This window comes from Actinomadura citrea (assembly GCF_013409045.1).
Taxonomy (GTDB): domain Bacteria; phylum Actinomycetota; class Actinomycetes; order Streptosporangiales; family Streptosporangiaceae; genus Spirillospora; species Spirillospora citrea.
This window is the reverse complement of sequence record NZ_JACCBT010000001.1, coordinates 8,084,244-8,141,914: the sequence shown is the minus strand read 5'-3', so window position 1 is coordinate 8,141,914 and position 57,671 is coordinate 8,084,244. Positions and strand designations below refer to the sequence as shown.

General features: G+C 72.8%; 50 protein-coding genes and 1 riboswitch (2 of these 51 cut by a window edge). Of the genes, 34 read left to right on the top strand and 16 right to left on the bottom strand.

Annotated elements, in window-relative coordinates:
* From purH to BJ999_RS37180, 3 genes are all read left to right on the top strand, one after another.
* Window positions 1-266: the 3' end of a bifunctional phosphoribosylaminoimidazolecarboxamide formyltransferase/IMP cyclohydrolase gene (gene purH / locus BJ999_RS37190; protein WP_179837582.1), read on the top strand. It extends 1,300 nt beyond the left edge of the window; the window shows 266 of its 1,566 coding nt (coding positions 1,301-1,566); its start codon lies beyond the left edge, outside the window; its stop codon occupies window positions 264-266.
* A gap of 284 nt (window positions 267-550) precedes the next feature.
* Window positions 551-1,177: a GAP family protein gene (locus BJ999_RS37185; protein WP_179837581.1), complete on the top strand. Its 627-nt coding sequence runs from the start codon at window positions 551-553 to the stop codon at window positions 1,175-1,177.
* Between the two features lie 178 nt (window positions 1,178-1,355).
* Window positions 1,356-1,532: a hypothetical protein gene (locus BJ999_RS37180; RefSeq protein WP_179837580.1), complete on the top strand. Its 177-nt coding sequence runs from the start codon at window positions 1,356-1,358 to the stop codon at window positions 1,530-1,532.
* Window positions 1,533-1,561: 29 nt separating this feature from the next.
* Here BJ999_RS37180 and BJ999_RS37175 read toward each other — a convergent pair whose 3' ends face one another.
* Complete coding sequence (locus BJ999_RS37175; RefSeq protein ID WP_179837579.1) at window positions 1,562-2,155, bottom strand: GNAT family N-acetyltransferase; 594 nt, start codon at window positions 2,153-2,155, stop codon at window positions 1,562-1,564.
* A 128-nt stretch (window positions 2,156-2,283) separates the two neighbouring features.
* Window positions 2,284-2,369, top strand: a riboswitch (ZMP/ZTP riboswitch).
* A gap of 64 nt (window positions 2,370-2,433) precedes the next feature.
* Between BJ999_RS37175 and BJ999_RS37170 the strand changes: the two genes are divergently transcribed.
* On the top strand, window positions 2,434-3,294 hold the full coding sequence (locus BJ999_RS37170) for a bifunctional methylenetetrahydrofolate dehydrogenase/methenyltetrahydrofolate cyclohydrolase (protein WP_179837578.1): 861 nt from the start codon (window positions 2,434-2,436) through the stop codon (window positions 3,292-3,294).
* Between the two features lie 184 nt (window positions 3,295-3,478).
* Here the strand turns inward: BJ999_RS37170 and BJ999_RS37165 are convergent, their stop codons facing one another.
* Window positions 3,479-4,210, bottom strand: a complete 732-nt coding sequence (locus tag BJ999_RS37165) for an FHA domain-containing protein (RefSeq protein ID WP_179837577.1) — start codon at window positions 4,208-4,210, stop codon at window positions 3,479-3,481.
* A 295-nt stretch (window positions 4,211-4,505) separates the two neighbouring features.
* On the opposite strand from BJ999_RS37165, the gene BJ999_RS37160 reads away from it, so the two are divergent.
* From BJ999_RS37160 to BJ999_RS37140, 5 genes are all read left to right on the top strand, one after another.
* On the top strand, window positions 4,506-4,946 hold the full coding sequence (locus BJ999_RS37160; protein WP_179837576.1) for a DUF3017 domain-containing protein: 441 nt from the start codon (window positions 4,506-4,508) through the stop codon (window positions 4,944-4,946).
* Window positions 4,947-5,084: 138 nt separating this feature from the next.
* On the top strand, window positions 5,085-6,302 hold the full coding sequence (locus BJ999_RS37155; RefSeq protein ID WP_179837575.1) for an NADP-dependent isocitrate dehydrogenase: 1,218 nt from the start codon (window positions 5,085-5,087) through the stop codon (window positions 6,300-6,302).
* Between the two features lie 254 nt (window positions 6,303-6,556).
* Window positions 6,557-7,546, top strand: coding sequence for a malate dehydrogenase (locus BJ999_RS37150; protein WP_179837574.1), 990 nt, complete (start codon window positions 6,557-6,559; stop codon window positions 7,544-7,546).
* A gap of 209 nt (window positions 7,547-7,755) precedes the next feature.
* Window positions 7,756-9,531 carry an HSP90 family protein gene (locus BJ999_RS37145; RefSeq protein ID WP_179837573.1) on the top strand — a complete coding sequence of 592 codons (1,776 nt, stop codon included), beginning with the start codon at window positions 7,756-7,758 and terminating at the stop codon, window positions 9,529-9,531.
* The gene (locus BJ999_RS37140; protein ID WP_179837572.1) at window positions 9,518-12,172 is read left to right on the top strand and encodes a hypothetical protein; all 2,655 of its coding nucleotides are present in this window, start codon (window positions 9,518-9,520) and stop codon (window positions 12,170-12,172) included. The genes BJ999_RS37145 and BJ999_RS37140 overlap by 14 nt, the downstream gene beginning before the upstream one ends.
* On the opposite strand, the gene galK is transcribed toward BJ999_RS37140, so the two are convergent.
* Window positions 12,165-13,313: a galactokinase gene (gene galK, locus BJ999_RS37135; RefSeq protein ID WP_179839074.1), complete on the bottom strand. Its 1,149-nt coding sequence runs from the start codon at window positions 13,311-13,313 to the stop codon at window positions 12,165-12,167. The two genes, BJ999_RS37140 and galK, sit on opposite strands and share 8 nt — an antisense overlap.
* Window positions 13,310-14,263 (bottom strand): UDP-glucose 4-epimerase GalE, encoded by a 954-nt coding sequence (gene galE / locus BJ999_RS37130; protein ID WP_179837571.1) that lies wholly within the window; start codon window positions 14,261-14,263, stop codon window positions 13,310-13,312. Before galE ends, galK begins: the two co-directional genes overlap by 4 nt.
* A gap of 99 nt (window positions 14,264-14,362) precedes the next feature.
* Here galE and BJ999_RS37125 point away from each other — a divergent pair, with 99 nt between their 5' ends.
* From BJ999_RS37125 to BJ999_RS37110, 4 genes are all read left to right on the top strand, one after another.
* Window positions 14,363-15,385 carry a hemolysin family protein gene (locus tag BJ999_RS37125; RefSeq protein ID WP_229810497.1) on the top strand — a complete coding sequence of 341 codons (1,023 nt, stop codon included), beginning with the start codon at window positions 14,363-14,365 and terminating at the stop codon, window positions 15,383-15,385.
* A gap of 18 nt (window positions 15,386-15,403) precedes the next feature.
* Window positions 15,404-16,480: a tryptophan--tRNA ligase gene (gene trpS, locus BJ999_RS37120; protein ID WP_179839073.1), complete on the top strand. Its 1,077-nt coding sequence runs from the start codon at window positions 15,404-15,406 to the stop codon at window positions 16,478-16,480.
* Window positions 16,470-17,120, top strand: a complete 651-nt coding sequence (locus tag BJ999_RS37115) for a 2'-5' RNA ligase family protein (RefSeq protein ID WP_229810496.1) — start codon at window positions 16,470-16,472, stop codon at window positions 17,118-17,120. Before trpS ends, BJ999_RS37115 begins: the two co-directional genes overlap by 11 nt.
* A gap of 93 nt (window positions 17,121-17,213) precedes the next feature.
* Window positions 17,214-18,395, top strand: coding sequence for a YihY/virulence factor BrkB family protein (locus BJ999_RS37110; protein WP_179837569.1), 1,182 nt, complete (start codon window positions 17,214-17,216; stop codon window positions 18,393-18,395).
* A gap of 9 nt (window positions 18,396-18,404) precedes the next feature.
* On the opposite strand, the gene BJ999_RS37105 is transcribed toward BJ999_RS37110, so the two are convergent.
* Both BJ999_RS37105 and BJ999_RS37100 read right to left on the bottom strand, forming a co-directional pair.
* A complete protein-coding gene (locus BJ999_RS37105; protein ID WP_179837568.1) occupies window positions 18,405-18,857 on the bottom strand; it encodes a nuclear transport factor 2 family protein in 453 nt (150 codons plus the stop codon).
* A gap of 119 nt (window positions 18,858-18,976) precedes the next feature.
* Window positions 18,977-20,251 (bottom strand): D-alanyl-D-alanine carboxypeptidase family protein, encoded by a 1,275-nt coding sequence (locus tag BJ999_RS37100; protein WP_229810495.1) that lies wholly within the window; start codon window positions 20,249-20,251, stop codon window positions 18,977-18,979.
* 531 nt (window positions 20,252-20,782) lie between these two features.
* On the opposite strand from BJ999_RS37100, the gene BJ999_RS37095 reads away from it, so the two are divergent.
* From BJ999_RS37095 to BJ999_RS37040, 12 genes are all read left to right on the top strand, one after another.
* The gene (locus BJ999_RS37095; protein ID WP_179837567.1) at window positions 20,783-21,949 is read left to right on the top strand and encodes a glutamate--cysteine ligase; all 1,167 of its coding nucleotides are present in this window, start codon (window positions 20,783-20,785) and stop codon (window positions 21,947-21,949) included.
* A 370-nt stretch (window positions 21,950-22,319) separates the two neighbouring features.
* Complete coding sequence (locus tag BJ999_RS37090) at window positions 22,320-23,582, top strand: M20 family metallopeptidase (RefSeq protein WP_179839070.1); 1,263 nt, start codon at window positions 22,320-22,322, stop codon at window positions 23,580-23,582.
* Window positions 23,583-23,852: 270 nt separating this feature from the next.
* Window positions 23,853-24,908: a BMP family lipoprotein gene (locus tag BJ999_RS37085; RefSeq protein WP_179837566.1), complete on the top strand. Its 1,056-nt coding sequence runs from the start codon at window positions 23,853-23,855 to the stop codon at window positions 24,906-24,908.
* A 164-nt stretch (window positions 24,909-25,072) separates the two neighbouring features.
* Complete coding sequence (locus tag BJ999_RS37080; RefSeq protein ID WP_179837565.1) at window positions 25,073-26,611, top strand: ABC transporter ATP-binding protein; 1,539 nt, start codon at window positions 25,073-25,075, stop codon at window positions 26,609-26,611.
* Window positions 26,608-28,008, top strand: a complete 1,401-nt coding sequence (locus BJ999_RS37075) for an ABC transporter permease (protein ID WP_229810494.1) — start codon at window positions 26,608-26,610, stop codon at window positions 28,006-28,008. The genes BJ999_RS37080 and BJ999_RS37075 overlap by 4 nt, the downstream gene beginning before the upstream one ends.
* The gene (locus BJ999_RS37070) at window positions 28,005-29,363 is read left to right on the top strand and encodes an ABC transporter permease (RefSeq protein ID WP_179837564.1); all 1,359 of its coding nucleotides are present in this window, start codon (window positions 28,005-28,007) and stop codon (window positions 29,361-29,363) included. The genes BJ999_RS37075 and BJ999_RS37070 overlap by 4 nt, the downstream gene beginning before the upstream one ends.
* Window positions 29,364-29,445: 82 nt before the next feature.
* Complete coding sequence (locus BJ999_RS37065; protein WP_179837563.1) at window positions 29,446-29,850, top strand: cytidine deaminase; 405 nt, start codon at window positions 29,446-29,448, stop codon at window positions 29,848-29,850.
* A gap of 57 nt (window positions 29,851-29,907) precedes the next feature.
* Window positions 29,908-31,182: a thymidine phosphorylase gene (locus BJ999_RS37060; RefSeq protein ID WP_179837562.1), complete on the top strand. Its 1,275-nt coding sequence runs from the start codon at window positions 29,908-29,910 to the stop codon at window positions 31,180-31,182.
* 90 nt (window positions 31,183-31,272) lie between these two features.
* Complete coding sequence (locus BJ999_RS37055) at window positions 31,273-33,126, top strand: Xaa-Pro dipeptidyl-peptidase (RefSeq protein WP_229810493.1); 1,854 nt, start codon at window positions 31,273-31,275, stop codon at window positions 33,124-33,126.
* A gap of 214 nt (window positions 33,127-33,340) precedes the next feature.
* Window positions 33,341-33,850 (top strand): hypothetical protein, encoded by a 510-nt coding sequence (locus BJ999_RS37050; protein WP_179837561.1) that lies wholly within the window; start codon window positions 33,341-33,343, stop codon window positions 33,848-33,850.
* A 57-nt stretch (window positions 33,851-33,907) separates the two neighbouring features.
* Window positions 33,908-34,531, top strand: a complete 624-nt coding sequence (locus BJ999_RS37045; protein WP_218935405.1) for a class F sortase — start codon at window positions 33,908-33,910, stop codon at window positions 34,529-34,531.
* A 134-nt stretch (window positions 34,532-34,665) separates the two neighbouring features.
* Entirely contained in the window at window positions 34,666-36,336 is a 1,671-nt protein-coding gene (locus BJ999_RS37040) for an MFS transporter (protein WP_229810492.1), read from the top strand.
* Between the two features lie 51 nt (window positions 36,337-36,387).
* On the opposite strand, the gene BJ999_RS37035 is transcribed toward BJ999_RS37040, so the two are convergent.
* Window positions 36,388-36,975 (bottom strand): CGNR zinc finger domain-containing protein, encoded by a 588-nt coding sequence (locus BJ999_RS37035; protein ID WP_179837559.1) that lies wholly within the window; start codon window positions 36,973-36,975, stop codon window positions 36,388-36,390.
* 84 nt (window positions 36,976-37,059) lie between these two features.
* On the opposite strand from BJ999_RS37035, the gene BJ999_RS37030 reads away from it, so the two are divergent.
* The 3 genes from BJ999_RS37030 to BJ999_RS37020 all read left to right on the top strand — a co-directional run bounded on the left by BJ999_RS37030 (window position 37,060) and on the right by BJ999_RS37020 (window position 39,786).
* On the top strand, window positions 37,060-37,929 hold the full coding sequence (locus tag BJ999_RS37030; protein WP_179837558.1) for an alpha/beta fold hydrolase: 870 nt from the start codon (window positions 37,060-37,062) through the stop codon (window positions 37,927-37,929).
* Window positions 37,930-38,027: 98 nt separating this feature from the next.
* A complete protein-coding gene (locus tag BJ999_RS37025; protein WP_179837557.1) occupies window positions 38,028-39,119 on the top strand; it encodes an adenosine deaminase in 1,092 nt (363 codons plus the stop codon).
* Window positions 39,120-39,126: 7 nt separating this feature from the next.
* The gene (locus tag BJ999_RS37020) at window positions 39,127-39,786 is read left to right on the top strand and encodes a PH domain-containing protein (RefSeq protein ID WP_179837556.1); all 660 of its coding nucleotides are present in this window, start codon (window positions 39,127-39,129) and stop codon (window positions 39,784-39,786) included.
* A 12-nt stretch (window positions 39,787-39,798) separates the two neighbouring features.
* Here the strand turns inward: BJ999_RS37020 and BJ999_RS37015 are convergent, their stop codons facing one another.
* Genes BJ999_RS37015 through BJ999_RS37005 form a run of 3 tightly spaced genes read right to left on the bottom strand, consistent with a single transcriptional unit; the run spans window position 39,799 to window position 42,807 of the window.
* On the bottom strand, window positions 39,799-41,517 hold the full coding sequence (locus BJ999_RS37015) for a phospho-sugar mutase (protein ID WP_179837555.1): 1,719 nt from the start codon (window positions 41,515-41,517) through the stop codon (window positions 39,799-39,801).
* The gene (locus BJ999_RS37010; RefSeq protein WP_179837554.1) at window positions 41,514-42,314 is read right to left on the bottom strand and encodes a purine-nucleoside phosphorylase; all 801 of its coding nucleotides are present in this window, start codon (window positions 42,312-42,314) and stop codon (window positions 41,514-41,516) included. The genes BJ999_RS37015 and BJ999_RS37010 overlap by 4 nt, the downstream gene beginning before the upstream one ends.
* 40 nt (window positions 42,315-42,354) lie before the next feature.
* Window positions 42,355-42,807: a gamma-glutamylcyclotransferase family protein gene (locus BJ999_RS37005; protein ID WP_179837553.1), complete on the bottom strand. Its 453-nt coding sequence runs from the start codon at window positions 42,805-42,807 to the stop codon at window positions 42,355-42,357.
* A 343-nt stretch (window positions 42,808-43,150) separates the two neighbouring features.
* Between BJ999_RS37005 and BJ999_RS37000 the strand changes: the two genes are divergently transcribed.
* Window positions 43,151-44,536, top strand: coding sequence for an NAD(P)H-quinone dehydrogenase (locus BJ999_RS37000; protein ID WP_179837552.1), 1,386 nt, complete (start codon window positions 43,151-43,153; stop codon window positions 44,534-44,536).
* 33 nt (window positions 44,537-44,569) lie between these two features.
* Here the strand turns inward: BJ999_RS37000 and BJ999_RS36995 are convergent, their stop codons facing one another.
* Complete coding sequence (locus BJ999_RS36995) at window positions 44,570-45,853, bottom strand: ArsB/NhaD family transporter (protein ID WP_179837551.1); 1,284 nt, start codon at window positions 45,851-45,853, stop codon at window positions 44,570-44,572.
* Between the two features lie 40 nt (window positions 45,854-45,893).
* On the bottom strand, window positions 45,894-46,352 hold the full coding sequence (locus BJ999_RS36990) for a CBS domain-containing protein (protein WP_179837550.1): 459 nt from the start codon (window positions 46,350-46,352) through the stop codon (window positions 45,894-45,896).
* Window positions 46,353-46,700: 348 nt separating this feature from the next.
* On the opposite strand from BJ999_RS36990, the gene BJ999_RS36985 reads away from it, so the two are divergent.
* Entirely contained in the window at window positions 46,701-47,360 is a 660-nt protein-coding gene (locus BJ999_RS36985; protein ID WP_179837549.1) for a response regulator, read from the top strand.
* A gap of 9 nt (window positions 47,361-47,369) precedes the next feature.
* Here BJ999_RS36985 and BJ999_RS36980 read toward each other — a convergent pair whose 3' ends face one another.
* From BJ999_RS36980 to BJ999_RS36970, 3 genes are all read right to left on the bottom strand, one after another.
* Window positions 47,370-48,344 carry a HAMP domain-containing sensor histidine kinase gene (locus BJ999_RS36980; RefSeq protein WP_229810749.1) on the bottom strand — a complete coding sequence of 325 codons (975 nt, stop codon included), beginning with the start codon at window positions 48,342-48,344 and terminating at the stop codon, window positions 47,370-47,372.
* Window positions 48,345-48,355: 11 nt separating this feature from the next.
* On the bottom strand, window positions 48,356-49,777 hold the full coding sequence (locus BJ999_RS36975) for a hypothetical protein (protein WP_179837547.1): 1,422 nt from the start codon (window positions 49,775-49,777) through the stop codon (window positions 48,356-48,358).
* A gap of 141 nt (window positions 49,778-49,918) precedes the next feature.
* Window positions 49,919-51,685, bottom strand: a complete 1,767-nt coding sequence (locus tag BJ999_RS36970) for an acetyl/propionyl/methylcrotonyl-CoA carboxylase subunit alpha (protein ID WP_179837546.1) — start codon at window positions 51,683-51,685, stop codon at window positions 49,919-49,921.
* Between the two features lie 206 nt (window positions 51,686-51,891).
* On the opposite strand from BJ999_RS36970, the gene BJ999_RS36965 reads away from it, so the two are divergent.
* The 4 genes from BJ999_RS36965 to BJ999_RS36950 all read left to right on the top strand — a co-directional run bounded on the left by BJ999_RS36965 (window position 51,892) and on the right by BJ999_RS36950 (window position 54,469).
* Window positions 51,892-52,932, top strand: a complete 1,041-nt coding sequence (locus tag BJ999_RS36965) for an SPFH domain-containing protein (RefSeq protein ID WP_229810747.1) — start codon at window positions 51,892-51,894, stop codon at window positions 52,930-52,932.
* 32 nt (window positions 52,933-52,964) lie between these two features.
* Window positions 52,965-53,294, top strand: a complete 330-nt coding sequence (locus tag BJ999_RS36960) for a hypothetical protein (RefSeq protein ID WP_179837545.1) — start codon at window positions 52,965-52,967, stop codon at window positions 53,292-53,294.
* A gap of 76 nt (window positions 53,295-53,370) precedes the next feature.
* Window positions 53,371-53,922, top strand: coding sequence for a hypothetical protein (locus BJ999_RS36955; RefSeq protein ID WP_179837544.1), 552 nt, complete (start codon window positions 53,371-53,373; stop codon window positions 53,920-53,922).
* A gap of 277 nt (window positions 53,923-54,199) precedes the next feature.
* Window positions 54,200-54,469: a WXG100 family type VII secretion target gene (locus tag BJ999_RS36950; RefSeq protein WP_089314806.1), complete on the top strand. Its 270-nt coding sequence runs from the start codon at window positions 54,200-54,202 to the stop codon at window positions 54,467-54,469.
* A 132-nt stretch (window positions 54,470-54,601) separates the two neighbouring features.
* Here BJ999_RS36950 and BJ999_RS36945 read toward each other — a convergent pair whose 3' ends face one another.
* Window positions 54,602-57,671: the 3' portion of an FtsK/SpoIIIE domain-containing protein gene (locus BJ999_RS36945; protein ID WP_179837543.1), read on the bottom strand. 1,457 nt of this gene lie beyond the right edge of the window; the window shows 3,070 of its 4,527 coding nt (coding positions 1,458-4,527); its start codon lies off the right edge, out of view — the gene reads right to left on this strand; the stop codon is at window positions 54,602-54,604.

Below are 57,671 nucleotides of genomic sequence, written 5' to 3'. Positions count from 1 at the left end.
CCGTCGGCGTCGGCATGGGGCAGGTCAACCGGGTCGACTCCGCCAAGCTCGCCGTCGCGCGGGCCGGGCAGGAGCGGGCCGCGGCGTCGGTGGGCGCGTCCGACGCGTTCTTCCCGTTCCCGGACGGCCTGGAGGTGCTGGCCGAGGCGGGCGTCCGCGCGATCGTCGAGCCCGGCGGGTCCGTCAACGACGACAAGGTGATCGCCGCGGCGGAGAAGGCCGGCATCACCCTGTACTTCACCGGGGTCCGGCACTTCTTCCACTGAGCGTTCACGAGGCACGCCGTCCCCAGGCGCGCCGGCGGGGAAGGTCCCGCCGGCGCGCCTGTGCGCCTCTCGGCCCGGGAGGACGCGGGACGCCGCGTCCGTGCCCCTCAGCGGCGGGTCAGCCGCGCCCCAGGTGCGGGCCATCGGGCGCATGCCCGGGCAGAGGAAAGGATCAGCCCCGGTCAAGAACGCGTCGACCTGCGGGTCGGGCCCCGATCGCTCCCCTACCGTGAGTCCTGACGAGGGCGGTTCCCGTGCTGCGGGAGTCACGGCGGGGAGGGGCCATGAGTCTTCAGGTGCTCCCGCTGGCCATCACGATGATGGCGGGACCCCAGATCATGTCCGCGATCATCCTGGTGACGACCCCGAGGCCGGTGCGGACCTCCCTGGCGTTCCTGGCCGGTGTGGCCATCTCGGCGACCGTGGGCGTCTCCGTCGCGCGGGGCATCTTCGCGCTGGTGGGCAGCAACGTGTCGATCGGCCAGGCGTCCGACGACAGCTCGGTGGGAAAGATCGTCCAGTACGTGCTGATCGCGCTGCTGCTGCTCGCCATCCTGCGCAACTACGTGAAACGCGCCACGATCGAGCCCCCCAAATGGCTCGGGTCGCTGATGAACGCCGGACCCGGCCGGGCGTTCAAGACCGGGCTGCTGCTGATCATTCTGATGCCCTCCGACATCATCGTGATGCTCACGGTGGGGGCCAACCTGGAGCAGCACCACGAGGGCGTGGCGGCGGCGGCCGTCTTCATCGGGGCCACCCTCCTGGTCGCGGCGCTGCCACTGCTGGGACTGCTGCTGTTCCACAAGCGCGCGGAACGCGCCATGCCCCGCGCGCGGACGTGGATGACGAACAACAGCTGGATGGTCAACATCCTCTGCTGCCTGATCTTCATCGCGATCATCCACTGACGGCGGACCGGCCCGGCGCCGCGCCCCTGCTTCCGCGGCCCGTCCTTCCGCGACCCGTGCTTTCGCAACCTGTTTCCCGCCGCGGGACCGCGCACCGCCGCCGGACGGGTACCCTCAGGCTGCCGCGCCCCCTGACCCTCCCTTGACCTCGGCGCGGGCGTTCCGTGGTGGAGGCGGGATGAATCTGCTGATGTCCCTCATGCTCGGCGTGGTCTACCAGGCCGACCTGCTGCTGATGGAGTCCCGGCAGGTGATCGGGCTGGTCGCCGCGTTCCTGGCCGCGGTGCTCGCCGCCCAGCTCGGCTGGCACGGCACCGACCGCCTCATCGGCTGGCGCCAGCGTTCCGAGGACTGAGCGCCCGGGGCCGGCCGTACCGGTACCGCTCAGCGCAGTCTCGCGCGCAGGGCGCGTTCGGCGGCGGGCCAGTCGTCGTCCGTCATCGCGTAGGCGGCGGTGTCGCGGATCGAACCGTCCGCGCGGATCCGGTGCTTGCGGTGGACGCCCTCGAACGACGCCCCGAGCCGCTCGATCGCCGCACGCGACCGCTCGTTGCGGGCGTGCGTGTGCCAGCCGACCCGGATCGCCCCGAGGTCGCCGAACGCGCGTCCCATGAGGAGCAGTTTCGCCTCGGTGTTGAGGCCCGTCCGGTGCCACCGCGCCCCGATCCAGGTGTGGCCGATGCACAGGCCGCGGTCGGACGGGGAGATCTCGTAGTACGACGTCGTCCCGGCGACCTCGCCGGTCGCCGCGTCGATCTGGACCCAGGGCACGCGCAGCCCGCGCTTGCAGGCCGCCAGCGCCTTGTCGACCTGCGCGCGCATGTCCCCGGCGCTCTCCGGCTGCCGCTGGCTCATCCACGTCCACAGGTCCGGGTCCTTGGACGCCTCGAACAGGCCGGCGGCGTGCTCGGCGGACAGCGGCTCCAACCGCACGTATCGCCCGGTCAGGACGGGTCGCTCGAACCATTCGTCGCTCATGGGGAGCACGTTAGGAGCCTCGGGACGGCATCCGGCAGAGCCACTTGACGCCCTTTTCCGCAAGCCACTCGTGCGGCCTCCTCCCGTGAGGCCGAGTCGCCGCCGTCTCCAGGCGGCCGGTTAGCATGGGGGGCCTACGCGACTGGCGCGGTCAAGGTGGATCACCACCGGGGAGCGAACGACAGTCCGGACACCGCGCGCCTGGGTGGACGGGACCCCTTCCGGCCGGGCTCTGGGCCCGGGGCCCGGTCCCGCCCGAGATCCACGCGGAGGAACGCATGACGGCACAGATTCTGGACGGCAAGGCCACGGCCGCCGAGATCCGCTCGAACCTCAAGGTCCGCGTCGAGGCGCTGCGCGACCGCGGCGTCTCCGTCGGGCTCGGCACCGTCCTCGTCGGCGACGACCCCGGCAGCCACTCGTACGTGAACATGAAGCACCGCGACTGCGCCGAGGTCGGCATCGAGAGCATCCGCCGCGACCTGCCCGCCACCGCCTCGCAGGACGAGGTGGAGCGCGCCGTCGCCGAGCTGAACGCCGACCCCGCCTGTACCGGCTACATCGTCCAGCTGCCGCTCCCGAAGGGCCTGGACGAGCAGCGCGTGCTGGAGCGCATCGACCCGGCCAAGGACGCCGACGGCCTGCACCCGGTCAACCTCGGCCGGCTCGTCCTGATGCAGCCCGGCCCGCTGCCGTGCACGCCGAAGGGCATCGTCGAGCTGCTGCGCCGCTTCGACGTCCCGCTGAGGGGCGCCGAGGTCACCGTCGTCGGCCGCGGCATCACCGTCGGCCGCTCCCTCGGCCTGCTGCTGACGCGCCGCACCGAGAACGCGACCGTCACCCTCTGCCACACCGCCACCCGCGACCTCGCCGAGCACACCCGCAGGGCCGACATCGTCGTGGCGGCCGCCGGGGTGCCCGGCCTCATCACCGCCGACATGGTCAAGCCCGGCGCGGCCGTCCTCGACGTGGGCGTGTCCCGCGTGGACGGCAAGCTCGCCGGGGACGTCGCCGCCGACGTCCGCGACGTCGCCGGCTGGGTCGCGCCCAACCCCGGCGGCGTCGGCCCGATGACCCGCGCCATGCTCCTCGCGAACGTCGTCGAGGCCGCCGAGCAGGCCGCCGAGCCGACCGCCTGATCAGGCGCCGTCCTCAGACAGGACCGCCCGGAGACGGGCGCGCTGCGGGGGCCGCCACCGGCACCGAGGTGGCGGCCCCCGCCCGCGTCGCCCTGGGCCGCGCCGTCACTTACGCGGCCGCATCGGGGGCTGAGCGATCGCCCTCTGGTTGCGCTGCCGGGGGAGGGCGACCGCAGGTCTCACATCAGCTGGCCCTCCGTCCCGCGGCCGTGCTGTGCGCCGGGCGGCCCGGGGCGTGAGCGTGACCGGTCGTGCCCGGCCGGCGCGTCTCGGTGGTGCCGCGCACCCCGGGGACGCGCCCGTCGACCGGCGGACGGCCCTGCTGGGGCACGTGCACCGGCGGCAGCGGGCGGACGAGGCCCATCGCGATGACCTCGTTGGCGAGCCGAGTGCGCCGGTTGGCGCCCTCGGGGATCCGGAACTTCTGATAGAGGCGCAGCAGGTGCTGCTTGACCGCGGCCTCCGTGACGACCAGCTCGCCGGCGATGTCGCGTGCCGTGGCCGGGGCCACGAACGCCTCGTCGGACAGGGCGGGCCGGCACAGCGAGGTCAGCACGTCGACCTCCCGGCGGGTGAGCTCGGGCGCGACGGCGCGCCGCAGTTCGACGTCCGGGTCGACCTCCTCACGGGGGATGCCCCCCAACCGGCAGCGCGCCGTGCCGAAGCTCACGACGTCACCGTCCTCCAGCACGCGACGGGCGATCGGCCGGCCGTTGACGCGCGTCCCGTTGCGGGACAGGCCCATGTCCACCACGTAGACGTACGGGCCACGACGGACGATCTCTGCGTGCAAACGGGACACACTCGGGTCGTCGAGGCGGATGTCCACTCCTCTCCCTCTCCCGACCGTCGTCACGTCGGGGCGCAGCGGCACCACCAGCCCGCTGTCCTCGATCCGCATGAACGGCCCCTCCACGGCAGTCCTCCCAGCTAGTTAGCGACCCCTGTCTGCCGGGTTACCCGGGTGCCATGCCGTCACACCCTCCTACTGGCGAGTAGGACCGATGGCGCAGGGGATTCCGGGCTCTCGGCCATCACCTTGGGCACATAGGTCCCATCCGCATTTCGGCGGCGGGTGACAAGCCGGACTCTTCCCCCGCGGCCCCCCTTGCGTCTCCGTCCCGACTCATTCGCGTCCCCTCGCGGCCCACTCCCGCCGGAGGGGGTGCGCGATGTCGTGCCGGGACCCGATTGCCTATACCGTGAGGGCCATGAGCACCCAGGTGCACCGGCGCAGGCGCAAGGCGCCGCGTCGGAGGAGCGCCGCCCCGCACTGGCTCGCGCGGCTGCCGTACCTCCTCGTGCTCAGCGGCGTCGGCGCGGGGCTCACGCTGTGCGCCTTCAACTACTTCCGCAAGGGCTCGGGCCTGATGGCCGCCGCGCTGCTCATCGGCGCGCTCGCCCGGCTGCTGCTGCCCGAGTCGCAGCTCGGCCCGCTCGCCGTCCGGAGCCGGTCGGTCGACTGCTGGACGCTCGTGATCCTCGGCGAGATGGTCGCGTTCGTGTCGCTGAGCGTCCCGCCGATGAACAAGACCGGGCTCGTCCTCGCCGGCGCGTTCGGCGTCCTGATCGCGCTCACGATGCTGGTGCGCGGTGTGCGGCTGCTCATCGCCGGGCGCTCGTCCCGGACGGTCGAAGAGCCGCCCGGCTAGCGCGTCGGCGCAGGTCGGGGCGGAGACGGTGGGCCGCGGGGCAAGGCCAGGTCTAGACCTCATGACCGCCTCGGCTAGCCTAGCCAGTTGAGCCTTACAAGGACTGCTGGCCAGGTGTAGGAAAGGGACAGCAACAGCATGCCCAAGATCAAAGTAGCGGGCCCGGTCGTCGAACTCGACGGCGACGAAATGACGCGGATCATCTGGAAATTCATCAAGGACCAGTTGATCCTGCCCTACCTCGATGTTGACCTGAAGTACTACGACCTCGGGATCGAGCACCGTGACGCCACGGACGACCAGGTCACCGTCGACGCCGCCAGGGCCATCCTGGAGCACGGCGTCGGCGTCAAGTGCGCGACCATCACCCCCGACGAGGCGCGCGTCGAGGAGTTCGGCCTGAAGAAGATGTGGCGGTCCCCGAACGGGACGATCCGCAACATCCTGGGCGGCGTGATCTTCCGTGAGCCGATCATCGCCTCCAACATCCCCCGCCTGGTCCCCGGTTGGACGAAGCCGATCATCATCGGCCGCCACGCCCACGGCGACCAGTACAAGGCCACCGACTTCGTCGTGCCGGGCCCGGGCAAGGTGACGATCACCTACACCCCCGACAACGGCGACGAGCCGATGGAGTTCGAGGTCGCCTCGTTCCCCGGTGGCGGCGTGGCCATGGGCATGTACAACTACGACGACTCGATCCGCGACTTCGCCCGGACGAGCATGCGGTACGCGCTGAGCCGCGAGATGCCGCTGTACATGTCCACGAAGAACACGATCCTCAAGGCCTACGACGGCCGGTTCAAGGACCTCTTCCAGGAGATCTACGAGTCCGAGTTCAAGTCGGACTTCGAGTCCAAGGGCCTCACCTACGAGCACCGGCTGATCGACGACATGGTCGCGGCGGCGCTGAAGTGGGAGGGCGGGTTCGTCTGGGCCGCCAAGAACTACGACGGCGACGTCCAGTCCGACACCCTCGCGCAGGGCTTCGGCTCCCTCGGCCTCATGACGTCCGTCCTCATGACCCCCGACGGCAAGACCGTCGAGGCCGAGGCCGCGCACGGCACGGTGACCCGGCACTACCGGCAGCACCAGCAGGGCAAGCCGACGTCGACCAACCCCATCGCGTCGATCTTCGCCTGGACGCGCGGGCTGGAGCACCGCGGCAAGCTCGACGGCCAGCCCGAGGTCGTCGACTTCGCCCGCAAGCTGGAGCAGGTCTGCATCGAGACCGTCGAGAGCGGTCAGATGACCAAGGACCTGGCCCTGCTCGTCGGCGCCCAGACGCCGTGGCTGACGACGCAGGACTTCCTGGAGGCGCTCGACACCAACCTCCAGAAGAAGATCAACGGCTAGTGCTCCCCGCGCACGCGGGGACAGAAGGCCGTCCCGGAATGTTCTGGGACGGCCTTCCGCCTGTTCGGGGCGGGTGGCATGCCGGGAGGCGCACCTGGGCGGTGGCGGGCGGGACGTGCGCGATAGCCTGGCACCGCAACTATCTCGACGGCGAGAGAACCCGCGCGACGCAGCGCAGGCGGGCGGCCTCTCGGGCGGTCGGGTTCCCAAGGATGGCCGCCTGAGCCCGTCAGGTCACAGCAGGAGAAGGACGCATGACTCGCACCCCAGTCACCGTTACCGTTACCGGCGCCGCAGGCCAGATCGGCTACGCGCTGCTGTTCCGCATCGCGTCCGGGCACCTCCTCGGCGCCGACGTGCCCGTACGCCTGCGCCTGCTGGAGATTCCGCAGGCGGTGAAGGCCGCCGAGGGCACCGCGATGGAACTGGACGACTGCGCGTTCCCGCTGCTGTCCGGCATCGACATCTTCGACGACGCCGGCCGGGCGTTCGAGGGGACGAACGTCGCGCTGCTGGTCGGCGCCCGCCCGCGCACGAAGGGCATGGAGCGCGGCGACCTGCTGGAGGCCAACGGCGGCATCTTCAAGCCGCAGGGCGAGGCGATCAACGCCGGTGCCGCCGACGACGTCAGGATCCTGGTGGTCGGCAACCCGGCGAACACCAACGCGCTGATCGCGCAGCAGCACGCGCCGGACGTCCCGGCCGAGCGGTTCACCGCGATGACGCGCCTGGACCACAACCGCGCCCTCGCGCAGCTGTCGAAGAAGGCGGGCGCCTCGGTGGCCGACATCCGGAAGATGACGATCTGGGGCAACCACTCCGCCACGCAGTACCCGGACGTGTTCCACGCCGAGATCGCCGGCCGGAACGCCGCCGAGACGGTGAACGACCAGGCCTGGCTGGAGAACGACTTCATCCCGACCGTCGCCAAGCGCGGCGCCGCGATCATCGAGGCGCGGGGCGCGTCGTCGGCGGCGTCGGCCGCGTCCGCCGCGATCGACCACGTGCACACCTGGGTGAACGGCACCGCCGACGGCGACTGGACGTCCATGGCGGTCGTGTCGGACGGCTCCTACGGCGTCCCCGAGGGCCTGATCTCCTCCTTCCCGGTCACCACCGGGAACGGCGAGTGGGAGATCGTCCAGGGCCTGGAGATCGACGACTTCTCCCGCGCCCGGATCGACGCGTCCGTCGCGGAGCTGTCGGAGGAGCGCGAGGCTGTCCGCAAGCTCGGCCTCATCTGAGCCCGCACCTGAGCGAGCCCCTGAGCGGGCGTGCGTTACGAGCCCCGGACCGCACCTGGTCCGGGGCTCGTCCGCGTCCCGGCCCGGGCGGGTCCGGGACCGCGGCGGAGCCGCTGCGGACAGAATGATCTGCGGACAAATATTCTGAAGGCGTCGGTATCGGTCGCTAGGGTGTGATCGCTCTAAAAGTGATCGGGGGAGGCGTGCCGGTGGCCGAACAGGCGTTCCAGGTGGACCTGCGGGGCGTGGTGGACCTGCTGAGCCGCCATCTCTACGCGAGCCCGCGCGTCTACCTGCGGGAGCTGCTGCAGAACGCGGTGGACGCGATCACGGCGCGCGGCGCCGGCGGCCGCGTCGAGATCGAGACGGGCGGCGGCGTCCTGCGCGTCCACGACGACGGCGTGGGCCTGACCGAGGACGAGGTGCACACGCTGCTGGCGACGATCGGGCGGTCGTCCAAGCGGGACGAGCTGGGCTTCGCGCGCCACGACTTCCTCGGCCAGTTCGGGATCGGGCTGCTGTCGGCGTTCCTCGTCGCGGACGAGATCGAGGTCGTGACGCGGTCCGCGCGGGGCGGCGGCGCCGTCCGGTGGACGGGACGCTCCGAGGGCAGCTACCGGGTCGAGCCCGGCGAGCGGGACGAGCCGGGCACGACGGTGACGCTGCGGGCGCGGCCGGGCGCGTCGGAGCTGCTGAGCCCCCCGGTCGTCGCCGAGCTGGCCGCCTCGTACGGGTCGCTCCTCCCGGTCGAGCTGGTCGTGGACGGCGTCGCCGTCACCGGCGACGGACCGCCGTGGCGGGCGTCCTACCGCGATCCCGCCGACCGCAGGCGGGCGCTGGAGCGGTACTGCGAGGAGGCCTGCGGGTTCACCCCGTTCGACGTCGTGGACCTCGACCTGCCGGAGGCCGGGCTGACGGGCGTCGCGTTCGTCCTGCCCGAGCCGGTTTCGCCGTCCGCGCGCGCCGCGCACCGCGTCTACCTGAAGCGGATGCTGTTGGCCGAGCACGTCGAGGGGCTCCTTCCCGACTGGGCGTTCTTCGCGCGCTGCGTCGTGGACGCGGGGGAACTGCGGCCCACCGCGAGCCGCGAGGCCCTGTACGAGGACGAGCTGCTCGAATCGACGCGGCACGGCCTCGGCGAGGTGCTGCGGCAATGGCTGGTGAAGCTCGCCGAGACCGACCCGGCGCGGCTGCGCGCGTTCCTCCGGCTGCACCAGCTCGGCGTCAAGGCGATGGCCCTGCACGACGACGACATGCTGCGGATCGTCGACCGGTGGCTGGAGTACGAGACGTCCTCCGGGCCGATGACCCTGCACGAGTTCCGCCGCCGCCACCCGGACGGCCGGTTCACCGCGGACGTGGACGAGTTCCGGCGGCTCGCGGCCGTCGCGGGCGCCCAGGGCGTGGGCCTGGTCAACGGCGGCTACGTCCACGACACCGAGATCATCGAGCGGCTGCCGGACCTGGACCCGGACATCCGGCTCGCGCGGCTGGACGCGGCCGAGCTGACCACGACGTTCGGCGTCCTCGACCCGGCGGCGGAGCTGGCGCTGCGGCCGTTCCTGGCGGCGGCGCAGCGGGCGGTGGAGCGGCTCGGCTGCGAGGTCGTCGTCCGCGACTTCGATCCCGCGTCGCTGCCCGCGCTCTACCTGACGAGCCGGGACGCGCAGTTCCGCGAGGAGCTGGCGCGTGCGCGGGAGGAGGCGGCCGAGCTGTGGGCGGACGTGCTCGGCGCGGTCGGCGCCACCACGAGCGCCGACCGTCCCCAGCTGGTGCTCAACTACCGCAACCCGCTGGCCCGGCGCGTCACCTCGCTCGGTGACGGCGGGCCGGTCGAGGCGGCCGTCCAGGCCCTGTACGGGCAGGCGCTGCTGCTCGGCCACCATCCGCTGCGGCCCGTCGACACGGCGGTCCTGAACCGTTCCTTCATCGGCCTGCTGGAGTGGGCCGTCCACTCCCCGGAGGGCCCTGATGACCACGGATGACGTCTACGCGCTGATGGCGCGGTCGCAGGAGCTGCCCTACGGGGAGGCCCGCACCGTCCTGATCGAGGACGCGCTGCGCCGCGCCGAGGCGGCCGGCGACGAGGTGCTGGCGTTCCACGTGCGGGTCAGGCTGACCGACGCCTACCGGTACGGCGGCGAGCCCGTGAAGGCGTTCGCGACGTTCAGCCGCACGCTGGCCGACCACGACCGCGACCCCGCCCGGTTCGACGAGACGCACAGCCTGCTGTGGCAGATGAAGGCGGTGGTCAGCTCCCTGACCTCGTTCCCGGAGATCCCGCTGGACCGGGCCTACGCCGTCCTGGACGACATGGAGCGGCGCTACAGGGCGGGCGGGCACAGCCTCCAGGCGGTGTACCACTACCGCAACGTGGTGGCGCGGCACATCGGCGACGGCTCGGCGCACGAGTGGTTCGTGAAGTGGCGCGCGGCCGAGCGGGACGAGCTGTCCGACTGCGAGGGCTGCGACCCGACCGGCATGGCCCGCCACCTGGTCGAGGCCGGACGGCACGAGGAGGCGTTCGAGATCGCCGCGCCGGTGCTGAGCGCGCAGCTGTCCTGCAACGAGCAGCCGCAGTCGATCCAGACGGCGCTGCTGCCGGTGTACCTGCGCATGGGCCGCCTTGAGGAGGCCGCCGGCGCGCACCGCCGCGCCTACCGGGTGCACCGGGCGCGCCTCGCCGATCTCGGCGACATCGCCGAGCACCTGGTGTTCTGCGCGGTCACGGGCAACGGGGCGCGCGGCCTGGAGATCTTGCAGCGGCATCTCGGCTGGCTCGACCGGGCCCCGAGCGCGCACGCCGACATGGAGTTCTCGGCCGCGGCGGCCTCGCTGCTGCGGATGGTCGAGGCGGCCGGTCACGGCGCGGCGACCCTCCGCCGCCCGGCGGCGGACGACCGCCCGGCGGCGGACGTGCCGCTGCCCGAGCTCCGCGCCGAACTGGCCGGACGCGCGACGGCGCTGGCGGCCCGGTTCGACGCCCGCAACGGCACGTCCCACCAGGGCGACCTGGTACGCGCCACGCTGGAGGCCGAGCCGGTCGTCGACTTCCTGCCGCTCGCCGCCCACCACCGCCGTCCGGCGCCCGCGCCCGCCCCGCGCGGGGACTCGGCCCCCGAAGACGATCTCGCGTCCGTGGACGATCTCGGCGAACTGCTCGACCTGGTGGAGCGGCGCCGCGGGGACGGCGACCTGCCCGGCATGCTGGCGGCCTTCCGGCGGTTCGACGCCGTCGCCGGGACCACCGAGCCGACGCCCCTCCAGAAGGCCCGCCGCCTGGACGGCCGGGGCGTCGAACTCGCCGTCGAGGGCGACGGCGAGGGCGCCGCGCGTTGCTGGGAGGAGGCGTCCCGGCTGTACGCGGAGCTGGGCGACGAGACGCGCCGGCACCGCGCGCTCGGCCGCCTCGGCGCGATGCGCGTCGACCTCGGCGACGAGGACGGCCTGGAGCAGGTGACCGCGTCCGCCGAGTACCTCACCGCGCATCCGGGGGAGGACGGCGACGCCACGGCCGCGCTGCTCCGCCTCGCCACCGCGCGGCTCGGGCTGGAGCAGCCGGCCGAGGCCCTCGCGGCGCTGGACCGGGTCGACCCGGACGACGCGCCCGACCGCGCCGGTGAGCTGTGGTTCCTCCAGGGGCGGGCGCTCCTGCTGACCGGCGACACGGACGGGGCGGCGGCGGCGCTGCGCCGTTCCGCCGACACGGCGCGCGCCTCCGGCGAGCCGGAGACGGTCGCCTCGCCCGGCCTGCTGCTCGCCCGCATCCTGTCCCGCCGCGAGACCGGCCCGGACGAGGAGGCGCTCGCCCTGCTCGACGAGGTGGTCGCCGTGCTGCCCCCGTCGCCGATGCGCGCGGCGGCGCACTGCGACCGCGGCCTGGCCCTCCTCGCGGCCGACCGGCCGGCCGACGCCGTCGCCGACCTCGCGGAGGCCATCGCGGCCTGGACGGCCGAGGGCATGCACGAGCAGGCCGTCCACCTCCGCGTGGACCTCGCCGCCGCGTACCTGGCCGCGGGCCGCCACCTGGAGGCCGCCGAGGCCGCCGAGGAGGCGCTGCCCGGTCTGGACGGCGACGCAGCCCGGCGCTGCCGCCTGGTCCTCGCGCACGCGCAGAAGGAGATGGGCGAGGAGGACGCCGCCGCGACGTTCGCCGACCTCGCCGAGGACGCCGCGCGGGACGGCCGGCACGACGCCGTCGCGCACTTCCTGGAGGAGGCCGGGGGCGTGCTGACCGCCCTCGACAGGGACGCCCTGGCCGCGGCCCGGTTCGCCGAGGCCGCCGAGGCCAACGAGAAGGCGGGCGACCCCTACGGGGTGGTCCGCACCCGCCGCCGCGCCGCGATGTGCCTGCTCTGGAGCGGCGACGCCGACGAGGCCGTCGCCGTCATGGACACGGCCCGTGCGGCCCTGGCCGGGCTCCCACCGGACAACGAGCCCGCCCGCGTCTGGGAGACCGCCCTCGTCTCCTACGACCAGGCCCGCATCCTCGCCCAGGCCGGCCGCCTCCCCGAGGCCGTCGCACACGCCTCGGCCGCCGCCGACGGCTTCACCACCCTGGACGAGACCGGCGCCGCCGAGGAGGCCACCCGCCTCCACGACGACCTGAGGTCAGCCCTCAACTGACGCGGTGGGCGCCCTCGGAGGGGGGCGCCTCCAGGAACTCGGGGGGCGTCCAGCCGCGCCTGGCGTAGGCGGCCGTGACCGCGTCCCGCACCTTCTGGGCGCGCGCGGCCGGGGCGAGGACGATGGCGGAGCCGCCGAAGCCGCCGCCCACCATGCGGCCGCCCCGGGCGCCCGCGCGCACGGCGGCGTCGACGGTGGCGTCGGCCTCGGGCCAGGAGACCTCGAACTGGTCGCGCAGGGACAGGTGCGAGGCGTTCAGCATGGCGCCGAGCTCGGGGAGGGCGCCGGCGCGCAGCAGCCCGACGGCGGCCTCGACGCGGTGGTTCTCGGTGACGACGTGCTGGACGCGGCGGCGCAGGACGGGGTCGCGCAGCGCTGCCAGGGCGGCGGCGAGGTCCTTGACGTCGCGCAGGGCGTCGACGCCGAGAAGGGACGCGGCCTCCTCGCACTCCGCGCGGCGGCGGCCGTAGTCGCCGCCCGTCAGCGCGTGCGAGGCCCGCGTGTCGACCACCAGCAGGACCATGCCCGAGGCCGCCGGGTCGAACGGGACCTGCGACGACAGTCCGCTGCGGCAGTCGAGCATCAGCGCGCGGCCGGGCGTGCACAGCAGGGACGCCGACTGGTCCATGAGGCCGCACGGCATGCCGACCTGCTCGTTCTCGGCGCGCTGCGCCAGCCGGGCCAGCGCGGGACGGTCGATCTCCACGCCGTGCAGGTCGCACAGCGCCAGCGCGGTCGCGCATTCCAGGGCGGCGGACGAGGAGAGGCCCGCGCCCTGCGGGAGGTCGGAGTCGATCAGCAGGGACGCGCCGCCCGTCCCGTGCTCGCGCAGCACGCGCGCGACGCCGACCGGGTACGCGGCCCACTCCTGGTCGGCGGGCCAGTGCTCGGAGGCGACCGTCCCGCCGTCCACGGGCGCGGTGACGGTGCCGGCGGCCTGCAGCGAGCGGACCTCCACCACGCCGTCGTCGCGGCGGGCGGCGGCGACCGAGACGCCGCGCGGGAGCGCGAACGGCAGGACGAAGCCGTCGTTGTAGTCGGTGTGCTCGCCGATCAGGTTGACCCGGCCCGGCGCGTGCCACACGCCCTGCGGGGCCCGCCCGAAAGCCTCGGCGAAGCTCTGGCCGAGCGCGCCGGTCATCGGGAGCGCAGGAAGGTCCACGCGTCGCCGACCATGGTGCGCAGATCGCGTTCGGGCTTCCAGCCGAGCCGCTCCTGGATCTTCTCCGAGGAGGCGACCAGCACGGCCGGATCGCCGGGGCGGCGCGGTGCCACCTCGGCGGGGATGTCGCGGCCGGTGACCTCGCGGCAGACCTCGACGACCTCGCGGACGGAGTTGCCGGTGCCGCTGCCCAGGTTGAAGATCTCGTGGCGGCCGGGCTCGCAGGCGTCCAGCGCGAGCAGGTGGGCGCGGCCGAGGTCGGTCACGTGGATGTAGTCGCGGACGCAGGTGCCGTCCGGCGTCGGGTAGTCGTCGCCGAACATCTTCACGGCGTCGCCGCCGCCCTGCGCGATCCTCAGCACGTTCGGAATCAGGTGGGTCTCGACCGTGTGCCGCTCGCCGAGGCGCCCGTAGGCGCCCGCCACGTTGAAGTACCGCAGCGACACCCCGCCGATGCCGTGCAGCCGCGCGTACTCGGTGAGGGCCGTGTCGATCGCCAGCTTGGACGCCCCGTAGGGGTTGGTCGGACGGGTCGGGTCGGTCTCCAGGATCGGCGTCGACTCCGGCTCGCCGTAGGTCGCGGCGGTCGAGGAGAACACGATCCGCGGCACGCCCGCGACGCGCATCGCCTCCAGCAGGGCGAGGGACTCGCCGAGGTTCTTGTCCCAGTACAGACCGGGCTTCTCGACGGACTCCCCGACGAGCGAGCGGGCCGCGAAGTGCAGCACGGCGTCGAACCCGGCGCCGCCGAGCACCTCCGGCGCCGCGTCGCGCAGGGTGCCGCGCACCAGACGCGCGCCCTCGGGCACCGCGTCCGCGTGCCCGGTGGACAGATCGTCCAGGACGACGACCTCGTGCCCCGCCTCCAGCAGCAGAGCGGAGACGACGCTGCCGACATAGCCGGCTCCTCCGGTGACGAGCAGCTTCACTGACGGACCTCCACGACGAGGGTCTGGGACGACGGGATGTGTCCAGGCTATGGGGTCCGCCCAGGCTATCCGGAACGCCGAACGGGGAAGGCTGAACCCATGGACCGGACGCCGTCCCAGCCGCCCGTGGGGCCCGCGGGAGCGCTCGCCCGCCCCCTGGTGTGGCTGCTGTCGAGCTCGACCCACCTCGTCGTGCGGCTGTCGGGCGGCGACCCGGGCGCGCTCCGCGAGGAGCTCACCGCGGAGCGGATGCGGGCGCTGGTCGCGCAGAACACGCAGCTCACCGCGGACGAGCGGACACTGATCGGGGAGGTGTTCGCGGCGGGGGAGCGGCCACTGCGCGAGGTCCTCGTCCCGCGCACCGAGGTGGAGTTCCTGGACGCCTCGCTCCCGCTGACCGCCGCCGCGCGGATCGCCGCGGGCAGCCCGCACTCGCGGTTCCCCGTCTGCCGCGACTCCCACGACGAGGTGATCGGCTTCGTGCACATCCGCGACCTGCTGGCGCCCGTCCTGCCGGACGGGTCCGCCCGGGATCTCCGGGGCGACGGCCCGGTGGGCGATCTGGTGCGTCCGGTGAAGTTCCTGCCGTCCTCCAAGCGGGTGCTGCCGGCGCTGTCGGAGATGCGCCGCGAGGGCTGCCACCTGGCGATCGTCATGGACGAGTACGGCGGTGTCGCCGGCATCGTCACGCTGGAGGACCTCCTGGAGGAGCTCATCGGCGACATCCGCGACGAATATGATGTTCAGGACGCGCAGGCACGGCGCCTGCACGGCGGGGTGGTCGAGGTCGACGGCCTGCTCAACCTGGACGACTTCGCCGCCGAGACCGGCATCCGGCTGCCGGCCGGGCCGTACGAGACGGTCGCCGGGCACATCATGGCGATGCTGCGCCGCGTGCCCGCGGAGGGCGACTCGGTGGAGGCCGGCGGACGCCGGCTCGCGGTGGCCCGGATGGAGGGCCGGCGGGTGGCCCGCGTGCGCGTCATGCCGCGAGCGTCGCCGCAGGCCGCACCGGCGCCGCCCGGCACGCCGTCCGCGACCCCGCGGGCGACGATCGGCGACGCCGCCGCCGGCTCCGGCACCCGGCAGGCCACCGGCGGCGAAGCCTCAAGTGACACCTGAGAGAATCGGTCCGTGCACATGCCCGAAGCGCCCAGCCCCGAAGCGTCCGCCGGAACGGCCGCGGCACCGCCGCGCGTGCTGTCCGGCATCCAGCCCACCGCCGACTCGTTCCACCTCGGCAACTATCTGGGGGCGCTCCGGCAGTGGGTCTCGATGCAGGACACCCATGACGCCTTCTACTGCGTGGTGGACCTGCACGCGATCACCGTCGAGCACGACCCCGCGCTGCTGCGCCGCCGGACCAAGGTCGCCGTCGCCCAGCTCCTCGCGATGGGCCTGGACCCCGAGCGCGCCACGGTGTTCGTGCAGAGCCACGTCCCCGAGCACGCCGAACTGGCCTGGGTGCTCGGCTGCCTCACCGGGTTCGGCGAGGCCCAGCGGATGACGCAGTTCAAGGACAAGTCGTCCAAGCAGGGCACCGGCGGGACGAGCGTCGGGCTGTTCACCTACCCGGTCCTGCAGGCCGCCGACATCCTGCTCTACTCGCCCGACCCCACCGCCGAGGGCGGCCGGGCGCTGCGCGTCCCCGTCGGCGAGGACCAGCGGCAGCACCTGGAGCTGACCCGCACCCTCGCGCAGCGGTTCAACCACCGGTTCGGCGACACGTTCGTCCTGCCGGACGCGCACATCCCCGAGGGCGCCGCGAAGATCACCGACCTGCAGGAGCCGGACGCCAAGATGAGCAAGTCGGCGTCCTCGCCGCAGGGGATCATCGACGTGCTGGAGGAGCCCGGCCCGATGCGCAAGAAGATCATGCGCGCGGTCACCGACACCGGCTCCGAGGTCGTCTACGACGAGGAGAAGAAGGCCGGCGTCACCAACCTCCTGCGGATCTTCTCCGCGCTGGAGGGCGTCTCCGTCCCCGACCTGGAGAGCCGCTACGCGGGCTCGGGGTACGGGCAGTTCAAGAAGGACCTCGCGCAGGTCGTCCTCGACACGTTCACGCCGATCAGGGAGCGCACCCTCAAGCTGCTGGACGACGAGGAGCGGCTCGACCGGGTGCTCGCGCTCGGCGCCGAGCGCGCCTCCAGGGTCGCCACCGCGACGATGGAGACCGTGCGCGAGCGGGTGGGATTCGTGGGACGTGGTCGCTGACGACCCCGCTCTCGACGCGGAGGGCCCCGGGAGGGCGCCCTCCGCCGCCGGGGGCGTGACCCCCGGCGGGGACGGCGGCGTGCGCACGATCGGCGTCGCCATCCCCATCCCCGACCCGTACGGAGCCTTCCTCCAGGCGCGGCGCGCCTCGTTCGGCGACCCGCTCGCGCACGCGATCCCGACGCACATCACGCTGCTGCCGCCGACCGAGATCCCCGAGTCCGAGATCGACGCCGTCGAGGATCATCTGCGCGACGTCGCGAGTACCGAGACCCCGTTCCCGATCAGGTTGCGAGGCAGCGGAACGTTCCGCCCGGTGTCGCCGGTCGTGTTCGTGGCACTCGCCGAAGGCATCGGTGGTTGTGAGCGGGTTCAGGCGAAGGTCCTGTCGGGTCCGCTCGCCCGGCCGCTGCCCTTCCCCTACCACCCGCACGTCACCATCGCCCACCACCTCCCCGAGAGCGTCATGGACCAGGCGTTCAAGGAGCTCTCCGGCTACAGCGCCGACTTCGAGGCGTGGGGCTTCTCCCTGTACGAGCACGGGCGGGACGGCGTGTGGCGCCCGCAGTGCGACTTCATCTTCGGGGACGGCGCCGTACCGTCCCCAGGCGGCGACCGCGGCGGGCCCGTGCCCGGCTGAGCCGTCCATGGTGAGCGGCGCCACAAGACGCTGCGTTGACCGTTCGATTACCGTCTGCGGCATCGAGTGGCCCGCGTTGGGTACGTTGCGTGCATGCGGCAGGTGATCGGCAGGGTCCGACGACGGAGCGAGTCCCTGTTCGGCGACGGGAAGGCCCTGCTGCGACGCTCCCGGGAAAGATCTCCGTGGTTCGACCACCAGGCGCGCGCGTTCGAGCGGTACCAGGAACGCCGCGGCGACCGGCTCGCGGCCGCCCTCACCAGCTACGCGTTCCTGTCGTTCTTCCCGCTGATGGCGCTCGCGTACGCGCTGATGGGCTATCTCGTCGGGGTCAGCGACGAGGCCCGCGCCTACTTCGTCCGGGCGATCAACTCGCAGCTGCCGGGCCTCGCGGGCCAGCTGGACGTCGAGCAGATCGCCCAGTCCAAGACCGCCGTCGGCGTCCTCGGGCTGGTCGCGCTGCTGTTCACCGGGATCGGCTGGGTGCAGGTGCTGCGCGAGTCCCTGCGCGACATCTGGGGCAACGAGCCGGGCGGCGGCGGCAACTTCTTCCTGAAGCGGCTCTGGGACGCGTCCGTGCTGGTGTTCCTCGGCCTGATCCTGGTCTGCGGCATGGCGGTCACGACGGTCACGACGTCCGCCACCCACACCGTCCTCGGCTGGCTCGGCCTGGAGGACGTCCCCGGCGCCGGGACCGGGCTGCGGCTGCTGTCCCTCGCCTGCGCCATCTTCTTCGACACCGTGGTCTTCCTGGTGCTGTTCACCCGGCTGTCCGGCACCCGGGCGCCCTGGCGCCGGATCATCCGGGGCGCGGTCTTCGGCGCGGTCGGTTTCGAGATCCTCAAGCAGATCGCGGCGTTCCTCGTCGGGCGGACGACGCAGAACCCCGTCTACGGCACGTTCGCCGTCCTGGTCGGACTGATGGTGTGGATCAACGTCGCGACCCGGTTCGCCCTGTTCGTCGCCGCCTGGACGGCCACGCGCCGCGTCGTCCTCACCGCCGACGCCGCCAACCCGGAGAACAGCGCCGACCGAGCGGAGGTCGAGGCACTCCAGGAACGCGCCGGCGAGAAGCCGGGCGAGCACGAGAAGCCGGGCGAGGACGAGAAGCCGGGCGAGGACGAGAACCCGTTACAGGACGAGCGCCCGGACCGCCGAGGTGAGCCGGGCCGCCACGAGAAACCGATCGAGGCCGGAAAGCCGGTGGAAGACGAGAAACCGGTCGAGACCGGGAAGCCGGCCCAGGCTCGGCAGCCGGCGGCAGGGACGGGATGAGAAGGCCGCTCAGGACCAGAAGGCGTCGTCGGCGTACTGGTCTTCGGCCAGGGTCCGGATCTCTGTGATCTTTCCGTCGCGGATGCGGAACAGGTCGACGGCGCGGCCGTCCAGGATCCGGCCGGGGCGCTCGGCGTAGGTCTGCACGAGGGCCGCGCCGTGCTCGTCGTTGGCCATGACGGAGTAGGGCTCGGTATGGAACGTCCCGCCGGACAGCTCGAACAGCCGGACGTAGAAGCCCAGGACCTCCTCGGGCGTCCGGTACTCGCCGCAGATGGGCCCGCGCCCGGGGACGCGGTGCACGACGTCGTCGGCGAGCAGTCCGCGGATGTGGTCCACGTCGCCCTTGGCGAAGGCCGTGTAGCCCTCCTTCAGGAGCGTCACGTTCGGATGCTCGTACGTCGCCGGCGGTTCCGGTGCGAGGGAGGGGGCGCCGGGCATGGGGACATACAAGTCGGACATGGCGAATTTCCTCCCCGCGGCGCCGTCCCCCGGCGGTGACGCGATCACCGGCGCCACCGCGAGCGTAAGCCCGCCGGTCGCGGGGGTGCCAGGCCCGTGGGAAGGGGTGGGAGAAAGCTTTACCGGTCGCCGCGGAAGCGGGCCGCCTCCAGGCGCCGCCTGCGGCGCAGCACCACGAACAGCACCGCGATCGCGAGCAGGGCGCCCACCGTGCCGCCGCCGACGAGCAGCCACATGCGGGACGAGTCGTCGGAGGCGAGCGGCGCGTCGGGCAGCACGCCCGAGCCGCCGTTCTTGCGCGTCTGCTCGATGTCGCCGGGCGGGACGAGCGCGCCCACCGGCTGGACCTTGCCGCGGGCGGCGAAGCCCCAGTTCAGCAGCTTGGTCGCGTAGGCCGACGGCGGCATGTCGGCCCGCATCAGCGAGATCACGATCGTGTGCCCGCCGCGGCGCGCCTGGGCGACGAAGGTCTGCTCGGCGGCGATCGTGTAGCCGTTCTTGCCGCCGAGCATCCCGGGGTAGGCCAGCCGCTCGCCCGGAAGCATGTGGTTGTGCGTGTGGATCGGATACCCGCCGACCTTCTTGCCCTTCTTGCGCTCCTTCTTGGTCGGGGGCGCCGGGAACTGGAAGTCGATCGCCTGCATGTAGGCGCGGTACTCGGGGTTCTTCATGCCCTCGCGCAGGATGAGCGCGAGGTCGTAGGCCGAGGTGTGCTGCGTCCGGACGTTCAGCCCGAGGTCCTTGTCCAGCCCGTTGGGGGACCCGGCGAGCGTGTCGCGCGCGTTGATCCGCCTGGCCTCGGCGTTCATGTCGGCGAGGGTCCTGCGCATCCCGCCGTCGGCCTCGGCCAGCGTCACCGCCGCGTCGTTGGCCGACATCATCAGCAGCGCGTGGAACAGGTCGGAGACCTTGTACTGCATCTTCGGGGTCAGCCCGACCTTGGTGCCCTCGGTGTCGCACGCCTTCTGGGACGGCCGGACGAGCCGGTTCGGGTCCAGCTTCGGGACGAGCGTCAGCGCGGTGAGGGTCTTGAGGGTGCTGGCGGGCAGGTAGTGCCCGTGCGGGTCCTTGGCGGCCAGGACCTGGCCGGTGTCGGCGTCCGCGATCAGGTACGAGGCCGCCTTGATCTTCGGCGGGGCCGGGACGCCCGGGGCGGTGCCCGCGACGACGCCGTGGCTCGCGAGCCGGGGCCCGCCCACGGTCTGCGCGGACGGCGACGCGGCGGGCGACGCCTCGGCGCGCGCTCCCGCGCCCGGGGGACCTCCGGCGCGGGCCGCGCCGGCCGGGGCGGCGGCGAAGGCGGGGGCCGCCGCCAGCGAGGCGGCCGTGACCGGCACGGTGATCAACGTCAGGGCGCGGCGGACGCCGGCCGGCCCTCGTCGCTGTCCTGGCAAGCTCCCGACGCTCCTCAATCCCATGGGAGCGCGGTCGCTCCCGGCGCGCAGGCGCCCAATGCCCATGACTCCCCCCGAAGACTAGGCGACCTATCCGGCGAAGAGGTACCCGATCGCGAATCCGGCAAGCGCGGGACGGAGGCGACGGACGCGACAGAGGCGACGGACGTGACAGAGGGCGCAGCGGTCATATCACGGTACGTATGGGGCGGGGCCGATCGGTTACCATCCGTCATGGACGGGATTTTGAGACGGGCTGACGGTATTTTGGGACGGACTGACTAGTTCGATCTAGTGGTGCGCAGGCCGAGATCGATGACCGAAAAGTAGGGCGTCCGCCCCCCATCCGACGGCTCGCATGAGTCAATTGATCCGCAAAGGGCATGGACGCCCGGCAGGGGGCGGGCACGGACGCCATCATGGAACGAACACGTGACCTGGACCGGCGCTTGTCCAGGCTTAGGGACCCGCTGGCTGAATTGCGCCACGTGCCACGCAACGACCTGCAAGGATTGTGGACGGAGGTTGGCCGTGGCCATTGACTTCAACGCATCGCACGGGTCGACGCTGGGCGTCGAGTGGGAGATCCAGCTCGTCGATGCGGAGACCAGGCACCTGCGGCAGGACGCGCGCGAGGTGCTCGCCGCGCTGCCTTGGCTCAGCGAGGACGGCGACAACCCCCGCGTCCGGCACGAACTGATGGAGTCCACCATCGAGGTGGTGACCGGGATCAGCGACACCGTGGGTGAGGCCAAGGCCGACCTGTCCGGCACCCTGACCGCCCTGCGCACCGCCGCCGCCGACCGCGGCCTCGCCCTGGCCTGCACGGGCACCCACCCGATCAGCGACTGGCGCGAGGCGGTGATGGCGCCCATGGGGCGCTACGCCCAGCTGATCGAGGAGATGCAGTGGCTGGCCCGGCGCATCCAGACGTTCGGCGTTCACGTCCACGTCGGCATCTCCGACGGCGCCAAGGCGATCCCGATCGTCAACGCGCTCTCGTCCTACCTTCCGCACTTCCTCGCGCTCACCGCGTCCAGCCCGTTCTGGAGCGGCAGCGACACCGGCCTCGCGTCCTGCCGGGCGGTCGTGTTCGGCCAGATGCCCACGGCCGGGCCGCCCCACTTGCTAGACGACTGGGCGGCCTTCGAGGATTACATGGACACGCTGATGCGTTCCGGAACCATAAGGAGCATCAAGGAGGTCTGGTGGGACATCCGGCCGCATCCTGACTTCGGCACCGTCGAGATCAGGATGTTCGACGGGATTCCCACGCTGCGTGAGGTGGGGATGGCCGCCGCTCTGTGCCAGAGCCTCGTCACGCTGTTCGAGCAGCAGATGGACCGCGGGTACACACTGCCGCGGCCGGCCGCCTGGGTGGTGCGCGACAACAAGTGGCGCGCCACCAGATACGGGCTCGACGCCATCGTGATCACCGATGACACGGGGAACACCGCTCCGCTCCGCGACGACCTGTACGAGCTGATCAGGGAGCTGGAGCCGGTCGCCGACCGGCTCGGCTGCGCCGAGGAGCTCAAGGTCGCCGGCGAGGTGCTGGAACACGGCGCCCCGTACGAGCGCCAGCGCGCGATCCGCGCCGGCGGCGGGACGCTGGAGAACATCGTCGACGCGGCGATCGCCGAGCTCGCGGAGGACAGGTTCGTCACACTGGGGGAGGTCGCACATGCCGGAGCCTGAGCAACCGGACCGCACCGGGAACCCCGCGAACGCCGAGCCCGCGAGCACCGAGCCCGCGAGCAGACCCGAGAACCACACCGCTTCCACCAACGAGAACATCACCCGGCGGGCGCCGTTCGGCCCCGCCATCGCGCAGGGGGCGCACATGACACATTCGGGACCCGGGGTGATGCCCGGCCTTGAACCACCCGCCGCCCCGGGACATGAAGGTCCCGAGGGCCGGGAGGACCGCGGCGCCGTCCCCGGCGCCGCCGGAGCGAACGCCGTGCCGCCCGGCGGGCCCGCACCGCGCGACGCCGAGGGCGCCGTGCAGCGGCGGGACGCCTCCGCCGCGGCCGCCGGCGTCCCCGCGGCGACCGGCGCCCACGTGGTGTCCGGCGTCCCGGCGGTGCTCGGCGGCGCCGTGCTGCAGCCGCAGCTCGACGCGTTCCTCGCCGGGCACGAGGCCGAGCTGATCGAGTTCCGCCGCGACCTGCACATGCACCCCGAGCTCGGCTACGCCGAGCACCGCACGACCCGCAGGCTCGCCGAGCGGCTCCGCGCGGCCGGCCTGGAGCCGGTGATCCTGCCGAAGGGCACCGGGCTGTTCTGCGACATCGGCCCCGCCGACGGCACGACCGTGGCGCTGCGGGCCGACATCGACGCGCTCCCGCTCCAGGACGAGAAGGAGGGCGTCGCCTACCGGTCGACCGTCCCCGGCGTCGCGCACGCGTGCGGCCACGACGTGCACACCACGATGGTGCTGGGCGCGGGCCTGTTCCTGGCCCAGCAGGCGGAGGCGGGGCTGCTGCCCGGCCGTGTCCGGCTGCTGTTCCAGCCCGCCGAGGAGACGCCGGGCGGCGCGCTGGACGTGATGGCCGCCGGCGGCATCGCGGGCGTCGACCGCGCGTTCGCGCTGCACTGCGACCCCCGCATCGAGGTCGGCCAGCTCGGGCTGCGCACCGGCCCGATCACCGCGGCCTGCGACAAGGTCTACGTGAAGGTCACCGGGCCCGGCGGGCACACCGCCCGGCCGCACCTGACCGCCGACCTGGTCTACGCGCTCGCCAAGATCGTCACTGAGCTGCCGTCCGCGCTGTCGCGGCGTGTCGACCCGCGTTCCAGCCTGTCGCTGGTGTGGGGGCGCGTCTCGGCCGGGTCCGTCGCCAACGCCATCCCCGACGACGGGATCGCCGAGGGCACCGTCCGCTGCCTGGACGACGAGGCGTGGCACCGGGCGCCGGAGATGATGAAGGCGCTGCTGCAGTCGGTCGCCGCCGCCTACGACGTGGAGGCGTCGCTGGACTACGTCCGGGGCGTCCCGCCGACCGTGAACGAGGCGGCCAGCGTGCAGATGTTCCGCGACGCCGCCGCCCAGGTCATGGACGAGGACGGCGTCGTGCCGACCCCGCAGAGCCTCGGCGGCGAGGACTTCGGCTGGTACCTGGAGTCGATCCCCGGCGCTCTCGCCCGGCTCGGCGTCCGCACCCCCGGCTCGCCCGGCGAGTACGACCTCCACCGCGGCGACTTCGACGTCGACGAGCGGTGCATCGCCGTCGGCATGAAGGTGCTGAGCGCCACCGCGCTGACCGCGCTGTGGGACGGCGGCCGTCCCGGCGACGCCGAGTCGATCGAGGGGGTCGCGCTGGCCTAGCCCCCCGTCGGCCGGGTTTGATCACCAGGGGTGATCACCCGGCCTGTCGCTCTCCCTCCTCTCGGACGCCCGCGCACGAGGGCTTCGCGTGCCGGTCAGCGCCGTCCATGGCGGCGCTGACCTGTGGCGATATGCGTACGCATTGGTAACGGACCTGTTGCGAAACCGTGCAAGCGGGAAGTTTGCCCGCATTCGCGAGGTAGCGTCCCAACGATTTCGGTGACCGGATCGGTCACCGGACCGTGGGTGGGGAACGGAAGGAGCGCTACCTTGCGCCGTGGACTGAAGATAACGCTCGTCACCGTGACGGGTGCGGCGCTGACGCTCAGCGCTTCCGCGTGCGGTGGCAAGAAGGCCGACAGCGGTGACGGCGACGACGGCAAGAAGACCCTCAAGATCGGTCTGGCCTTCGACATCGGCGGCCGCGGTGACCAGTCCTTCAACGACTCGGCCGCCGCGGGCCTCGACAAGGCCAAGAAGGACCTGGACGTCAAGACCGAGGAGATCTCCGCCAAGCCGGACGAGCCGGACTCCGACAAGGAGTCGCGCCTGCGGCTGCTGGCCAACAAGGGCTACAACCCGGTCATCGGCGTCGGCTTCGCCTACACGGCCTCGATCAACAAGGTCGCCAAGGACTTCCCGAACACCAAGTTCCTCGTCGTCGACGCCGACCAGTGCAAGGTCGAGGGCGCGAACGTCAGCGGCGCCTGCTTCTCCGAGGAGCAGGGGTCCTACCTGGTCGGCGCCGCGGCCGCGCTGAAGTCCAAGACCGGCACGATCGGGTTCATCGGCGGCGTCAACGTCCCGCTGATCAACAAGTTCTTCGCCGGGTACCAGGCGGGCGCGAAGAAGGCCAAGCCGGGCATCAAGGTGCTGCCCGCCAAGTACCTCACGCAGCCTCCGAACTTCAACGGCTTCAAGGACGCCGGCCTCGGCAACGAGGCGGCCAAGGGCCAGCTCGACGAGAACGCCGACGTGATCTACCACGCGGCGGGCGGCGCGGGCATCGGCGTCATCAAGACGGTCGGCGCGGCCAAGAAGTGGGCGATCGGCGTCGACTCCGACCAGTACAACCAGCCCGCGGTCGCCGGGGTGAAGGCCCAGATCCTGACGTCGATGGAGAAGCACGTGGACGTCGCGGTCTACGACTTCGTCGAGAGCGTCGCCAAGGGCACCTTCAAGGCCGGCACCACGCAGTACAACCTGAGCAACGACGGCATCGGCTACGCCACCTCCGGCGGCAACGTCGACGACATCAAGGCCAAGCTGGACGAACTGAAGGCCGACATCGTCAGCGGCAAGATCACCGTTCCGACCAAGGCCTGACATCGCGGCCGGGGCACGGGAGCCCGCTCCCGTGCGGCGACGTGCCGGCCGGTTCCGCCGGCCGCAAGCGCCGCACCGGGGCGCCACCGCGAGGTGGCGCCCCGGTGCGGCGGCACGTTTCCCGGTCCAGTCCTCTCTCGTTCTAGGCAGGAGGAGGGGCACTCGTGCCTGACCAGGTGCCGGCCGTGCGGCTGACATCGATCACCAAGCGGTTCCCCGGAGTGGTGGCCAACCGCGACATCAACCTCACCATCGAGCGCGGTGAGGTGCACGCGCTCTGCGGTGAGAACGGCGCCGGCAAGTCCACGCTGATGAAGATCCTTTACGGGATGCAGCGGCCGGACGAGGGCGCCATCGAGGTCGACGGCGAGCAGGTGGCCTTCCGGACGCCGGCCGACGCGATCGCCCGCGGCATCGGCATGGTGCACCAGCACTTCAAGCTGGCCGACAACCTCACCGTCCTGGAGAACGTGATCCTCGGCGCCGAGCCCCGCGCCAGGGGCCGGCGGCGCGGCCGCATCGACTTCGCCGCCGCGCGCGCCAAGATCAAGGAGATGTCGCGGGCGTACGGGCTGCGCGTCGACCCCGACGTGCTGGTCGAGACGCTCGGCGTCGGCGAGCGGCAGCGCGTGGAGATCCTCAAGGTGCTCTACCGCGGCGCCCGCGTGCTCATCCTGGACGAGCCGACCGCGGTGCTCGTCCCGCAGGAGGTCGAGGAGCTGTTCGGCAACCTGCGCGAGCTGCGCGCCGAGGGCCTGACCGTGCTGTTCATCTCGCACAAGCTGGACGAGGTGCTGACCGTCGCCGACACGATCTCGGTGATCCGGCGCGGCACGACGGTCGCGACCCGGCTCGATCCCCGGGAGGTGACGTCCCGGCGGCTGGCCGAGCTGATGGTCGGGTCCGAGCTGCCCGTCCCGGAGCTGCGCGAGTCGACCGTCACCGAGGACGTCCAGCTGGACGTGGCCGGGCTCACCGTGCTGACCCCCGAGGGCCGGCCCGTGGTGGACGGCGTGTCGCTGCGCATCCGCCGCGGCGAGATCGTCGGGCTGGCCGGGGTCGAGGGCAACGGGCAGACCGAGCTCATCGAAGCGATCATGGGGATCCGCGGCGCCGACGCCGGGACCATCGGCCACGGCGGCGAGGACATCACCTCGTGGGCGACGCGGCGGCGCCGCGAGGCCGGCATCGCCTACATCCCCGAGGACCGGCACCGGCACGGGCTCATCCTGGAGGGGACCCTCTGGGAGAACCGCATGCTGGGCCACCAGACCCGGCCCCCGAACGTGCGCGGCCCGTGGGTCGACCGGCGCGGCGCCCGCCGCGACACCACCCGGATCGTCCAGGCCTACGACGTGCGGACGCCGGGGATCGACGTGCCCGCCGCCGCGCTGTCGGGCGGCAACCAGCAGAAGCTCATCGTCGGGCGGGAGATGTCCGGCGACCCGCGGCTGCTGATCGCGGCGCATCCGACGCGCGGCATCGACGTCGGCGCCCAGGCCGCCATCTGGGAGTACCTGCGGCAGGCCCGCGCGGACGGGCTGGCCGTGCTGCTGATCAGCGCCGATCTTGAGGAACTCATCGGTATGTCCGACACCCTGCACGTGATCCTGCGGGGACGGCTGGTCGCGGAGGTCGATCCGCGGACCGTCACCCCCGAGGAGCTCGGCTCCGCCATGACCGGCGCCGGAGCGCCCGCATGAGCGACGAGCGCAAGGACCTGGACCCGGCGGGCGAGGAGCCCGCGGGCGGCGAGCCGGCGGGCACGGCGCCGCAGGGTGACAAGCCGTCGGGTGAGAGGCCGTCGGGCGGCGAGCCCGCGGGCGCGGCGCCGCCGGCGGACGTCCCCGCGCCCCGGCCGGGCGAGGCCCCCGAATCCGAGCCGTCCGGTGCGGAGGCGCCCGACGCGAAGGCGTCCGGTCCGGTGGAGCCGGAGACGGTGCCGTCGTGGAAGGCGATGCTGCGCGGTCTCGGCCCGCGGGGTCTCGGCCTGAAGATCGGCGCGCCGGTGCTGGCGCTGCTGATCTCCCTCGGCATCACGATGATCCTGCTGCGGATCACCGGCGCCGACCCGGTCAGCTCGATCCAGAGCATGGTCGACTACGGCACGACCGAGAACTCGATCGTCGACATCCTCAACCGCGCCACCCGCTACTACCTGTCGGCCGTGGCCGTGGCGATCGGGTTCCGGATGGCGCTGCTGAACATCGGCGTGGACGGCCAGTACCGGCTCGCCGCGTTCCTCGCCGCCGCGCTCGGTGGCGCGCTGGCCCTGCCCGCCCCGCTCGGCCAGATGCTGACGATCATCGCGGCGATGGTGGTCGGCGGGCTGTGGGCGGCGATCGCGGGCGTGCTGAAGGTGACCCGCGGGGTCAGCGAGGTGCTGTCCACGATCATGCTGAACGCGATCGCGACCGGCCTGATCGCCTACCTGCTGAACGACAAGCGGCTCGCCGAGGTGCGGCCGGGCAGCAACAACGTCGCGACGCCGCAGATCCCCGAGTCGGGACGGGTCGGCGGCCTGAACGGCCTCCTGTCCTCGATCGGCATCGACCTGCCCGGCGACGTGTACGGGCTGCTGCCGCTGGCGATCCTGGTCGGCGTCGTGTTCTGGGTCGTCATCAACCACACGAGGTTCGGGTTCGACCTGAAGGTGTCGGGGCTGTCGCCGTCGGCGGCGCAGGCCAGCGGCGTCAACGCCCGCCGCATGATCGTCTACACGATGGTCGCGTCAGGCGTGGTGGCGGGCCTGATCGGCATGCCGGAGCTGCTCGGCGCGTCCTACGAGTACTCGCTGAACTTCCCGGCCGGTCTCGGCTTCACCGGCATCACGGTCGCGCTGCTCGGCCGCAACCATCCGGCCGGCATCGCGCTCGCCGCGCTGCTGTTCGCGTTCCTCGACCAGACCTCCGACGTCCTCCAGGAGGTCGACGTGCCGAAGGAGATCGTCGGGGTCATGCAGGGCGTGGTCGTGCTGACCGTCGTCATCGTGTACGAGCTCGTCCGGCGCTGGGAGATCCGGCGGCAGCAGCGGGCCGTCGCCGCCGAGCTGGCCACCGGCCACGACCTGGCCCGCGAGGCCGCTGGGAGTGCCTCATGAGCACCGCCACCGAGACGGCCCCCGCCAGGAAGGCCGCGAACGGCAAGCGCCGGCTGCGCTGGCCGCACTACCTGCTCATCGCGTCCGGCCTGCTGGTGCTGCTGTCGCTGGTCCGGGTGATCGACGACGCCGACCCGGTGACCTCCAGCGGGACCGTCAGCGCCGCGCTGCGCCTCGCCGTGCCGATCTTCCTGGCCGGCCTCGGCGGGCTGTGGTCCGAGCGGTCCGGCGTGATCAACATCGGCCTTGAGGGCATGATGATCCTCGGCACCTGGACGGGCGCCTGGGCCGGCTTCCAGTGGGGCCCGTGGATCGGCGTCCTCGCCGGGATCATCGGCGGCGCGCTCGGCGGGCTGCTGCACGCCGTCGCGACCGTGTCGTTCGGCGTCGACCACATCGTGTCCGGCGTCGCGATCAACATCCTCGGGCTGGGGCTCACCCAGTTCCTCGCCGGGCTGATCTTCGACAAGGGCGAGGCGAAGGCGCTCGGCGGCGGCCCCCGGCAGTCGCCCCCCGTCGATCCGGTCCAGACGCTGACGCTCCCGGTGCTGTCCGGCGGCAAGATCGGCGGCTGGCAGAGCCCCGACTGGCTCGGCTCGCTGGAGAAGCACCACTGGTTCCTGGTGTCGGACCTCGCGGGCATCGTGCGCGGCCTGACCAGCGACATGTCGCTGCTGACGCTGGTGGCGCTGCTGCTCGTCCCGGCCAGCTTCTTCGTGCTGTGGCGGACGGCGTTCGGGCTGCGGATCCGCTCGTGCGGCGAGGACCCGTACGCGGCCGAGTCGCTCGGCGTGCAGGTCTACCGGATGAAGTACGCGGCCGTGATGATCTCGGGCGGGTTCGCGGGCCTGGCGGGCGCGTTCCTCGTCACCGTCGCCGCGCCGTTCTACCAGGACGGCCAGACCAACGGCCGCGGCTTCATCGGCCTCGCCGCCATGATCTTCGGCAACTGGCGCCCGGGCGGCCTCGCCGCGGGCTCGCTGCTGTTCGGCTACACCGACGCGATGAACGTGCGCGGCGGCGGCCAGTCGGTGCACGCGCTGCTGCTGTTCGTGGCGATCCTGCTGATCGGCGTGGCCGTCTGGCAGGGCGTCCGCGCGAACCGCCTGTCCCCGCAGGCGGCGCTGGACGTGGCGCACCGCCGCGACATGCGCGCCGCCGTCGTCGGCTCGGTGCTGTCGCTGGTCGCGGCCGCCGCGCTGCTGGCGTGGTTCCTGCTGAGCGACATCGTCCCCGGCGAGCTGGTCTCCTTCACGCCGCACCTGACGACGCTGCTCGTCCTGGCCCTGGCCAGCCAGCGCCTCCGCATGCCCGCCGCCAACGGACTCCGCTACCGGCGCGGTGAAGCGCGCTAACCGGGGACTGGGGCGGAGCGGGGGCGGGTCAGCAGCCTGTTCGGGGGTTTGGGGGGTCGTCCTCCCAGAAAGGTAGGGCCTTGTGGAGATTGACTGGCCTGCTCTGCGCTCTGCGGCGCGGGAGGCGATGAGCCGTGCGTACTGCCCGTACTCCGGGTTTCCGGTCGGTGCCGCCGCGCTGGTGGACGACGGCCGGGTGATCACCGGATGCAATGTGGAGAACGCCTCGTACGGCGTCGGCCTGTGCGCGGAATGCGCCGTCGTGTCGGCGCTGCACGGGCCCGGCAAGTCCGAGCGGCCCCGGCTGGTCGCCATGGCGGTGGTCGACCGGCACGGGAACCCGCTGATGCCGTGCGGGCGCTGCCGGCAGCTGCTGTGGGAGCACGGCGGCGCCCCGATGCTGCTGGAGACGACGCGTGGCATCCTGCCCATGTCGGACGTCCTGCCGGACGCGTTCGGTCCCGACGACCTCGTGGACCGGGCCTGACGACACCTCCCGGTCGGCACACCCTGGCCGACCCGGCTTGACCATTGAGAGGATTCCGTGGACGCCACCGATGTCATCCGCGCCAAGCGGGACGGCGGGTCGCTGACCCCCGAGCAGATCGACTGGGCGGTGGACGCCTACACGCGGGGCGTGATCGCCGAGGAGCAGATGTCGGCCCTGGCGATGGCGATCCTGCTGAACGGCATGTCGCGGGCCGAGGTGGCCCGGTGGACCGAGGCGATGATCCGGTCCGGCGAGCGGATGGACTGGTCGGCGCTGGACCGTCCGACCACCGACAAGCACTCCACCGGGGGCGTCGGCGACAAGATCACCCTGCCGCTGGCGCCGCTGGTGGCGGCGTGCGGCGCGGCCGTCCCGCAGCTGTCGGGGCGCGGGCTCGGCCACACCGGCGGGACGCTCGACAAGCTGGAGTCGATCCCGGGCTGGCGGGCGTCGCTGTCGAACACCGAGATGCTGGACGTGCTGCGCTCGGCGGGCGCGGTCGTCTGCGCGGCGGGCAGCGGCCTCGCGCCCGCCGACCGCAAGCTCTACGCGCTGCGCGACGTGACCGGCACGGTGGAGTCGATCCCGCTGATCGCCTCCTCGATCATGTCGAAGAAGATCGCCGAGGGCACGGGCGCGCTGGTGCTGGACGTCAAGGTCGGCTCGGGCGCGTTCATGAAGACGGTGGACAGCGCCCGGGAGCTGGCCGAGACGATGGTCGCGATCGGCTCCGACCACGGGCTGCGCACGGTCGCGCTGCTGACCGCGATGGACCGTCCGCTCGGCAACGCGGTGGGCAACGCCGTCGAGGTGGCCGAGTCGGTCGAGGTGCTCGCCGGGGGAGGCCCGTCCGACGTGGTCGAGCTGACGCTGACATTGGCGCGGGAGATGCTTGCCGCCGCCGGGATCTCCGGGAGGGACCCGGCCGACGCGCTGAAGGACGGCTCCGCCATGGACGCCTGGCGCCGCATGATCACCGCGCAGGGCGGCGACCCCGGCGCGCCGCTGCCGGCCGCCCGCGAGACCCATGTGGTCACCGCTCCGTCCTCGGGCGTGCTGACCAGGTTGGACGCCTACGGGGTGGGCGTCGCGGCCTGGCGCCTCGGCGCCGGCCGGGCCCGCAAGGAGGACTCGGTCTCGTTCGGCGCGGGCGTCATCTGCCACGCCAAGCCGGGCGACGCGGTCGAGGCGGGCCGGCCGCTGCTGACGCTGCACGCCGACGACGAGGCCAGGTTCGGCCGTGCCCTGGAGGCCCTCGACGGCGCCTTCGACATCGAGGCAGGCGGCACCGTGCCCGCGCTCCCGCTGGTCATCGACCGGATCGCGTGAACCGGCCGATTTGTTAACAATCACCGTTGACGGGCGTTGTGTCCGCTCTGGAAGCTGATCAGGTTTCTCTCAGCAGCCAAGGAGCGGACGTTGCGACTCTCACTCCTGCCCGTCGTGGCGCTCGCGGGCACGCTCGGCCTCGTGGCCGGGCCGGTGCCCGCGTACGCCGACGCGGAACGTCCTCACATCGTGGTGAAGGACGGCAAGACGCAGCCCACGTTCTCGTTCGAGGACGCCATCCGCGAGAAGGTGTTCGTCGAGACGACCGTGGACAGCGACCGGGACGGCGAACGCGACCGCGTCTCCGTCTACATCACCCGTCCCAAGGAGACGGGCGGCGGCCTGAAGGTCGCCTCGATCCTTGAGGGCAGCCCCTACTACGCCGGCCTCCAGGACCCGCCCTACCACCCGGCCGACGTCACCGACCACCCGCGCCTCGCACCCTGGACGCCGCCGCCCGGCCCGCCCGGCGCGACGAGCTACTCGCGGGTCTACTACGACAACTACTTCGTTTCCCGCGGCTACGCCGTCCTCGCGGCCGACACCCTCGGCACGGGCGACTCCGACGGCTGCCCGACCGCCGTCGGCCCGAACGAGGCGCAGGGCATGAAGTCGGTCATCGAGTGGCTCACCGGCAAGGCGACCGCGTACGACGCCCAGGGCAACAGGATCCGCGCGGGCTGGTCGACCGGGAACGTCGCCATGGCCGGCAAGTCCTACGACGGCACGCTGCCTCTGGCGGCCGCCGCGACCGGGGTGTCCGGCCTCAAGACGGTCGTGTCCATCTCTGGCGTGTCCAACTGGTACGACGAGTACCGCGCCAACGGCGGCGTCGTCGCACCGGACGGCTGGGAGGGCGAGGACCTCGACCTGCACGCCAAGGCGGTGCTGACGCGCCGCGACCCCGAGGTGTGCGCGCCCGTCATGCACGATCTCGAGAAGAAGATGGACCGGGTCACCGGCGACTACAACCGGACCTGGGACGAGCGGAACTTCGCCAAGTCCGCGCCCCACTTCAAGGCCAGCGTGTTCATGACCAGCGGCCTCGCCGACTGGAACGTCAAGCCGATCCAGATGTCCCTTCTGTGGGAGGGGCTGAAGAAGGCCGGCGTCGACCGCAAGCTCTGGATCCACCAGGCCGCGCACGACGAGCCTCTGGACGTCCGCCAGAGCGTGTGGCTCGAATCGCTGAACCTGTGGTTCGCGCACGAGCTCTACGACGTCCGCAACGACGTCATGCGTCGGCCCAAGGTCGACCTGGAGCGCACGCCGGGCCAGTGGGAGACGCACAAGGACTGGCCGGAAACCTCGGCCCGTCCCGTGTCGCTCGGCCTGTCGGCCAAGGGCCTCGGCGAACGCGGCCGCGGCACCCAGCAGCTGGTGGACGACCCGTCCCGCAAGGCCGAGGAGCTGGCGGCGACCCCGGACGCGGCGGACCCGAACCGCCTGATCTACCTCACGCCGAAGCTGACCAAGGCCGCCAGGCTCAGCGGCACGGCGCAGATCAGGCTGCGCGCCTCCGTGGACGGCCGCTCGCCCTACCTGTCGGCCCTCCTGGTCGACTACGGCTCCGACGAGCGCGTCTCCGGCTTCGTCCCGACATCCGACCGGTGGTGCTACGGCGACTCGATCCCCGGTGACGAGGGCTGCCGGACCGTCCGCAGGTACACCACCGCCGTCACCCCGTTCAAGATCGTGACGCGCGGCTGGACGGACGTCCGCAACCGCGGCTCGATCTGGCGCAGCACCCCGGTGAAGCCCGGCAAGGACTACACCTTCAGCTGGCCCATGCAGCCCTACGACTACGTCTTCAAGCCCGGCCACCGGATCGGCCTCATCGTGCTGGCCACCGACCACGCCTACACGCTCCGCTACCCGGCGGGCACCAAGGTCAAGGTCGACCTGCACGGCAGCACCCTGACCCTCCCCCTCACGACCGGCTGACGCCCGACGGCCCCGCCGCGCCTCCACGGGCGGCGGGGCCGTCCTTGCGTGAGTGCCCCGGCCCTTCCCGGATTGTCGGAAGAGTGCATCGCGGGCATGAAGAAAAAGGATCACCGAACCAAAGGGGGGCCGCTCTCATCAGATGAAGGCATAAGGGGGACACGGTTTCACCGGCTGAAAGTCGAGTAAGCCGCCGTGTCGATATGGAGAGAACATGCGACTCGGTAAGGCGGCCGTTCTCGGCCTGGTTTTCGGTGCTGCGACCCTCGGCGTGGCCGCGCCCGCGATGGCCGACCCCGGCGACGTCATCGTGAAGCCCGCGCAGGCCCGCCCCGGCGAGAAGGTCACCGTCGTGGGGAAGAAGTGCCAGGTCGACGGGACGGCGGGCTCGCTGGCCTTCGTGGGCGGGGCCGTCCCGCTGAACGGCGCGGAAGAGGTCGACGGCCGGGCCGGTCTCGCGGCCGTCAAGAAGGACACCGTCCCCAGCACCTACACGGTGCTGGTGCGGTGCGGCACGTACAAGGGGACCGGTGAGGTCCACGTCGTGGACGGCAAGGCGCGTCCGATGGCGCAGCCCACCCCGACCGGCGGGCCGAAGACGGGCGTGGGCGGCGGGGCGGGCGGCGGGAACACCGCCCTTCTGGCCGGGGGCGGCGTCCTGCTGCTGGGCGGGATCGGTGTAGGAGCCATTGTCGTCCGCCGCCGGAATGGCGCGACCGCCTGATAGCGACCCTTTTTCGCGAACGCTGGCAATGACAATTCCAACGGGATGGGAAGGGTGATGAGGGGAAAGGGCGGCCGGTGGGGTCTGGGGGCGCTGGCGGCGATCCTGACGGCCGCCGGCCTCGCCCTCGTGGTCCTCGGGCTGCGCGGCCCGGCCGGTCCGCCGAGCCCGCCCGCATGGGCCGCGACCACCCGGGCGGTCGACGGGCACGGGCCGGTGCTGGACCGCTCCCTGCCCGTCCGGGTGTCCATCCCGTCCATCGGGGTCCGGGCGCCGCTGGCCCGCCTGGGCCTCGTGGCCGGCGGGGAGGTGCAGGTCCCCCCGGCCGATCGGCCGGGGGAGGCCGGCTGGTACGAGGGCGGGCCGACCCCCGGCGAGCGCGGCGCGGCGGTCATCCTGGGCCATGTCGACTCGGCGAAGGGCGCCGCGGTCTTCTACGACCTGGGCCGGCTGAGGCCGGGGCACCGCGTCGAGGTGAGCCGCGCGGACGGCCGGGTGGCCGAGTTCACCGTCGAGTCCGTGGAGCGGGTCCGGAAGGGCCGGTTCCCCACCGCGCGCGTCTACGGCCCGCTCGACCATCCCGGGCTCCGCCTGGTCACCTGCGGCGGCGCGTTCGACCGGGCCGAGCGCAGCTACCAGGACAACGTCATCGTCTACGCCGCCGAGACGGCGGTCCGGTAGCGGCCGACCCCTCCGGCGCCCACCCGGCAGTACAACGCGTGGTTGTTGCCCAGGCGCCGGGGGTTGTTTGATCCGCGACCCCGCCGCCCGCTTTGATCTCCCTGGCCGCCGGAGGCGCGGCCGGCGGAAGGGGCGTGGCGAGGGTGCGCACGGGGGAGGGACGGTCGCTCGGGCGGCGGTTCGGGTGGCTCTGGACGGCCTACGCGGTCAGCGCGTTCGGGACGTGGCTCGCCTTCGACGCGTTCCCCCTGATCGCGATCACCGTGCTGCACGCCGGACCGGCCCGGGTGTCGGCGCTGGCCGCCGCGGGCCTGCTGGTGGGGGCGGCGGTGGCGGTGCCGCTCGGCCCCTGGGTGGAGTTCCGCCGCAAGCGGCCCGTGATGATCGCGATGGACCTGGTCCGGTGCGCGGCGCTGCTGAGCCTTCCCGCCGCGTTCCTCCTCGGCGGGCTCGGCTTCGTCCAGCTCCTGGTCGTGTCGGTCGTCGTCGCCGCGGCCGACATCGCCTTCACCGCGGCGAGCGGCGCCTGCCTGAAGACGCTCGTCGAGCCGGACGACCTGCTCGCCGCGAACGGGCGCCTGGAGTCCACGACCTGGACCGCCACCATGCTCGGGCCGCCGCTCGGCGGGGCCGCGATCGGGCTGTTCGGCCCGCTGGTCACCGTGGCGGCCAACGCCGTCAGCTTCCTGGTGTCGGCGGCCGGGATCCGCGCGATCGGCGGGACGGAGCCGCGCCCCGCCCGGAGCGGTGCCGTCCATCGGGCAGGCCCCCGGCTCCGGGCCGGGGACCTGCTCGAAGGGTGGCGCCACATCCTCACCAGCCCGGCGCTGCGCCCCCTGTTCCTCAACACGATCCTGGTCAGCGGGCTGATCATGGCGACGGCGCCGGTGCTGGCCGTCCTGATGCTCGGCCGCCTCGGGTTCGCGCCCTGGCAGTACGCGCTGGCGTTCGCCGCCCCGTGCGTGGGCGGTCTCATCGGTTCGCGGCTGTCCGCGCGGCTCGCCGCGCGGTTCGGGCGCCCCAGGATCATGCTGGTCTTCGGGACGCTGCGCGCGTGCTGGCTGCTCGGACCGGCCTTCGTCCGTCCGGGCGTCGCCGGTCTGGTGCTCGTCATCGCCGTCGAACTCGGGCTGATCACCTGCATGGGGGTGTTCAACCCGCTGTACGCCACCTACCGGCTGGAGTGGACGCCGCCCGACCGGGTCGCCCGCGTCCTGTCGGCGTGGTCGGTGACCAGCAAGCTCACGATCGCGGCCATGACCGGACTGTGGGGCCTGCTGGCCGGCCTCACCGGCCCCCGCACCGCCATCGCGATCGCCGGCGTCCTGTCCCTGGCGACCCCGGCGCTGCTGGTCCGCAACCGGGGGGCGCTCTCGGGCCCGGACGTCTTGACGCAGGTCGGTACCAGTGCAAGCGTGAAAAATGAGGGGGAAGGGGGACCCATCATGATTGAGATCAAGAGCATCGAGAAGCCGGACGACCGGCGCGACTTCCCCAGGGGACACCTGGAGATCGCCAACCTCAGCGGCCTCGTCTTCGGCAAGGCGACGTTCGAGCCCGGATGGCGCTGGACGGAGTCGGTGAAGGACATCGCGGGCACCGACCTTTGCGAAGTCCACCACAACGGCTACGTCGTCTCGGGCCGGATGCACATCCGCATGCGGGACGGCGCCGAGCAGGAGGTCGGTCCCGGTGACGTGTTCGTCGCCACGCCCGGCCACGACGCCTGGGTCGTCGGTGACGAGCCCTGCGTCGTGTTCGACTTCGCCGGAGGCATGGGCGAGTACGCCAAGGCCAAGCACTGAGCGTTCGGTGCGTGAGGCGGGGGCGCCGTCGCGTGCCCCCGCCTCGGCACGTCAGGAGGACGCCGAGCCGGGCTCGGCGGTCCGGTGGCGCCGGTAGTGGCGCGCGACGCGGACGCGGTTGCCGCAACGGGCCGCCGAGCACCACCGGCGGCGGGGGTGGGCCGGCAGGAAGAGCATCACGCAGTCGTCGGCCTCGCATTCCCGGACCGTGGTGACCGCCGGGTCGGAGAGGAGTCCGGCGGCGGCCTCGGCCAGCCACGCCGCCGGCCGCAGGCCGGGCGGGCCGGTGCGGCGGCGGGCCGCGAGCAGGGCCCGGCCGTTCCAGGTCAGCCCGGTGACGGCGGGGGCGGCGAGCTGGGCCCGGCCGAGGGCCTCCAGGTCGTCGGCCGACGGCGGCTCGCCGCGGCGGACGCGGTCGAGGGCGCGAGCCGTGTGCTCGCGAACTCGCCGGACGGCGGCCAGCGACTCGGCCGTCACGCCCGTGGCGGCGAACGCCCCCGCCTCGTCGAACCGGTCGGCCTGGAGGCGCAGCCAGACACGCAGGTCGTCCGGCGCGGACAGCAGGTCGGCGCCCGCGGGGCGCGTGTTGACCAGGTCCAGGGCCGGCGGCTCACCGATCAGCGGGCTCGGATCGTCCATGACCTAACGGTACATCGAAGAGTTGACCCGTTAGGTGCGCGATCGCTATACCTAATGCATCAATAGCTATGGAAGGCGTTAGTGATGCTCTCGATCGCGCGTACCGTCCACCGCAGCGTCGACGTCGACGGCGTCCGCGTCTTCTACCGCGAGTCCCTCCCGGAGCAGCAGGACGCGCCCGTCCTGCTGCTGCTGCACGGTTTCCCGTCCGCGTCGTACCAGTTCCGCCGGCTCATCGACGTCCTCGGCGCCCGCCACCGGCTGATCGCCCCCGACTACCCCGGCTTCGGCCACACGCGGGCGCCGGACGACTTCGTCTACGACTTCGACGGGCTCGCCGACGTCGTCGAGGGCTTCGTCGAGCGGCTCGGGCTCACCCGTTTCGCCATGTACGTGTTCGACTTCGGGGCACCGATCGGCTTCCGGCTTGCCGAGCGGTGCCCCGAGCGGATCGCGGGCCTGGTCGTCCAGAACGGAAACGCCTACGACGAGGGCCTCTCGGACGGCGCCCGCGAGTTCATCGCCCTGCGCCCCGAGGAGCCGGGGGCGCAGGAGACCGTCCGCGGCCTGCTGACCCTGGACGGCACCCGCGGCCAGTACGAGGCGGGTGTCGCCCGCCCCGAATCGATCGCCCCGGACGGGTGGACCCTCGACCAGCATTTCCTCGACCTGCCGGGACGCAGGGAGGCGCAGGTCGCGCTGGCCTTCGACTACAAGTCCAACGTCGCGCGCTACGACCGCTGGCAGGCCTGGCTGCGCGAACACGTCCCGCCGACCCTCATCGTCTGGGGCGCCGGAGACCCGTTCTTCCCCGCACCCGGCGCGCGCGCCTACCTGCGGGACGTCCCGGACGCCGAACTCCACCTGTTCGACACCGGCCACTTCGCCCTCGAAACCCACCTCCGCGAGATCGCGCCGCTCGTCGCGGCGTTCCTCGACCGCCTCCGGGCGTGACGGACGCGGCAGGTCCCCTGGTCGAGGGCCGCCGGGAGGCGGTCGGTCGGCGGGAAATGACGACGCCCGGGGAGCCCCGGGGCGGGTAGGTTCGGGGAATGAACGATCGGCCTACTCTTGAGGACATCCGCCGCGCGCCGAAGGTGCTGCTGCACGACCACCTGGACGGCGGCGTGCGGCCCGCCACCATCGTGGACCTGGCGCGGGATACCGGGTACGGGGACCTGCCCACCACCGACGCGGACGCCCTGCGGACATGGTTCGAGGAGGCGTCCAACTCTGGATCGCTCGAACGGTACCTGGAGACGTTCTCCCACACGGTCGGGGTGATGCAGACCGTCGAGGCGCTCACCCGGGTGGCCTACGAGTGCGCCGAGGACCTCGCGAACGACGGGATCGTCTACGCGGAGGTCCGGTACGCGCCCGAGCAGCACCTGCGGGACGGGCTGTCGCTGGAGCAGGTCGTCGAGGCCGTCCTGGACGGCTTCGCGCGCGGCCGCGAGGACTTCGGCATCCGCGTCGGGACGCTCGTCACCGCGATGCGGCACCAGGCGCGCAGCATGGAGATCGCGGAGCTGGCCGTCCGGTACCGGGACGCGGGCGTCGTCGGGTTCGACATCGCGGGCGCCGAGGCCGGGTACCCGCCGACCCGGCACCTGGACGCGTTCGAGTACCTCCAGCGCGAGAACGCGCATTTCACGATCCACGCGGGCGAGGGGTTCGGGCTGCCGTCGATCTGGCAGGCCATCCAGTGGTGCGGCGCCGACCGGCTCGGGCACGGCGTGCGGATCATCGACGACATCGAGGTGGAGGGCGGCGAGGCGCGGCTCGGCCGGCTCGCGGACTACGTGCGGGACAAGCGGATCCCGCTGGAGATGTGCCCGACCTCCAACATCCAGACGGGCGCGGCGAAGTCGATCGCCGAGCACCCGATCGGGCTGCTGCGGCGGCTGAGCTTCCGCGTCACCGTCAACACCGACAACCGGCTGATGAGCGGCACGACGCTGTCGGAGGAGTTCGCCAAGCTCGCCGACGCGTTCGGCTACGGATGGGACGACCTGCAGTGGTTCACGGTGAACGCGATGAAGTCGGCGTTCGCGCCCTTCAACCAGCGGCTCGAACTGATCAACGGGGTGATCAAACCCGGTTTCGCGCAGCTCAAGTGGAGCGGCGCCCGGCCCCTGGCATGATCGAGCCATGACCATTCGCTCCACCGGCGGGCGCGTCGCCGCGTACGCGTGGCTGGTGTTCGCCGCCCTCAACCTCATCGACCTGTTCGTCGGCATCACCGGTGACCCCGACTACTCGCTGACGACGGTGACGATCGCGTTCCTGCTGCTGCTCGGCTGCGGGATCGCCTACACGGTCGGGATGCGGCCGCAGATCGCCGGCGACGAGGCCGGGGTGACGATCCGCAACCCGCTGCGCGACGTCCGGGCGCCGTGGGGCGCGGTCCGCCGGATCGAGGGCAGGAACGCGCTGACGGTGGTGTTCGCCGGCCCGGACGGGACGGACCTGGAGACCCGGGCGTGGGTGCTGCAGACCTCGCCCCGGGCGCAGGCCAAGGCGGAGGCCCGTGCCGAGAAGGAGGCCCGCAAGGGCAAGGACCAGGGCCAGGGCTTCGACCTGCGGGGACGGACTCCGACCGGTTACGCGGCGCAGCAGCTGAACGAGATGAGGGAACGTCAGCGCCCCAAGGCCCGGTCGGGAGCGCCCGACAAGGCGGCCAAGGCCAGGGCCGAGTCGGAGGAGGGGGCCGCCAGGGGGACGGTCCGCTGGTCCGTTCCCGCGGTGGCATCGCTGGCCGTCCCGCTGGCGGTGGTCGTCGTCCTGCTGATCGTGGGCGCGGCCGGCTGAGGGGGCCGCCGGTCAGCCGAGGGCCGCGGAAACGTCCGCGCGGAGGGACTCCAGGTCGGCGGCGGCGCGCGCGCGGACCGCGGCGACGTCCCCGTCCACCGGAAGGACGACCTCCAGGTAGCACTTCAGCTTCGGCTCCGTCCCCGAGGGGCGCACGACCACCCGCGACCCTCCGGCCAGGCGGAACCGCAGCCCGTCGGTGGGCGGCAGGTCCCCGGCCGGCCGGGCGAGGTCGTCGAACGACTCGACGCGCCGCCCGCCCAGCTCGCGCGGCGGCTCGGCGCGCAGCCGCGCCATCGCCGCGGTGATCAGTGAGAGGTCGCTCACCCTGATCGACAGCTGGGACGTGGCGTGCAGCCCGTACCGGCGGGCCTGCGCGTCCAGCAGGTCGAGCAGCGTGCGGCCGTCGCGCTTGGCGTCGGCCGCGAGCGCGGCGACGGCGAGCGCGGCGCCGATGCCGTCCTTGTCGTTGACGAGCACGCCCCGATCGTCGCCGACGCTGTAACCGAGCGCCTCCTCATAGCCGAACACCAGCCGGACGGGACTGCTGTGGGGGGACGACCCCCCACGCCCCCCAGAACTACCTGGTTCGCTGTGGGGGGACGACCCCCCACGCCCCCCGGAACTACTCTGGGCCCCGCCCGCCTTCATAATCCACTTGAAGCCGGTGAGCGTCTCGGCGAACCGGACGCGGTGCGCGGCGGCGATCGAGCGCAGCAGCGACGACGACACGATCGTCGTCGCGACGAGGCGGTCGCCGCCCGTGGTGTGCCGCAGGACGTGCTCGGCCAGCAGCCCGCCGACCTCGTCCCCGGTGAGGGTCCGCCACCCGGACGGGCCCGGGACGGCGACGGCGCAGCGGTCCGCGTCCGGGTCGTTCGCGATCACCAGGTCGGCGCCGCGGGCCTCGGCGAGGCCGAGCGCCAGGTCGAGCGCGCCAGGCTCCTCCGGGTTCGGGAAGTCCACGGTCGGGAAGTCCGGGTCGGGCTCGGCCTGCTCGGGCACGACGGTCGGCGCGGGGAACCCGGCGCGCTCGAACGCGGTGAGCAGGACGTCCCTGCCCACGCCGTGCAGGGGCGTGTAGACGATCGAGACGTCGCGGTCGCCGCCGAGGCGCAGGGACGACACCGCGTCCAGGTACAGGTCGGCGCCCTCATGGACGGGCCAGCCCTCGCCGAGGGGCAGCTCGTCCACGCGGCCGACGGCGTCGATCGCGGCGGAGATCTCCGCGTCCGTCGGCGGGACGATCTGCGCCCCGTCCGCCCAGTACACCTTGTAGCCGTTGTCGCGCGGCGGGTTGTGGCTGGCCGTGACCATGACGCCCGCCACGATGTCGGCGAACGCCCGGGTGAAGTGCGCCAGGACGGGCGTCGGGACGGGGTCGGCGAACACCTCGGGACGCAGCCCCGCCCCGCTCAGCACGGCCGCGGTGTCGTCGGCGAACCGCCGGGAGCCGTGCCGCGCGTCGAACCCGATGATCACCCGGCCGCCGGCGGGCAGCCGGGCGGCCAGACCGGCGGCGGCGCGCATGACCGTCACCCGGTTCATCCGGTTCGGCCCGGCGCCGAGCTCGCCGCGCAGCCCGGCCGTCCCGAACTCCAGCCGCGCCCCGAACCGGTCGGCGAGGGCCGCCCCGTCGTCCGCGTCGAGGATCGCCTGCAGTTCGGCGCGCGTCCGCGGGTCGGGGTCCTGCCCGAGCCACTCCTCGGCCCGCGCGCGCAGGTCGCTCACAGCTTCGCCAGGACGGTGGCCAGCAGCGCGCCCATGCGGCCGGCGGACGCGCGTCCCGCCGCGAGGACCTCCTCGTGGTCGAGCGGCTCGTCCGACAGTCCCGCCGCGATGTTGGTGACCAGGGAGATGCCGAGCACCTCCGCGCCGCCCTGGCGGGCCGCGATCGTCTCCAGCACGGTCGACATGCCGATCATGTCGGCGCCCAGCGTGCGCAGCATGCGGATCTCGGCGGGGGTCTCGTAGGTCGGGCCGCGGAACGCCGCGTAGACGCCCTCCGACAGGCTCGGGTCGGCCTCCTTGGCCAGGGCCCGCAGGCGTCCCGAGTAGGCCTCGGTCAGGTCCAGGAACGTCGCGCCGGTCAGCGGGTTCGCGCCGGACAGGTTCAGGTGGTCGGAGATCAGCACCGGGTCGCCCACCCGCTGGTGCTCGGGCCGCAGCCCGCCCGCCGCGTTCGTGAGCACCATCGTCTTGACGCCCGCGGCGAGCGCGGTCCTGACGCCGTGCACGACGGCCTCGACGCCGCGCCCCTCGTACAGGTGCGTGCGGCCGAGGAACACCAGCGCGTTGCGCCCGCCGATCTCCACGACCCGGATCCGCCCGGCGTGTCCCTCCACGGCCGGCGGCGCGAACCCGGGCAGCTCGGTCACCGTCAGCTCGGCGACGGGCTCGCCCAGCCGGTCGGCCGCCGGAACCCAGCCGGACCCCATGACGAGGGCGACGTCGAAGGAGTCGATGGACGTGCGGGAACGCAGCTCGTCCGCCGCGTCCCGGGCCAGTGCAGAAGCGTCGTTGCTCACATCGCCGACACTACCGCCGTGTCGCCGCGCCGCCCGCAGATCAGTCGCCCAGCGACTTGCAGGGCCGTGTGCGCAGGTCCTTGACGTAGTCGTCGGGCGCGCCCGCCTTCTCGGCGGCGTCGGCGAGGATGCCGAGATAGCGCGCGGACGGCAGCCCGCCCTCGTAGTCGTCCAGGACGTACATCCAGCACAGCGCGTCGCCGTCGAGCGTCTGCACCCGCACCCTGAACTTGCGGTAGACGTTGAGCGCGGCCCCCTCCCAGGCGTCGAGCTCCTTCTCGTCCCAGGCGGGCACGTCGTAGATGACGACGAAGACCTGCTCGGAGTCGTCCTCGACGACCGTCGCGAGTGCCCCGTCCCAGCCCTTGTCCTGCCCCCCGAAGGTCAGGCGCCATCCGGCGAGCCAGCCGGTGCCGCGCATGGGCGAGTGGGGAGCCCGGCCGGACATCTGCTCGGGGTCCATGTTGGAGGCGTACGCCGCGTACAGAGCCACGTGGGAAGGCTACGCCAAGTGGGGCTCGGGGGTGTGGGGGACGCCCCCCACAGGGGACGCGCCAAGTGGGGCTCGGGGGTGTGGGGGACGCCCCCCACAGGGGACGCGCCAAGTGGGGCTCGGGGGTGTGGGGGACGCCCCCCACAGGGGACGCGCCAAGTGGGGCTCGGGGGTGTGGGGGACGCCCCCCACAGGGGACGCGCCGTCCAGGAGGCGGGGCGTGGCGGTTGGGCGCTGTGATGGTAAGCGCCACACCGGTGGATGGGTCTCTCCGGGGTTGGTGCAGGAAGAAAGGGTCCGGAGCGGGACTTTTCACTGCCGTGAGTAGGAAACAATGGAAGATGTGACCCGCATCGTGATCATCGGAGGAGGCCCGGGCGGTTACGAGGCCGCGCTCGTCGCGGCGCAGCTCGGCGCAGACGTGACCGTCGTCGAACGGGACGGTCCGGGCGGCGCGTGCGTGCTCACCGACTGCGTGCCCTCCAAGACGCTCATCGCCACCTCGACCCGCATCGCGGTCATGTCGGAGTCCGCCGGCCTCGGGCTGCGCTTCAACGGCGGCCCGGACGGGATCGTCGGCGCCCTCGAGGCCGACATGGCCACCGTCAACAAGCGCGTGAAGGACCTCGCACGGGCCCAGTCGTTCGACGTCGCGGAACGGCTCGCCTACGAGGATGTGAAGATCGTCCGCGGTGAGGCGCGGCTGGTCGAGCCGCACGTCGTGGCCGTGGGCGAGCGCCGCATCCCCGCCGACATCGTGCTCCTCGCGACCGGCGCGACGCCGCGCGTGCTGCCCGGCGCGGAGCCCGACGGCGAGCGCATCCTGAACTGGCGCCAGCTCTACGACCTGCCGGAGCTGCCCGAGGAGCTGATCGTGGTCGGCTCCGGCGTGACGGGCGCCGAGCTCGCGGGGGCGTACCTGTCGCTCGGCTCGAAGGTGACGCTGGTCTCGTCGCGGGACCGGATCCTGCCGACCGAGGACGCCGACGCCGCGGCCGTCCTGCAGGACGTGTTCCTGCGGCGCGGCATGAACGTCATGTCGCGGTCGCGGGCGGCCGCCGTGGAGCGTTCGGGCGACGGCGTGATCGTCACGCTGGAGGACGGGACGAAGGTCGAGGGCACGCACTGCCTGATGACCGTGGGCATGGTCCCGAACACCCGGGGCATCGGCCTGGAGGAGGTCGGCGTGCGGTGCGACGCGCGCGGCTTCGTCGAGGTCGACAAGGTGTCGCGGACGTCAGTGCCGCACATCTACGCCTCCGGCGACTGCACGGGCGTGCTCATGCTCGCGTCCGTCGCCGGCATGCAGGGGCGCATCGCGATGTGGCACGCGCTGGGCGAGGCCGTGCAGCCGCTGAAGCTCGGCTGGGTCTCCTCCAACATCTTCACCGATCCCGAGGTCGCGTCGGTCGGCGTGACGCAGCACATGGTCGATTCCGGGGACGTCAACGCCCGGACGGTCATGCTGCCCCTGTTCACCAACGCGCGCGCCAAGATGCAGGGCTTCGAGGATGGTTTCGTGAAGCTGTTCTGCCGCCCGTCCACGGGGATCGTGCTCGGCGGCGTGATCGTGGCGCCGCGGGCGAGCGAACTGATCCTCGGCGTGTCGATCGCCGTCCAGCAGCACCTCACCGTCGACCAGGTGGCGCACACGTTCGCGGTCTACCCGTCGCTGTCGGGCAGCATCACCGAGGCGTCCCGCCGGCTGATGGCCGAGCACGCCTACTAGCGGCGTGCCCGGCCGGGCCGCTCGGAGTTCCGGCTAGAAGTAGCGCAGGGCCACGTAGACCCACGCCATCAGCGTGCTCAGCACCGTCACGATGATCCCGTACCGGGTGAACTGCCAGAAGCTGATCGGGTTGCCGGTCTTGGCGGCGATGCCGATCGCGACCACGTTGGCGCTCGCGGCGACGGCCGTCCCGTTGCCGCCGAAGTCCGCGCCCAGCGCGAACGACCACCACAGCGCCTGCGCGGTCGTGGGGTCGGGCGCGCCCGCGGCCATCCCCTCCACGATCGGCGCCATCGTCGCCGCGTAGGGGATGTTGTCGAAGAACGCGCCGAGCACGGCCGACCCGAACAGCAGGGCGGTGGCGGCGGCGAAGTAGTCGTCGCCGACCGCGTCCGCCGACCAGGTTCCGATCCTCTCGATGACGCCGGTGTGCCCGAGGGCGGACACCATCACGAACAGCCCCATGAAGAAGACCAGGACGGGCCACTCCACCTCTTCGAGGACGTCCGGGACCTGGACGCGCGACACCAGCAGCATCACGCCCGCGCCGACGAGCGCGACGACGGACGGCTCGACGTGCAGGACCGAGTGCAGCGAGAACCCGACGATGACGAGGCCGAGCACGGCCAGGCACCGGGTGAGCAGCGCCGGATCGGTGATCGCCCTGCGCTCGTCCAGCGACATCACCTCGGCCGCGTACCGCTCGTCGTACCGGAAGGAGGAGCGGAACAGCACCCGGGCCAGCAGCACGAACGCGATGAACACGACCACCACGATCGGCGCCATGTGGACGAGGAAGTCGTTGAACGTCAGCCCCGCCCGGCTGGCGATGATGATGTTCGGCGGGTCCCCGATCAGGGTCGCGGCGCCGCCGATGTTGGACGCCAGCACCTCGGCGATGAGGTAGGGGTGGGCCGGGACGCGCAGCCGGTTGCAGACGACGACCGTCACCGGCGCCACCAGCATGATCGTGGTGACGTTGTCCAGGAACGGCGAGGCGATCGCGGTGATGAGCATCAGCATCACCAGCAGCCGGTACGGCCTTCCCCTGGAGCGCTTGGCCGCCCAGATCGCCAGGTAGTCGAACAGCCCGGTGCCCTTGACGATCCCCACGATGATCATCATCCCGAGCAGCAGGAAGATGACGTTCCAGTCGATCCCGTCGTGCTCGGAGAAGAAGACCTCGGCGCCGGGGGCGAGCCCGAGCACCGTCATCACGCCGGCGGCGACGAGGACGACCTTGACCTTGTCGGCCTTCTCGGTCGCGATGAAGAAGAACGCGACCACGAAGACGGCGAGCGCCGCGACCGCGGTCACCACGCGCCCTCTCGCCGGGCGCCGGCGGGGGAGCCGTCCCTCAGTCGCCGGGCCTGGTCAGCGCCAGCGCCGACAGCAGCCGGTCGAGCGTGACCGCGCCGGCCAGCAGGCCCGCCTCGTCCACCACGGCGACGAGGGGGCTGCGCTGCCGCGCCATCAGGGTGGCGAGCTCCAGCAGCGTCGCGGACGTCCTGACGAGCACCGGGCGGGGAGTGGGCGTTGCGAGGCAGTCGCCGACCGTGAGGTCGCGGATCTCGTGCCAGAAGACGTCGGCGTGCGCCTCGTCCACCGTCCGCGTCAGCGCCGGATCCTCCTGGTAGGCGACGGGGACCGCCAGCCGCAGCACCTGCGTGCCCGGCAGGACGACCCGGGGGCGCTGCGCCTCGTCGATGACGATCAGACCGGGCAGCCGCCCGAGCGCCATGACCTGGATCGCGTGGGCGATCGAGTCGCCCAGGGTCACGGTGGGCACCTGTACGGCGATGTCCCGCGCTTGCATGGTGTCCTTTCGGCTTCCGGAAAGCCTGGTCCTCCGGGTGGATAAGGTCCTCCTTCTGGCGCCGGGGGCGGACCCGTCACGGGACGGCCTCCGCGGTGCCATGGGCGGGGGACGGTGCCCACCGCCCGTACGCCGTGCCATGCGTCCACCCCTTTCGTCCTGCGGCTTCCAGTCTTTTCGGCGGAGGCCCGCGTCCCCATCGGGCGCGTCACCCATATCGGGGGGTGCGGATCATGTATTCGCAGGCGGCGGCCGGGCCCTCCCGGGCGGCGCGCCTAGGATGAGGGCGAGACCGCGGGCGATCGGTGCGCACGGGGAGGCGGTGATCGGGTGCACGCGGGAGGCTTCGTGCACACCCGGGAGTCGGCCACCCGGATCCTGCTCGCCGACGATCACGCGCTGGTGCGCCGGGGGCTGCGCCTGATCCTGGACGCCGAGCCCGACCTGACCGTGGTGGCGGAGGCCGCCGACGGGGCGGAGGTGCTCGACGCGCTCGCCGCGGGCGGCGTCGACCTGGCGATCCTCGACATCGCGATGCCGCGCATGACGGGGCTGCAGGCCGCGCGGGAGATCTCCCGCCGCTTCCCCGACGTGCGGACGCTGATCCTGTCGATGTACGACAACGAGCAGTACCTGTTCGAGGCGCTGAAGGCGGGCGCGTCCGGGTACGTGCTGAAGTCCGTCGCCGACCGCGACCTGCTGCACGCCGTCCGCGCCGCGATGCGCGGCGAGCCGTTCCTGTACCCGGCGGCCGTGACCGCGCTGATCCGCGAGTACCTCGACCGGGACCGGCGCGGGGAGGGGCAGGCCGGCATCCTGACGCCGCGCGAGGAGGAGATCATCAAGCTGGTAGCGGAGGGCTACTCCTCCAAGCGGATCGCCGAGACCCTCACGATCAGCGTCAAGACCGTGGACCGGCACCGCGCCAACATCCTCGGCAAACTCGGGATGCGCGACCGGCTGGAGCTGACGAAGTACGCGATCCGCGTCGGGCTCGTCGAACCCTGAGGGGCGGGGTCAGGCCCGGCGGGCGCCGCTCGGCGGGACGACCAGTCTCACCTCGGTGCCGCCGCCGTCCGCCGGGCCGATCGTCAGTTGCGCGCCGATGAGCATCGCGCGCTCCCGCATCCCGTGGATGCCGGAGCCCACCCTGTCCGGCGGGCCGGTCCCGTCGTCGGCCACCCGCAGGACGACGCGCCCCTCCTCGTCCTCGGTGAGCGACAGCTCGGCGTTCCGCGCGCCCGAGTGCCGCCACACGTTCGTCAGGCTCTCCTGCGCGATCCGGTAGATCACCAGTTCGGCGTCCGCGCCGAGCCCCTCAGGCCCGGGCTGGACGCGGCGGGTCACGCGCGGGCCGCCCGTCCCGGAGAAGTCCGTGGCGAGGGCGGTGAGCGCGCTGGTCAGCCCCAGGTCGTCCAGGACGCCGGGGCGCAGCCGGCGGGCGACGCGGCGCACCTCGTCCAGGCTGGACCGGACGGCCTCCTGGACGTCCCGCAGCTCTTCCGCGACCTCCTCCGGCGCCCGGTCCACCACCGACTTCAACTCCAGCAGCACCACGGTGAGGGTCTGGCCGATCTCGTCGTGCAGCTCCTGGGCGATGCGGCGGCGCTCCGCCTCCTGCGCGTCCAGCACGAGGGCGGTGCTGGTGCTGCGGTCGGCCTCCAGCCGGTCGAGCATCGCGTTGAACTGCTCGACGACGTGGAACAGGTCGCCGTTGCCGCCGGCCGGCAGCCGGTCGCCGGAGCGCAGCGAGTCCATGCGCGCCATCAGCGCGGTGAGCCCCTCCAGCGGCGCCAGGCCGGCGCGCAGCAGGAGGGCGTTCGCCGCGACCATGACCGCCAGGCCGCCCAGCAGCACGAGGAACTCGCCCAGCAGGATCGGCGTCGACACGGTGACGGGTCCCACCGCCAGCACGAGGGTGCCGACCACGAAGATCAGGCCGTTGATGCCGAGGATGCGCCAGAAAAGCGCGGACACGGGTGTCCTGCTCACGGGCACGCCCCTCAGAAGCCGCCGAAGTCGCCGCCTCCGCCGCCGCCCCCGAAGTCGCCCCCGCCGAAGTCCCAGCCGCCGCCGATGTCGCCGTCACCCCCTCCGAAGTCGCCTCCGCCGAAGCCTCCGCCGAAGCCGCCGCCCCACATCGAGCCGAGCGCGGTGCCGATCAGCAGGCCGCTGAGCAGGTCGACCCCGCCGTAGCCGTAGTAGTAGCCGCCGGCGTAGGGCGCGTACGCGGGACCCGCGTTCCAGTACGGCTGCCGTCCCCCGCCCATCGGGACCATGCGGACGTCCGGGTCGTTCCCGTGCAGGACGGCCTCCGCGTCGGCCGCGCACGCCGGGACGGAGCGGGCGACCCCGCCGGGCGGCGCCCAGGTCACGTCCTGGACGGACGGCCCGTGCTGCGGGTTGAAGAAGCAGGGCGCGCGCCGCTCGGGCACCGGGTCCCCGGCGAGCCGGGCGCGCGTCGCGGTCATGTGGTAGCGGCCGTCCTCCAGCGCCGTCGCGACCTCCTGCATGTCCTGGGGCCGGACGGCGCGCCCGGTCGCTGACTTGGCCCGGTCGTAGGAGTTCATCGCCTGCTCGTAGTCGGCGCGGGTGTCGGGATCCAGGCCGCTGTCCATGACGTTCAGGTCGAGGCGGGCGATGTCCTCGCCGAGGAGCGTCACGTCCTCCTGCACGCCGGCCTTGAGGTCGGCCATCTCGCGGGCCGCGCGCTCCCGGCGCTTCTTCCGGGCGTTGAGCATGACGCCCGTGATGGCCGCCACCACGAGCACGAGCACGCCGAGCAGCACGTAGCCGACCGTCGCGCTGGACCGGGAGTCGCTGTCGACCTTCTTCTCGGCGAGCCCGCCGAACTGGATCAGCCGCTGCTTCAGCGGCGCGCCCTCCGTGCGGGTGACCATCTGGTTGATCTCCGCGCGGTCCAGCTTCTTGGAGACCGCGCCCATCCGGGCGCCGTCGGCGGTGATCGCGACGTAGGTCCCGCCCTTGCCGACGCGCTCGGCGACGGCCGGGAGCAGTTGCCGGACCTCGGTACCCGTGACGTCGTTGCGGACGACGACGGCGCGGATGTCGGCGTCGCTGTCGCCGCCCAGGGACGTCTCGATCTCGTTCCGGTCGGCCTGGGACAGCGGGTTCCCGGCACCGCTGGTCACGTACAGCCGCGAGTCGATCAGACCCTTGGCGATCTGGCCGACGGTGTCGTCGGCCGCCGCCCGCGGGACCGCCGCCCGCACGGCCGCGGCCGGCGTCCCGGTCGTCTGTGCTCCCGCGGTTCCCGACGTCGTCGCGGTCTTCGGTTCGGTGGCCTGCGACGCGGCGGCGCCCGCCGGGGCGGCCAGGGCGAACGCCGGGGCGGCGACGACGGCGATGATCGCTGCGGCGGCGCCCCCGCGAGCCGCCCGGACGGCCCGGTTCTCGGTGCTCATATGTACAGTCTGCCCACGTGAACGCGCCGATACGTCCTTCGCCGGACGGATTTGCGCACGCCCGTATGGGGACCGCCCCCCATCCCCGCCCAGGACCCGTGTCTCAGGGCCCCGGACGGGGGTGCGGCTCGGCGGCCGCGGTCAGGAGTCCTTGATCTCGCAGATCACGGCGCCCGCGGAGACGGTCTGGCCCACCTCGGCGGACAGGCCGGTGAGCGTGCCCGCCTTGTGCGCGGTGAGCGGCTGCTCCATCTTCATGGCCTCCAGGACCACGATGGTGTCGCCGGCCGCCACGGTCGCGCCCTCCTCAACGAGGAGCTTGACGATGGTGCCCTGCATCGGGCTGACCAGGGAGTCGCCGGACGCCTGCGCTCCGCCGCCCTTCTTGGCGCCGCGCCGCTTGGCGGGCCCCGCCTTGCCAGCGACGGGGGCGGCGGAGGCGCCGAATCCGGCGGGCAGGACGACCTCGATGCGGCGGCCGCCGACCTCGACGGTGACGCGCTCGCGCTCGCCCTCGTCCTCCTCGCCCGCGGGGGGAGCCTCGTGGGGAGGGATCTGGTTGTCGAACTCCGTCTCGATCCACCGGGTGTGGACGCTGAACGGGGTCTCGTCGTCGGCCGGCACGAACGCCGCGTCGTCCAGCACCGCCCGGTGGAAGGGCAGGACGGTCGGCATGCCGTCGATGACGAACTCGGCGAGGGCGCGGCGGGACCGCTCGACCGCCTGCCGCCGCGTCGCGCCCGTCACGATCAGCTTGGCGATGAGCGAGTCGAACTCCTGCGGGACGGTCTGCCCGGCCTCGTAGCCGGCGTCCAGGCGGACGCCGGGGCCCGTCGGGGGATGCCAGGCGGTCAGGGTGCCGACGGCGGGCAGGAACCCGCGACCGGCGTCCTCGGCGTTCAGCCGGAACTCGATCGAGTGGCCGCGCAGCTCCGGGTCGCCGTAGCCGATCTCCTCGCCGTCGGCGACGCGGAACATCTCGCGGACGAGGTCGACCCCGGCGACCTCCTCGGTGACGGGGTGCTCGACCTGGAGGCGCGTGTTGACCTCCAGGAACGAGATCGTCCCGTCCTGGCCGACGAGGAACTCGCACGTCCCGGCGCCGACGTAGCCGGCCTCCTTCAGGATCGCCTTGGACGAGGAGTACAGCAGCTCCAGCTGCTCCTGCGACAGGTACGGCGCCGGCGCCTCCTCGACGAGCTTCTGGTGGCGCCGCTGGAGCGAGCAGTCGCGGGTGGAGACCACGACCACGTTGCCGTGCTTGTCGGCCAGGCACTGCGTCTCGACGTGCCGGGGCTTGTCGAGGTACCGCTCGACGAAGCACTCGCCGCGCCCGAAGGCGCCCACGGCCTCGCGGACGGCCGACTCGTACAGCTCGGGCACCTCCTCCAGCGTCCGGGCGACCTTCAGGCCGCGCCCGCCGCCGCCGAACGCGGCCTTGATCGCGATGGGCAGGCCGTGCTCGCGCGCGAACGCGACGACCTCGTCCGCGCCCGAGACCGGGTCGGCGGTGCCGGCGACCAGCGGCGCGCCGACCCGCTGCGCGATGTGCCGGGCCTGCACCTTGTCGCCGAGCGCGGTGATCGCGGCGGGCGGCGGACCGATCCAGGTCAGCCCCGCGTTCTGCACCGCCGCGGCGAAGTCGGCGTTCTCCGCGAGGAACCCGTAGCCGGGGTGGACGGCGTCCGCGCCCGACTCCGAGGCGATCTTCAGCAGCTTGTCGATGTCCAGGTAGCTCTCCGCCGCCGTCCGCCCGCCCAGGGCGAACGCCTCGTCGGCGACCCGAACGTGCAGCGCCTCCAGATCGGGCTCGGCGTACACCGCCACACTGGCCAGCCCCGCGTCGCGGCAGGCACGGGCGATACGGACCGCGATCTCGCCGCGGTTGGCGATCAGGACTTTGCGCACGTGGGTCTCCTCCTTCAACCTCGCAGGCAGTCTAGATAACCCCGATCCCAGGTTTTCGTAAGCCCCTCCTTATTGGGGGTGAGGTCCCGGATAGCGGGAGGAATCACGAGAAAGCGGTACCCCCGCGGGGATCCCGGCGAGGCTCCGCTCCGTCTCATCCGGGAACCCGCGGCAGAACCCCCCGTGCGGGTGTGAGAGGAGCCATCGTGGCCGAGAAGAAGACGTCCGCCGGCAGGGAGCGGGCCGGTGCGACCCGGCTCTCCGGGGCGAGGGCGCCCAGCAGGCGCACCGCCATCATCGCCGCCGTGCTGCTGGTCGTCGTGGGATGGCCGGTGCTGAGCGCGCTCTTCGGCGGCTACGAGCGCACCGGCGGCGGCGAGATCGCCGTCGTCCGCAACGGCGGGTTCTTCGACAACAACAGGATCCGGCAGGTCATCGACCCCGGATCCGGCCGCGTCTGGATCGGGCTCTACTCGCAGGTCCACAAGTACCCGGCCCAGCAGCGCTTCTACACGATCACCTCGGACGCCGGGAAGGGCGACGAGTCCGGCGTTGACGTCGTCACCGTCCCGAGCTCGGACGGCGTCAACATGGGCATCGAGGGGACGCTGTACTTCACGCTCAACCAGGACCACCAGGCCCTCAGGCAGTTCGACGACAAGTACGGCACCCGCAAGTTCCGCAGCGCGGGCGGCGACACCTACAACGTCTACGACGGCGACAAGGGCTGGTCGGCCTTCCTCGACCAGATCGTCCGGCCGGTGATCGACAACGACCTGCGCAGCCAGATCAACAGCTTCCGCTGCGCCGAGCTCGTCTCCTCCTGCGCCCTCGTGCAGAACTCCTCCGCGCCGAGGAACGTCCAGGCCGCGGGGCAGCAGGCGCAGAGCAACAACGGCTACATCGCCAAGGTGCAGAACGCGATCAACACGAGCCTGGCCGCGGACCTGGAGCAGACGCTCGGCGGCAGGTTCGTCACCAACATCCACTTCAACCTGGTGCGCATCACCCTGCCGTCCAAGGTGCAGGACGCGGTGGACCGCGCGCAGGCCGCGTTCGCGCAGATCAGCGAGGCCCAGGCGAAGGTCGCCACGGCCAAGGCGGAGGCCTCGGCCAACAAGGCCCGCCAGGACGGCTACAACAAGTGCCCCACGTGCGCGAGGATCGAGGAGCTGAAGGCCCTCCCGCAGGGCATCACGGTCTACGCGCCCGGCAACCCGAACGGACCGCTCCTGCGGGACAAGTAGGCGCCCGAGGTGGACGCCGAGGGGAGGCGGTCGTGCGGTTCCTGATCGTTCTGGCGGCGCTGGCGGTGGTGGCCGTGGTGGTCGTCCTGCTGCTCTACGGATTCTCCGACCGGTCGTCGCGGAGCCGGGCGCGGCTGGAGGGCGGCGCCCGGTGGGAGCCGCACACCGAGTCGACCGGCGGCGTCACCGCGGTCGTCGTCCGGCGGGTCTCCCGCGGCGCCGCCGGGGACGTGCTCGCCGAGATCGGCCGCCAGACGGTCGCCACCATTCCGGACGCCGATCCGGAATGGGAGGAGCGCTACCACGAGGCGATGGCGCAGGCCCGCTCACGCGTCGCCGCACTGGAGAGCGAAGCGGACTGAACCGGCGTTCTTCCCGGGGCCCGGCCGTGTAATGTCGGCTCGGATCCATCCAGCCATTGATCAGCGGGAGAGGCCGATGGTGCGCCCGTGGCCCCGGGCCGGACTGGCGGTCGCCCTGGCCGCATGCCTGCTGGCGCCCTCGTCCGGCGTGCGCGGGGACGCCCCTGTGGTGGAGGACTACGTCACCCGCCAGCTCACCGTCGCCGCGAACTCCTACCTGGCGCGCCGGTCCCAGGCCCTCGTCCAGAAGGGCGGCCGGGAGCCCCGCGCCGCGCCCACGGAGGTGCTCGGCGTGCGGATCTCCCCGTCGCTGGTGCGGTCGCAGGAGAAGGCCGTCCGGGAGCTGGAGACCCGCAACCGCGCCCCCGTCGAGGGCGGCCCCGCCTACACCGGCGCGCGCACCCGCCTGGACGGGGGCCGCGCCGTCCGCACGGGGGACCGCATCACGCTGGAGGCGGTGGAGCACACCGAGATGCGCTACGGCAGCGGGGGCCGCGGGAAGGTCACCCAGTCCGTGCGGCGCCGGTTCGACTTCCGCGCCACCGGCGAGCAGATCACCATGGTCGGCGAACGCGTCCTGGACCCGGGGGCCCACCCGGTGAACGACCCGCTCGGCGAGAGCCGCTGACGCACCGTTTTCTCCTTTCTCGCCGCGCTCCTCCATTCGGGCCCGGAAACCGCTCTGAAACTCCCTTGACGGACAGTAATGATGCTCGTCACAAGCCATGTGACCATGGCTTCGCTGGCCACATCCGGACAGGCCGGGATGGCGGGAATGTGACCGTTTCGACGGGCGATGCACCGGGGGTCGCTGGCTGGATGTGATCGGTGGGGCGTAAGCTGGCGCCATTCCTGCGGTAGCGGCCGGAAACGTTCCAACGATCAGCGAGGAAAGGGCCGGGGCGATGGGTGACAAGCGCGGCGCCAACCTGGGCGAGCTAGAGGAACTGTCCCGCATCTTCAGCAAGCACTCCCGCAACCTCGACGCCCTCATCAAGGACCTCAACGGCCGCACCGTGAGCAGCAGCGCGGCCTGGTGGGGCCCCGGGGCCGACCGCTTCCGCGCCTCCTGGGCCGAGGCCAAGACCGCCTTCGACAAGATGGCCGTCGCCCTCGAACAGGGCAGCCAGGACATCCGCCGGTCCCAGCAGAACATCGAGGCCGCCACGCGCTGAGCCTCCGCGAACCGCGGGTCCCGGCCCATCCCCCCGAGGCCGGGACCCGCCTCTTTCTCTGCCCGGCCTTTCTCGCCCGGCGTTTCCCTGCCGGGCTTTCCTCGCCCGGCGAGGAACGCCGGGCGAAGGCGATCAGTCGGCGCTGACCGGAGGCGGAAGCGCCACCTGGATCCGGGTGGTGGCGCCCGCGGCGACGAACAGGCCGCGCCCGGTGGGCCCGCCCAGCGGCGCGTTGCGGGGCAGGCGGAGCCCGAACAGGTCGCCGTCGTCCGGCGAGTCCACCGACAGCAGGACGCCCGACCGGGAGCGCCGGGTGTCGGACAGGAAGCCCCGGTAGCCGCGGCCCAGATCGTCGGTGGTGCCGCCGATGACGACGGCGTGCTCCCCGTCGCGGGCGGTGCGCAGGACGTCGGTCAGGGCCTCGTCCAGCTCGGTCTCGTCCAGGAGTTCGGCGTCGTCCACGACCACGGTGTAGCGGTGCTCGTCTCCGATCGCGCGTTCCAGGTCGCCGGCGTCGGCGTCGGAGGTGAGCACGCCGAGCACGCCGGGCCGGCCCGACAGCAGGCGGAGCGGGGAGCGGCGCGGAGTGACCAGGACGACCGGCACGAGCCCGCCGCCGACCGCGGGGTCGAGCAGCGACTGGACGATCGTCCGCAGCGTCGTCGAGCGGCCCGAGCGGGGCGGCCCGGCGACGGCGAACCCCGGGCCCTCGCCCAGCAGGTCGATCCCGACGGGCGCGAGCGTGTCGCCGCCGACGCCGACCAATGCCCACAGCGCCGACGGGGCCAGGAACTCCGGGTCGAGCGACATCGCCTCCCGGTAGGTGACGCGGACGGGCAGCTCGTCCACGTGCAGGGGACCCCGGCGGCGCGGCAGCCGGCCGTAGCGGGACACGCAGGCGCGGGCGATCTCCTGGAGGGCCGCGACCTGGGACGCGCCGGACGCGTCGTCCCCGAGGAGCGCGATCTGCGACTCGCGGGGCGGCGCGCCGGGCCCGGCGGGCTCCAGGGCGCGGCCGGGCGGCATCTCGGCCGGGATCTGCCTGTCCTGCAGGCCGCCGTACCCGTAGTCGTTCGGGTCGGCCATGCGCAGGATGAGGCGGCGGTCGAAGACGGTGGAGACCTGGCCGCCGAGACCGGAGCGGTCTCCGGTGAACACGGCGCGCAGGCCGGCCGCGGCGCCCTCGCGCAGCAGCCGGACGACCTGGTCCACGAGGCGTCCGTAGTCGTAGTGCTCGAACGCGCCGAGGAAGCCCTCCCAGCGGTCGAGGAGCAGGACCATCCACGGGAGGCGGTCGGTGGCGGCGACGGCGGCGCGCTGCTCGGCGAGCGAGGAGAACCCCGCCTCGGCGAGCACCTGCTGGCGGCGGGCGACCTCGGCGGTGAGCGCGGCGAGGAGCCGCTCGCAGCGGTCGAGCTGGTCACGGGTCACGACGGCGCCGCAGTGCGGCAGGGAGACCAGCGGGAGCAGCGCGTTCGCGCCGCAGTCGACGGCGTACACGTGCACGTCGTAGGGGGAGCAGGCGCCCGCGAGGGATCCCGCGATCGTGCGCAGCGCCGTGGAGCGGCCCGACTGCGCGGACCCGGCGACGTAGAGGTGGCCGCCGGTCGCGAGGTCGAGCGTCAGCTCCTCGCGGGACTGGACGGCGGGCAGGTCCGTGACGCCGAACGGGACCGGTGGGACGTCCACGACGGAGCCGCCCGCGGCGATGCGGGGCGCCAGCGCGACGCGCTCGGGCAGCGGGCTCAGCCACGGCGACGGCTGCCGGGCGATCCCGGCGCGGCGGGCGGCCTCGTCGACCGCCTGGACGAGCACGCCGAGGTCGGTGGCGAGCACCGCGTCGTCGGCCGCCTCGCGCGGCGCGGGCAGCGGACGGCCGAGGCCCTGCCACGGCAGCGGGTGGACGGTCGGACCGCCGGACCCGGCTCCGGCGCCGGGGCGGCGGCCCCCGATCCGCGCCGACTGGACGGCCTGCGGCGACGACACCCCGGAGCGGACGTAGCAGCGCCCGGGCGTGGACTTGGAGATCTGCGCCGCGTCCGGGGAGTCCAGGACGTCGGCGGACTCGTCGGGGTCGGTGACGCGCAGCGCGATGCGCAGGTTGGTGTTGGCGCGGATGTCGGCGGTCACGACCCCGGCGGGACGCTGCGTGGCGAGGATCAGGTGGACGCCGAGGGAGCGGCCCCGGCGGCCGATGTCGACCAGGCCGGCGACGAAGTCGGGCAGCTCGGTGACCATGGCGGCGAACTCGTCGATGACGAGGACGAGCCGCGGCATGGCCGGCAGCCCCGGATCGGCCGGCCGCAGGTCGTCGTAGTCGTCGATGTCCTTGGCGCCCGCGCCGAGCAGGATCTCCTCGCGGCGGCGGAGCTCGGCGGCGAGCGACTCCAGGGCGCGCTCGGTGGCGTGGCCGTCCAGGTCGGTGACCATGCCGACGGTGTGGGGGAGGTTCGCGCAGTCCTTGAACGCCGCGCCGCCCTTGTAGTCGATGAGGACGAACGTCATCTCGTCGGGGCGGTTCGCCACGGCGAGCGAGGCGATGAGGGTCTGGAGCAGTTCCGACTTGCCCGCGCCCGTGGTCCCGGCGATGAGGCCGTGGGGGCCGTCCACGCGCAGGTCGATCTCGTAGCGGCCGCCCGAGGCGAGGCCGACGGGGACGCGGGTCGTCCGCCCGCCCGTCCTGCTCCACGACTGCAGGACGTGCTCGGCCGTGGGCTCCGGCATGTCGAGGACGTCCAGGAGCCGCACCTCGGCCGGGAGCGAGTCCTCGGCGTCCTCGCGGGAGACGTCCCGGACGGGGGCCAGCGCGCGCGCCACCCGGTCGGTCCAGGTCGCGGACACCTGGTCGGCCAGGACGGGGCCGAGGACGTCCAGGCCCTGCCCCTGGAGCAGCATCGTCGAGTGCCGCTGCGTGTCCCAGGCGGCGACGGCGCGGCACTCCTCGGGGAGCATCCGCTCCTCGTCGTCCACGCAGACGGCGTAGAGCCCGTACTCGGGGCCGCGCGACAGCAGCATCGGCATCCCGGGGATGCGGCGCAGCGCGCGGGCGCCGTCCAGGACGATCAGGATGTTGTACGGGGCGCCGTCGGCCGGCCGGGCGCCCTGCCCGAAGAACGACGACTCGGCCTGCGCGGCCCGCCGCCGCTCGGTCACCCGGATCGCCAGTTCGGTGACGCGGTGCGCCGCCGACTCGGGGTCGGTG

Excerpts from the sequence above, each read along its gene's own strand:
- BJ999_RS37020 (WP_179837556.1), top strand. The coding sequence starts at position 39,127 with ATGACCATTCGCTCCACCGGCGGGCGCGTCGCCGCGTACGCGTGGCTG.
- BJ999_RS37030 (WP_179837558.1), top strand. The coding sequence starts at position 37,060 with ATGCTCTCGATCGCGCGTACCGTCCACCGCAGCGTCGACGTCGACGGC.
- BJ999_RS37105 (WP_179837568.1), bottom strand. The coding sequence starts at position 18,857 with ATGTCCGACTTGTATGTCCCCATGCCCGGCGCCCCCTCCCTCGCACCG.
- BJ999_RS37150 (WP_179837574.1), top strand. The coding sequence starts at position 6,557 with ATGACTCGCACCCCAGTCACCGTTACCGTTACCGGCGCCGCAGGCCAG.
- BJ999_RS37035 (WP_179837559.1), bottom strand. The coding sequence starts at position 36,975 with ATGGACGATCCGAGCCCGCTGATCGGTGAGCCGCCGGCCCTGGACCTG.
- BJ999_RS37185 (WP_179837581.1), top strand. The coding sequence starts at position 551 with ATGAGTCTTCAGGTGCTCCCGCTGGCCATCACGATGATGGCGGGACCC.
- BJ999_RS37025 (WP_179837557.1), top strand. The coding sequence starts at position 38,028 with ATGAACGATCGGCCTACTCTTGAGGACATCCGCCGCGCGCCGAAGGTG.
- BJ999_RS37170 (WP_179837578.1), top strand. The coding sequence starts at position 2,434 with ATGACGGCACAGATTCTGGACGGCAAGGCCACGGCCGCCGAGATCCGC.
- BJ999_RS37070 (WP_179837564.1), top strand. The coding sequence starts at position 28,005 with ATGAGCACCGCCACCGAGACGGCCCCCGCCAGGAAGGCCGCGAACGGC.
- BJ999_RS37110 (WP_179837569.1), top strand. The coding sequence starts at position 17,214 with ATGCGGCAGGTGATCGGCAGGGTCCGACGACGGAGCGAGTCCCTGTTC.
- BJ999_RS37180 (WP_179837580.1), top strand. The coding sequence starts at position 1,356 with ATGAATCTGCTGATGTCCCTCATGCTCGGCGTGGTCTACCAGGCCGAC.
- BJ999_RS37050 (WP_179837561.1), top strand. The coding sequence starts at position 33,341 with ATGCGACTCGGTAAGGCGGCCGTTCTCGGCCTGGTTTTCGGTGCTGCG.
- BJ999_RS37160 (WP_179837576.1), top strand. The coding sequence starts at position 4,506 with ATGAGCACCCAGGTGCACCGGCGCAGGCGCAAGGCGCCGCGTCGGAGG.
- BJ999_RS37155 (WP_179837575.1), top strand. The coding sequence starts at position 5,085 with ATGCCCAAGATCAAAGTAGCGGGCCCGGTCGTCGAACTCGACGGCGAC.
- BJ999_RS37045 (WP_218935405.1), top strand. The coding sequence starts at position 33,908 with ATGAGGGGAAAGGGCGGCCGGTGGGGTCTGGGGGCGCTGGCGGCGATC.
- BJ999_RS37175 (WP_179837579.1), bottom strand. The coding sequence starts at position 2,155 with ATGAGCGACGAATGGTTCGAGCGACCCGTCCTGACCGGGCGATACGTG.
- BJ999_RS36975 (WP_179837547.1), bottom strand. The coding sequence starts at position 49,777 with ATGAGCACCGAGAACCGGGCCGTCCGGGCGGCTCGCGGGGGCGCCGCC.
- galK (WP_179839074.1), bottom strand. The coding sequence starts at position 13,313 with ATGACCGGCGCGCTCGGCCAGAGCTTCGCCGAGGCTTTCGGGCGGGCC.
- BJ999_RS36955 (WP_179837544.1), top strand. The coding sequence starts at position 53,371 with ATGGTGCGCCCGTGGCCCCGGGCCGGACTGGCGGTCGCCCTGGCCGCA.
- trpS (WP_179839073.1), top strand. The coding sequence starts at position 15,404 with ATGCCCGAAGCGCCCAGCCCCGAAGCGTCCGCCGGAACGGCCGCGGCA.
- BJ999_RS37075 (WP_229810494.1), top strand. The coding sequence starts at position 26,608 with ATGAGCGACGAGCGCAAGGACCTGGACCCGGCGGGCGAGGAGCCCGCG.
- BJ999_RS36950 (WP_089314806.1), top strand. The coding sequence starts at position 54,200 with ATGGGTGACAAGCGCGGCGCCAACCTGGGCGAGCTAGAGGAACTGTCC.
- BJ999_RS37140 (WP_179837572.1), top strand. The coding sequence starts at position 9,518 with ATGACCACGGATGACGTCTACGCGCTGATGGCGCGGTCGCAGGAGCTG.
- BJ999_RS36990 (WP_179837550.1), bottom strand. The coding sequence starts at position 46,352 with ATGCAAGCGCGGGACATCGCCGTACAGGTGCCCACCGTGACCCTGGGC.
- BJ999_RS37125 (WP_229810497.1), top strand. The coding sequence starts at position 14,363 with ATGGACCGGACGCCGTCCCAGCCGCCCGTGGGGCCCGCGGGAGCGCTC.